Genomic DNA, 50,873 nt, shown 5'->3' with positions numbered 1-50,873 from the left:
CGGTGTCCGTTAGCGGCGGCGAGCGATGCAGAATGGCCAGCGGGTCCGCGCCCAGGCGTCCCTTGAAGATGCCGACGTCGCCGGTGCGCAGCTGGCGAACGGGCGCGTCCGTCGGCGCGATGCCGTAGATCCACTGGGTACCAGGCCCGACCAGCGTGGCGAGCAGGCGCGCGGTGACGTAATCCGCGTGGAACTTGCGGCATGCATCGGTATCGATGACCTCGAGCCGGATGGTGACCGCATCGAGGCTGTGGATCGCGGCGAAGCGGCGGGCATGGCCGGCGATTTCGTCGAGCAACGCGTCGCCGCGGGCACCGGCGGGGTAGCCGGCTTCGGCAAGCCCCCCGCCGATCTCCGCCTCCAGGCGGTCTACCCCGGCGACGAAATCGAGATCGTCGATCCGCGACCAGTCGAGCCGGGACAGCCACTCCAGCGAGGCGGGCAGCGGCCGCCGCCAGACTACCAGATGCACCTCCGGGCGGGTCACCAGCTGCAACACCTCCGGGTCGCAGCGTTCGATCGCGAGGGGGGACGACGCAAGGGCCCGCGCCGGCGCGACACTGATCATCGCGCCGTCCCCCAGCGGCGGCGCATGCCATGCCCGCGCAGCGCCCTGGACGGGAGACAGAGACTCCCGTCGACATGCGCCCCGCCCGCGGAAATCGCGGGCCAGGAGCGAGAAACCTCCGAAACCGAATGCCCTGGTCCGGTGCGCGGCAGCGCGGGCACGGGATGAAACACGCCGACCTCCTTGAAAGAATGATATGTTGTATCATCTCCATGGCGTTCAGGAACAGCGTACAAGCCGTTCGGCGGCGGGAAGGACGGTGCATGCGGTTGTCGGAACTGGGAGGCGTGCGGTGGCAGAGGCGACTGGACCGGATCGGCATCTGCGCCTCCGCTTTGTGCATGCTCCACTGCCTGGCGCTGCCGCTGGTGCTGGCAGCGCTGCCCGCGCTCGCCGCACGCTTCGCGCCTGGGGACGCATTCCACTGGATGCTGCTCGGCGTGGCGCTGCCCTGGCAGGCGGCGTTCGAGACCGGGCTGACCGTGGCGGGGAGCCTGTGCCTCGCCGGCGCCCACCTCGCCAACTGGCGGGAGGGCGTACGCCAGCCCTGCGCCGTTCCCTGCGACGGACGCTGCTAGCCGCCGACCAGCCGGTAGCCGACGCCGGGTTCGTTGACGATCAGCTGCGGGCGACCGGGATCCGCCTCCAGCTTCTGACGCAGGTTGCGCACCACGATACGGAGATAATCGAGCTGCTGGACATGCGCCGGGCCCCAGATGTCGCGAAGCAGTTGCCCGTGCGCGATCACTCGATCCGGATGCGCCGCCAGCAGCGCCAGCACGCCATATTCCTTGGGCGCGAGATGCACCGGCTCGCCATTCTTCCGGACCCGCCGGTGGAGCAGGTCGATCTCGACCGCCCCGATCACCAGCTGCTCGCGCTCGGCCGATCCGGCGAGCCGGTGGCGGAGCGCGGTGCGCAGGCGGGCGAGCAGTTCCTCCGTATCGAACGGCTTGGTGCAATAGTCGTCCGCGCCGAGATCGAGGGCTGCGACCTTCTCGCTGGTGTCGGTGCGCGCCGAGACGACGATCACCGCCGCCCCGCCCGCCTTGGCCTGCTGGATCAGTTCGATGCCGTCTCGGTCGGGCAGGCCGAGATCGAGCAGCACCGCATCGGGCTTGTCGATGCCGAAGGCGGCGATCGCCTCGCGCGCCGTCGCCGCCTCGATCACCTGGTGGTCTGCGCGGGTGAGGGCCCCGCGCAGCAGCCGGCGGATATGGCTGTCGTCCTCGACGATCAGGACCTTGGTTGCGCTCGCCATGGCTTGGCTTAGCGAGCGCCGCCCTGCCGGTCGAGCGCGAGATTGAGCGCGAGCACGTTGACGCGCGGTTCGCCGATGATGCCGAACAGCGGGCGCTGCACGTTCGCCTCCACCAGCTGCGCGACGCGGTCAGGCGCAATGCCCCGTGCCTTGGCGACGCGCGCGACCTGGAAACGCGCGGCTTCGGGGCTGATTTCGGGGTCGAGGCCCGAGCCCGATGCCTGAAGCAGGTCGGCCGGGGCGTCGGCACCCAGGCGTTTCTGGTCGGCGGTCACCCGATCGCTCAGCTTCTTGGAGGCCGGGCCCAGGTTCGAGCCGCTCGAGGCGAGCGCGTCATAGCCATTGCCTGCCGCCGAGGGGCGACCCTGGAAATAGCGGTCACCGGCGAAGCTCTGCCCCAGCAGCATCGAGCCGCGCAGCTTGCCGGCATCGTCGCGCACCAGCGAGCCATTGGCCTGTGCCGGGAACAGCAGCTGCCCGGCGCCGGTCACCACCAGCGGATACACGATCCCCAGCAACGCGGCGAAGATCAGGGTGAACAGAAGCGTGGGACGGAGGCCGGAAACGAGATCGGAACGCATGGCGATATCCTCCTCAGAAGCGGGTGGAGACGCCCAGATAGACCTGGGCATCGGGGGTGGCCTGGTTCAGGCCGAAATTGGCGCCGAGATCGAGCTGCAGCGTCGGGCGCAGCAGATAGGTCGCGGCGATGTCGGCGGAGGTCTGCGTCACATAGGCCGCCGGATCGAAGTTCCGCGCGACCCAGAACTCGCCGATCAGCGTGAACTTCGACGTGATCGCCTTGCCGAGATTGGCGGTGCCGACCAGCTGGGCATGGTGGCCGTGCCCGTCACTGTCGGCGAGGATGTCACCCTCGGGGCCGAAAGTGAGCGTGAAGCCCTTGGGCAGCGCGATGTTGACCGGCACAATCACCCCGCCCTCGGTCTGGCCGTTGCCGATGCCCGTCTTCGCCGTGGGGATCTTGACGAAGGGCAGCACGGCGATCTGCACCTGCCCCGCCGGATCGGTGAGCCGCTGCTTGAGCCGCAGCGTGAGGTCGCCGACGCCGCGCAGCGTCTGGGTGCCCTCCGCGGTGCGGGTGCGCACGGTCTCGTAGGGCGCGATGCTGGCCTCGATGTCGGTCGAGCCGGTCAGGCCGACTTTGAGCGTCGGGTTGGTGTAGAGCACGGTGTCGACGCGGGTGTCGCCCGCATCGGTGCGGGTCCAGTTGCCGATGTCGGTCTCCAGCTGCACCATGCCCTGCGGCACGGTGCAGGCGAAGTTCGACTTGGTCGGGCGGTCGGTGCACAGCGCGGGAGCTGCCGCCCCGGCGGCCGCCGGGGCGGCAGGCACGCTGTCCTGCGCGAAGGCCGGAGCGGCGACGACGGTGAGCGACGCGAACGAAAGAAGCGTACGGAACATGGGTAATCCTCAGGCGAGGTGAAGGCCGGCGACGGCCAGATCGATGAGCTTGATGCCGATGAACGGCGCGACGAGTCCGCCCAGGCCGTAGATGGCGAGGTTGCGGGCGAGCAGCTGGCCGGCCCCCATCGGCTTGTAGGTCACGCCCTTCAGCGCGAGCGGCACCAGGAACGGGATGATGATCGCGTTGAAGATCACCGCCGACAAGATCGCGCTGGTCGGGCTCGAAAGGCCCATGACGTTGAGCACGCCTAGGCCGGGATAGAGCGCCACGAACATCGCCGGGATGATCGCGAAATATTTGGCGACGTCGTTGGCGATCGAGAAGGTGGTGAGCGCCCCGCGGGTCATCAGCAGCTGCTTGCCGAGGCCGACGATCTCGATGAGCTTGGTCGGATCGCTGTCGAGATCGACCATGTTGCCCGCCTCGCGCGCCGCCTGGGTGCCGGTGTTCATCGCCACGCCGACATCGGCCTGGGCAAGCGCGGGTGCGTCGTTGGTGCCGTCGCCGCACATCGCGACCAGCTTGCCGCCCTGCTGTTCCTGGCGGATCAGCGCGAGCTTGTCCTCGGGCGTGGCTTCGGCGAGGAAGTCGTCCACGCCCGCCTCGGCGGCGATGGCGGCGGCGGTGAGCGGATTGTCGCCGGTGATCATCACCGTGCGGATGCCCATCCGGCGCAGCTCGGCGAAGCGCTCGCGCACCCCGGCCTTGACCACGTCCTTCAGTGCCACCGCGCCGAGCAGGCGGCCGTTGCGCGTCACCGCCAGCGGGGTCATGCCGCCGCGTGCGATGCCGTCGGTGATGCGCTTGAGTTCGGCGGCACCGGCGGCGTCCGGATCCATCTTGAGGATGGAGTCGACCGCGCCCTTCAGGATCACCGTGTCGCCCTGGCGCACGCCCGAGCTGCGGGTCTGCGCGGTGAAGGGGATCACTTCGGCATCGGCATCGAGCTTCGTGTCGAACGCGAACTTCTCGCGTCCCAGCGTCACGATCGAGCGGCCCTCGGGCGTCTCGTCCGCAAGGCTGGCGGTGAGCGCCGCCTCGGCCAGCGTCCGCTCTTCCACGCCGGTCAGCGGGTGGAAGGCGCTCGCCTGACGGTCGCCGATGGTGATCGTGCCGGTCTTGTCGAGCAGCAGCACGTCGACGTCACCCGCCGCCTCCACCGCGCGGCCCGACTTGGCGAGCACGTTGAAGCGCACCAGCCGGTCCATGCCCGCGATGCCGATCGCGGAGAGCAACGCGGCGATCGTGGTCGGGATCAGCGTGATCAGCAGCGCCGCCAGCACCGCCACCGGGATCGCGCCGCCGGCATAGGTGGCGAAGGCCGGGATCGTGCCCACCGCGATCAGGAAGATGATCGTCAGGCCGACGAGCAGGATGGTCAGCGCGATCTCGTTCGGAGTCTTCTGCCGCTCGGCGCCCTCGACCAGCGCGATCATCCGGTCGAGGAAGCCCTTGCCGGGATCCTGGGTCACGCGGATGATGATCTTGTCGGAAATGACGCGCGTGCCCGCGGTGACGGCCGAGCGGTCGCCGCCCGCCTCGCGGATCACCGGCGCGCTTTCGCCGGTGATCGCGGCCTCGTTGACCGAGGCGACGCCCTCGACGACTTCGCCGTCCGCCGGGATCAGGTCGCCGGTCTCGACCAGCACGAGGTCGTCGCGCTCGAGCAGATGCGCCTCGACCTTGCGCCAGGTCTCGCCGACGCCGGTCAGCTTCTTGGCTTCAAGCTCGGACTTGGTGGCGCGCAGCGACGCCGCCTGGGCGCGGCCCCTGCCCTCGGCCAGGGCCTCGGCAAAGGTGCCGAACAGCACGGTGAGCCACAGCCAGACGATCAGCTGGACCTGGAACCCCACCGGCAGCGGCTCGCCGCCGAGCGCCAGCAGCACCGTGAGCAGCAGCGCCGCGACAGCAGTCGTGAACAGGATGGGGTTGCGGATCAGTTCGCGTGGGGAAAGCTTGCGGAACGCGTCCCCGATGGCCGGGCCGATCAGCTCGGCCGCGAAGATGGACTTGGGTGCAGACATTGCGTGTCGTCCTCAGAAGAGCTGGCCGCGGAGCAGCGTGACGTGATCGGCGATCGGCCCCAGCGCCAGGCTCGGCAGGAAGGTGAGGCCGCCCAGGATCAGGATGATGCCGACGAGCAGCCCCACCCACAGCGGCCCCGTGGTCGGGAAGGCGCCGACGCCGCCGGCGGCATGCTTCTTGGCGGCGAGGCTGCCGGCGATCGCCAGCACCGGCACGATCACGAAGAAGCGGCCGAGCCACATCGCGATGCCCAGCATGGCGTTGTAAAAGGGCGTGTTCGCCGAGAGGCCGGCAAAGGCCGAGCCGTTGTTGCCGGTCGCGGAGGTGAAGGCGTAGAGGATCTCCGAGAAGCCGTGCGGGCCGTTATTGGCGATGCCCGCCAAACCCGCCGGCAGCACCGAGGCCAGTGCCGCACCGCCCAGGATGCAGAGCGGCAGCACGGCGACGGCGAGCACCGCCAGCTTCACTTCGCGCGCCTCGATCTTCTTGCCGACATATTCCGGCGTGCGCCCCACCATCAGCCCGGCGACGAACACCGAGAGAATGGCGAACAAGAGAAAGCCGTAGATGCCCGCACCGACGCCGCCGACCACGATCTCGCCGAGCTGGATGTTGAACAGCGGGATCAGGCCGCCGAGCGCGGTGAAGCTGTCATGCATCGCGTTGACCGCGCCGCACGAGGCCGCCGTGGTGACGACCGCGAACAGCGAACTGCCGACGATGCCGAAGCGGGTCTCCTTGCCCTCCATGTTCGCACCGGCGACATGGATCGCATGCAGCGCCGGGTTGCCGGCGGACTCCGCCGCATAGGTCACCGCCACGCCGCCGAGGAACAGCACCGCCATCGCGGCGAGGATCGCCCAGCCCTGGCGGGTGTTCCCCACGGCCTTGCCGAAGGTCCAGGTGAGGCCGACGCCGACGAGGAAGATCGACAGCATCTGCACCAGGTTGGTCAGCGCGCTCGGGTTCTCGAACGGATGCGCCGAGTTGGCGTTGAAGAAGCCGCCGCCATTGGTGCCGAGCATCTTGATCGCTTCCTGGCTGGCGACGGGCCCCAGCACGATCGTCTGGCGCGCGCCTTCCAGCGTGGTCGCATCGATGCTGCTGGCCAGCGTCTGCGGCACGCCGCAGGCGACCAGGAACAGCGCATAGACGATGCAGGCCGGGATCAGCAGATACAGCGTCACGCGGGTGAAATCGGCCCAGAAATTGCCGATGCCGCGCGCTTCCTTGCGGGCGAAGCCGCGGAACAGCGCGAAGGCGATCGCGATGCCGGTCGCAGCGGACGTGAAATTGTGCAGCGTCAGCCCCAGCGCCTGCGACAGGTTGGAGAGCGTCGATTCGCCCGCATAGCCCTGCCAGTTGGTGTTGGTGGCGAAGCTGATCGCGGTGTTGAACGCGCCGTCGGCATTCATGCCGGCAAGCCCGCGCGGGTTCCACGGCAGCACCGCCTGCAGGCGCAGCACCGCATAGGTGAGCAGCGCAAGCGCGAGATTGAACAGGATGAGGTGCAGCGCGTAGGTGCGCCAGCCCTGCTCGGCGTGCGGATCGATCCCGCCGATGCGGTAGATGCCGCGTTCGACCGGGCCGAACACGCGGTGGAGCGGTGTGCGGCGCCCCTCGTAGAGCGCGAAGAGCCACAGGCCCATCGGCTTGGCGGCGGCCGCCAGGATGGCGACGAACAGGGCGATGAAGCCCCAGCCTTGGAGTGTCATGCGGCCCTCCTCAGAAACGCTCGGGCCGCAGCAGCACCGCGACCAGATAGACGAGCAGCGCGAGCGCGGTCGCACCGGCGAGCATCAGGTGCAGGCCCATCGCTCAGGCCTTCACGCACAGCTGGACGAAGGCCAGCGTCAGCAGAAAAAGCCCGCCGAGCGCGGCGAGCCAGAGAATGTCGGACATGGGGTTGGCCCTTGTTGCATGCCGCCGGGTGGCGGTGTGGCACGCGATCTAGGTCCGCCGGCCGTTAAGCTTCGACGGCGAAAGCGGCGCGCGGGCATTAAGATTCCATATAGTCGCGTGCACGGCCGTGGCGTCGGACCGGCAGGCACACTACCAAGGGCGGCGATGAACGACCGCCCCAATCCCGATGCGCTGCTGCGCGAAGCCCAGCGTGAGGCGCGCGGGCGGCTGAAGATCTTTCTCGGCGCGGCGCCGGGCGTCGGCAAGACGTACGAGATGCTTCGAGAAGGCGCCGAACGGCTGCGCGGCGGCAGCGACGTGGTGGTCGGCGTGGTCGAGACGCATGGCCGCGCGGAAACCGAGGCGCTGGTCACCCCCTTCGAAGTCCTGCCGCGCAAGGCGGTGGAGCATCAGAGCCACCGGCTGGAGGAAATGGATCTCGACGCGATCCTCGCCCGCCGCCCGGCGCTGGTGCTGGTCGACGAACTCGCCCACACCAACGCCCCCGGCTGCCGCCACCCGAAGCGCTGGCAGGACGTGGAGGAGCTGCGCGATGCGGGCATCCATGTCTACACCACGCTCAACGTCCAGCATGTCGAAAGCCTCAACGACGTGGTGGCCAGCGTCACGCGGGTACGGGTGCGCGAGACGGTGCCCGACGCGATCTTCGACGATGCCGAGATCGAACTGGTCGACCTGCCGCCCGACGAGCTGATCGACCGGTTGAAGGAGGGCAAGGTCTATGTCCCCGCCGAGGCGAGCCGCGCGCTCGCCCACTTCTTCTCCAAGGCCAATCTCTCGGCACTGCGCGAGATGGCGCTGCGCCGCGCCGCGCTCAGCGTCGACCGGGCGATGCTCGACCATCTCGATGCGCTGGCGGTGCCGGGTACCTTTGCCGCCGGCGAGCGGGTGCTGGTGGCGGTGAGCGAACTGCCCGGCGGCGACGGGCTGGTGCGCGCGGGCAAGCGCCTGGCCGATGCGCTTCGGGCATCCTGGCAGGTCGTATTCATCGAAACGCCGCGCGCCGAGCGTTTCCATGCCGAGCAGCGCCGCCGCGTCGCCGACACGCTGCAGCTGGCGAGCAGCCTTGGCGCCACCGTTGCCACGGTCCCCGCCGCGACCGTCATCGACGGCCTGCGGACCCACCTGACCGGCATGCGCGCGACCCAGCTGGTGATCGGCCGGTCGCGCCGCAGCTGGTGGTTCGAGCTGCGCCATGGATCGGTGGTCGAATCGATGCTGCGCTCCGTCGAGGGTCTGGCCGTGCATGTCCTTCCCGCCGCCGAGGGTCGCCCCAGGGAGCGGCAGCGCGGGCCCCTTCCCGCGCTCGGCCGCTGGCAGGAGCATCTGGCCGGCGCGCTGGCCGTCGCGCTCACGGTGGCGCTCGGCACCCTGACGCTGCCGCTGATCGGGGCGGGCGGCACCGATCTGCTGTTCCTGCTGCCGGTCGTGCTGATCGCCTTTCGCTATGGCTTCGGCCCCGGCGTATCGACGGCGGCGATGGCGGGCCTGGCCTATAATTTCTTCTTCCTGCCGCCGCTCTACACCTTCACGATCGGCGACCCGCAAAGCGTGCTGACCTTCTTCGTGCTGGAGGCGATCGCGCTGTTCACCGCCAACCTCACCGCAAGGCTACGCACACGGGCGACGCTGGGCACCCGGAGCGCGCAGGAGAATGCCGCCGTCGCGGCCTTCGGCCAGGCGCTCGCCCGTGCCTCGGATCCGGAGACGACCAGCCGCGTCGTGTGCGAGGAGGTCGCGCGGATGCTCGACCTTTCGGTCGTCCTGCTCACCCGCCGCGACGGGGTGCTCGAACGGATTGCCAGCTGTCCGGAGGACGCCCCGCCGCTCGGCGCGGTCGACCACGCTGCCGCCGATTGGGCGTGGAGCAGCGGCGAGGCGGGTGGTGTCGGCACCGGAACGCTAATCGCTGCCGACTGGCAGTTCCACCCCTTGCGCACCAGCATGGGCGTGCTGGCGGTAATCGGGCTTGCCGCCCCAGACGGCCGCGAGCCGATCACCGCAGACCGCGCGCTGCTGCTTTCCACCCTGCTCGGCCAGGCGGCGCTAGCGCACGAACGGCTGCGGCTGGAACAGGATGTGCGCGAGGTGTCGATCCTGCGCGAACGCGACCGGCTGCGCGCCGCGTTGCTCTCCTCGATCGGCCATGACCTGCGCACCCCGCTCACCTCGGTCGCCGCCGCGGTGGACGCGCTCGCCGCCGCGCACCCGGAAGAGGCCGCCACCGGCATCGCCCGAGCCGAAGTCGCCCGGCTGCGGCGCTTCCTCGACAATCTGATCGACATGGTCCGCATCGATGCGGGCGCGATAGCGCTGAGCCTCGAGCCGATCGACCTGACCGACGCCGCTGCGGCTGCCGTGCACGATCTGCGCGACGTGCTGGAGGGACGGGCGCTGGTGCTGCGCGTGCCGCCGGACCTGCCGCTGGTACGCGCAGATCCACGGCTGCTGCACCACATCCTGCTCAACCTTTTGTCCAACGCCGCGGTCCATGGCGGCGCGGGCGAGATCGAGATCATCGGCACGCGTCGGCCCGATGGCGTGCAGCTCGCCGTGCGCGACCATGGCCCCGGCCTGCCACCGGGCGAGGAGTCCAGCATCTTCGAAACCTTCGCACGCGGCACCGGCGGCGACCGGACCGGCGGCAGCGGCCTGGGACTGGCCATCGCCAAGGGCTTTGCCGGCGCGATGCAGGTTTCCATTCACGCCGCGAATGCGGAAGGCGGTGGCGCCGTGTTCGCCCTCGATCTGCAGCCGGCCTGAACCCGGCACGGCAAAAACATCCGAATTCGTTGTCGCATATCCGGATCGGACTTGCCACGCTGGCCCCCAGTCCACATGGTGGCGACAAAGGCGGGACAGTGACCATCCAGGCCGTGGGGGCAGCGAACGACATCGATCTGGCGGACCGTTTCGCCCGGCTCTTCGCGTGCAGCGAGGCGGTCGCGGGCGATCTGGTCGCCGCGGCGTCTACTCGGCGCCACGGGTCGGGTACCACGCTGATCCATCAGGGCGCCGTTTGCGGGCGCGTGATGGTGCTGCTGGACGGCGCGGCGCGGGCCGCGATGGTCACCCTGGACGGTCGGGTGCTGCAGGTCGGCGAATACCGCCCCGGCGACATCTTCGGCGGCGTCGATCCGGGGCGCGAGCAGGCGGCCGAGATCCTCGCCATCGCACCCACCCTCATCGCCAGCTTCGCCACCGCCGACTTTTATGCACTTGCCGAGCGCCATGCCCGTATCGGGGTGGTGCTCGCACGGGCGATGGTGCGGCAGTTCGGCGCGCTGACCCAGCTCGTCTCCGCCCGGCTCACCTTGTCCGCCACCGGGCGCGTCCATGCCGAACTGCTGCGGATGGCACGGGCGGGCGACGGGCGCTGGATCCGCCCCTCGCCGGTGCTGTCGGACCTCGCGCTGCGGGTGCAGACGGCGCGCGAGACCGTATCCCGCGCCGTCTCCGCGCTGGAACGGCGCGGCATCGTCTGTCGCCACGAAGACGGGCTGGAGATCGTCGCCCCTGCCCGCCTCGAGGCGCTTATCGTGTGAGCCGCGGCTTCAGCGCATAGAGCGCGATCGGCGCCTGGCCGGTCAGCGCCATCTCCCCCACCAGCTCGGCACGCCCCGGATCCGTCTCGCACGCGGCGAGGCTGGCGGCGAAAGCCTCACTGGCGAAGATGGCCCCTGCCGCGGTGACGCCGAGGATCCGCTCGACGAGGTCGAAGGCGTCGCCCAGCAGCACCGGCGCTGCGGTTATCGGATCGTTGACCGGCGTGGCGAGCCCGACATGCAGCGCCAGTCGCAAGGGCCCCGTGCTCGCGAGCGCGGCGGCGATGGCCCGCGCCGCCGCCCAGGCGGCGACGGTGCCGGAAAAACCGAGCAGAAGACGCCGCGCCGACCAGCGCACCACCATCGGCGGCGTGTCCTCGAGCGCGCGGTGGAGCGCCGGCAGCCGGTCCGCCACGTCCCGATCGAGTGCGGCGAACCCCTCGCCGTCGCCGGCAAGCAGGTCCACCGCGATCACCGCGACGATCTGGATCGGGCTGGGTTCGGCCGGCTGCGCCGGGGTCGGCAGGTGCAACGGCACCAGATGCTGGCGTCGTCCGGCCTGCTGCCATAGCCCGCCGGCATGCGCGCTCTGCCCGCCATCCTCGGTCGAGCCGGGGCCGAGCAGCAGCTGCACCGCCTCCGACTGGAGAAGCCCGGCCTGCATCGTCGCCCGCCCCATCGCGACGAGATCGGCGAGCCGCACCGAGGGCATGAACGCGGCACTGCTCGCCTCGCCCATTTCCTGCACGCTCGCCGCCTCGGCCAGTGCGGCCTCGAACCGCGCGACCCAGGCAGCGCCGTGCGGCCGCACCGAACGCTCGACAAAGGCGGCGACGTCGCCCGGGAGCACGACGTGGAGTTCCGCGCCGCGCGCGATCAGCCGCTCGGCGATCAGCAGATCCGCCCCGGCGGCGAGCGCGCCATAGCCGAAGCCGACCTGCTCGCGTTCGAGCAGCGCGTCGATCGACCCGGCAAGCACGCCGCCATCCTCGGGCAGCCGCATATGACCGGCGAAATGGAGGCTGCGCGGCGGGCGATAGGCGTCGAGCCAGTCGGCCGGCGCGCGCTGCTCCGCGAGGATCACCCCGAACTGGCGCAGCGTCGAGGCATGGTCTTCCCAGGCGCGGGGAGCGGCCGCGATCGCCCGCCCGAGTGCGGCTTCGGCCCCGGCTACGTCGTTCGCCAGCAGCAGCGCTTCCGCCTCGGTCGCCGCCAGCCAATAGGGCGTCTCGTCCGGCACGCCGGCCTGCAGCAGCTCCTGCACATCGGCGGCAAGGCTCCGGCTGCCGGGCAGGTCGCCGGCGATCAGCGCCAGCGTGGCGGCGTTGATCAGCGGATAGGGGGCGGGCGCCAGCTGGGCGGCCGCGGCATAGGCGGCCGCGGCGGCACGGGCATGCTCCCGCCGCGCCGCGCCGGTGAGCTGCAACGCTTCGTCCTTGAGCAGTCGCCCCTTGAGGCTGAGCACGGCGGGATCGTCCGCGACACGGTCGAACCCCGCATCGCGGAACATCTGCCAGGCACGATCGAGCGCACCGGCACGCGCCTGGGCGGTTATCGCAAGCACGCTTGACGTCATCCGACCCGGTTCGCCCTCATCCACCCCCCCCCTTACAGCATGCAGCACGACCGCGATCAGCCGCCGTCGCCGCGATTCTCGACATCGGGATCGATGATCAGCGGCAGCCGATAAGTGTCGTGCACGAAATCGACATAGAGATTGAGGCCGTCGCATGTGCGCCGATCCTGCGGCGGGGTTACATACTCCACGAAGAAGCCGACGGCCGCAATCCGTCCCTTGTTGTCGAGGACCGGGAACGCACGACGATATTTACCGTCGGGATATTCGTGCTTGGTACTCACATAGAGGCTGTTGGGCGTGTATTCCCAGTAGTCGCCGATCAGCTTCAGGATCACGCAGCACGGCTGACGCACCACAAAGTCGAGCTGCGTCGGGACGACGCCGGGCTTCGGATTGTCGGGCGTCGGCGCGGGTCCGTCGACATTGGCAGGCGCCATCACGAAATCCCGGACGATCTTCGTGAAGTCATCATCGACAGTCACCGGCTTGCCATTGCCGATACGGTCCACTTCTTCATACCCAATGATATGAAACTGCAGACTCTGCATCGGATCACCCCCGGATCCGCTGGCATATATCTGGAAACGCTTGACAAGTTGTATGCTAGAAGGCGGGTATACCGATAGCGGATATTGGCCGATCATTCTTTTCCCCTTTCCATATTGGCAAGCTCGGTCTGCATCTCCCTCAATTTAGTTGCCAGTTCTTGATTTTCTGTATCCAAGGCAGTCATTGCTCGCAGCTCGGCCACCGCGCGGCGCATCCGTGCCGCGCCGGCCGCGCCGTTGCCCGCCCGCTGCTCGGCCTTGGCGAGCGCACGCTCCGCCCAGATCAGCAGGCGTCGGTTGCGCGCGTTGCGAGGATCGTGGTCGACGAGCCGGCCGATCAGCGCCACCTGTTCCCGGCGCAGACGCAGCGCTTCGCCCGGATTGCCCGACTCCCGTTCGGCGTCGGCCAGCCAACCCTGACGATTGGCGACGTCGCGCCAGCGCTGGTCCGCATCGGGCTGGCGCTTCGCCAGCGCCTCGCTGGCACGCAGCGCATCGCGGCACAGCGCGACCATCCAGCGCACCGAATGCTGCTTCATCCGCAGCGAGCAGAGATTGCCGCTCGAATAGGCGATTTCCTCCGCGCTGCGGGGGTCGGCGGGATTGAGCGCCATCAGCTGACGGGCAAGCGCGGCATAGGCCTCGAAATGCGGCTCCGCGCGGGCAAAGTCGTCGGCCTCGAAATGCAGCAGGCCCAGATAGAATTCGCTCTGCGCGTGCGCGAAGACGATATCATAGGCCTTGGGCTCGCGCTGGACCAGGCTGCCGGTGACCCGGTTGGCCTCGACAAAGGCGGCCCGGGCGCGGGCGCTGTCCTTCGCCTCGAGCGCATCCTCGCCCATCGTCATCAGCGCGCGCGCCCTTCTCGCGAGCATGTCGGGCGGCAGGTCCTGCAGCGTTTGCTCCCCATAATAAGCGAGTGCCCGCTCGTTCGCCGCGCGCAGCACGTCCAGCCTGCCGACTTCCTTCAGCCGCCCTCGCAGATCGGTCAGCATGAATTCCACCAGCCCCTCGGCCTGGGACCGTCGCAGTTCCGCTTCCCCGCGGGCCCGCACGGCCAGGATCGTCAGTGCCGCCATGGCTAACAGCAGCACCGCCGCCGCGAGCGTGACCTTAGTCACGCGACGCACCCGCGCCTGGGCGTCGCGCTGAACCAGCGCATCGAGCGACACGCCGACGGCGCCCGCCACCAGCTTCAGAAGCGCCAGCCGCCGCCCGTCGCGCCCTTCGCGGAAGTCTGCCGCGAGCGGCTCCGGCCCCACGCCGTCGGCGCCGTGGAGCAGCGTCGCCGGCATCGCCTCCACGGGATCACCGTCGAACAGCGCGGCAAGCACCGGGCGATCGGGATGGAGCTCGCGAAACAGCGCGATCTCGCGCGCGACCCATTGGGACGCGGCGGCGGCAGGCGTGCAGACGACGATCAGGCAGGCCGATTCGGCCAGCGCGGCGCACACCTCAGCGCTCAGGTCGCTGGCAGCCGGCAGCTCGTCGATGTCGCGAAAGATCCGGCCCAGCCGCCTCGGCACCGGCCCGAAGCTCGCCGGTCGCCCGACCAGCCGGGCGGGGATGCGATAGCGCTCCAATGCGCGGTGCAGCCAGCGCGCTCGGGCGCGATCCGCATGGTTGTAGCTGATGAACGCGCCGTACCGCGCGCGCCTGGCCGTTTCTATGGTTGTCACGCGGTCCCTTCCCCGGCGGCAACTATTTCAGAGCGCCGGAGGAGGGGCAAGCCCCGCCCCCCCCCGACATCCCCTCTGCCGGGGTTGCAGCGCGGACCGGCGAGGCATAGCTGACGTCCCATGACCGACTCCGCCCTTGCGTTCGCCGATGCCCAGCTCGACACCAGCATCGAGCGCCTCGCCGCACTGATGCGCGTGCCCTCCATCTCCACCGATCCGGCCTATGCCGCCGAGTGCCGCCGCGCCGCCGAGCAGCTTGCCGCCGAACTGGCGGACCTCGGCTTCAAGGCGCGCGTCGCCGATACGCCCGGCCATCCGATGGTGGTCGCCCATCATGACGGCGACGGCCCGCATGTGCTGTTCTACGGGCATTACGACGTGCAGCCGGTGGACCCGATCGCGCTGTGGACGCGCGACCCGTTCGATCCCTGGATCGACACCCGTGCGGACGGATCGAAGACGATCGTCGGGCGCGGCGCCTCGGATGACAAGGGCCAGCTGCGCACCTTTATCGAGGCCTGCCGCGCGTGGAAGGAAACGGAGGGCCGCCTGCCCTGCCGCGTCACCATCCTGTTCGAGGGCGAGGAAGAATCGGGGTCGACCAGCCTGGAGCCCTTCCTCCACGCCCATGCCGAGGAGCTGAAGGCCGATTTCGCGCTCATTTGCGACACGCTGATGTGGGACCGTGACACGCCCGGCATCACCATCGGCCTGCGCGGCATGGCGGCGGGCCAGGTGACGGTGCGCGGGCCTTCGCGCGACCTCCACTCCGGCCTGTACGGCGGCGCGGCGCGCAACCCGCTCCAGCTGCTCGCGGGCATTCTCGGCGAGATGAAGGACGCGGACGGCCGGGTGACGCTCGACGGCTTTTATGACGGCGTGCCGGATACCGAGCCGGCGGTGCTGGACAGCTGGAACAAGCTCGGCTTCGATGCCGCCGACTTCCTCGGCGAGATCGGCCTGCGCGTCCCCGCCGGCGAGACGGGCAAGACCGTGCTCGAACAGGTCTGGTCGCGCCCGACGGCCGAGATCAACGGCATGTGGGGCGGCTATACCGGCGAGGGCTTCAAGACAGTGATCCCCGCCGAAGCGCATGCCAAGGTGAGCTTCCGCCTGGTCGGCACCCAGGATCCGGACCAGGTGTGGGAGGCGTTCCAGCACCATGTCCGCAGCCGCCTGCCCGAGGATTGCTCGGCCGAGTTCGTCACCCGCGGCCCTGGCAGCTTCGCGATCAGCCTGGCCAGCGACAGCGGCCCTCTGGCCGCGACCCAAGCCGCGCTCGATGCCGAATGGGGCACCTCCGCGCTGCTCGGCTGCGGCGGCTCGATCCCGGTGGTCAACTCGATCCGCTCGATCCTGGGGATGGACAGCGTGATGGTCGGCTTCGCGCTGCCCGACGACAACATTCATTCGCCCAACGAGAAGTACGAGCTGAAGAGCTTCCACAAGGGCATCCGCTCCTGGGTGCGCATCCTCGGTGCGCTGGGCGAGACGGTGCGGGCCAAGCCAGAGACAGTCGCCGCCTGAGACCCGTTGACGGCGGCGAGCGGAAGCGGGATAGGACGCCCATGGTTCCCCTTTCGTTCGCCAGCCATGATTTTCGTGCGCTTCCCGAAGGTGCGCTCTACTGGCCGGCGCGACGGGCGCTGCTCGTCGCCGACCTGCATTTCGAGAAGGCGAGCTGGTTCGCGCTCGGCGGCCAGATGCTCCCGCCCTATGACACGCTGGCGACGCTTTCGGCGCTGACGGCGCTGGTCGAGCGGGTGGCGCCGCTGGAGCTCTGGTGCCTGGGCGACAGCTTCCACGACGTCGAAGGCTGCGAGCGCCTGCCCGCCCAGGCCCGCGCGATGCTGACGGCGCTGACCGGCAGGCTCGCCTGGCACTGGATTACCGGCAACCATGATTCGGTGCTGGTCGAGCATTGCGGCGGCACGGTCCACGAGGAGGCGGAGGTCGACGGCCTGGTGCTTCGGCACGAGGCCGAGGCGAGCGAGCAGCGACCCGAGCTTTCCGGCCATTTCCACCCCAAGCTGCGGCTCACCGTACGCGGTCGCCACGTCGCGCGCCGCTGCTTCGTGGCGACGGGCACCAAGCTGATCCTGCCCGCCTTCGGCGCGCTTACCGGGGGGCTGGACGCCGGGCATCCGGAGATCGTGCGCGCCGTGGGGCCGGGGGCGGAGGCGCTGGTCGCGACCGAACGCAAGCTGCTGCGGTTTCCGCTGGCGGCCTGATGGCTGCCCTCACCCAAGGTCGTTCCATTGGGATCAGAGCAGGCGAAGACGCGCTTCGCTCACGCGGAGACCCATTGCTACAAATTCCGTTCTCCGCGCATCGCCAGCTTCTAGCTGATCTGCGCCGAGCATACCCGATTTCCACGATGGGCTCGCACGCAGATCGTAGCACGCTGATAGAACGTCAGTTCAGCCCATCGCTTCGCGTACTGCCTTCTCGGCAGCCGCCATCGCCGCAGCCACTTGGTCCATGGCATGCGTCGCGGGGTGGGGTGCGTTCCCGGTACCCGCTTCATCAAGCGCCTTTTTCGCAGCAGCCAGCGCCGCCTCAACCTGGTTTTGCGCGCTTTGGATAGCACGCTCGACCGCAGCCAGCGCGTCGCTGACAGAAGCCTGCGACGCTGATGGTGCGTTTGGTGCAGGTGCAGGTGCAGGTGCCACTGCAGCCGTCGCAGCAATCTGATCACCCACAGCGGTTGAAAATACCATCATTCGCTCCTTTCAAACGGTGATCATGCATCGCTGACCTCCAGGTGAGACACTAACGCTACATTCTGGTGCATCAAGATGCCACGGATAGTATGTCGCACCGGGCGGGCAAAAACTGATTACAGTGCCCAAGCCTCGAGCATTAAACTATTACAAAGCCGACGCTTACGAACACTTCGCCTCGCCCGCGCCGACCTTGCTCACCTCGCATTTCGCGCCGCCGCGCAGTTCGACATCGCCCGAACCCAGCAGCGAGATCGACGCCGGGCCACCCACATTGGCGCGCACGCTGCCCGAACCGGCGATCGAGATGTCGGCACGGCTCGCGGTGAACTGCTGGCCGCGCAGGTCGCCGGAACCCGCGATCGAGACCTCCATCTTGTTCGCGCGACCGGCCAGCAGGATGTCGCCCGAACCGGCGATCGACAGCGACGCCTCTTCCGCCGCGACCGCGGCGATGTCGAGATTGCCCGAGCCGGCGACCGCACCGTCGAACGTGCCCTCGACCCGGTCGACCCGCATCGAACCCGATCCCGCGACCGCGGCCTCGCGCAGCCGCGGCATCACGACATGGATCTTGGCTACCTCGCCCTTGTCCCACATCACGCCGGCCTTCGTCTTGCGGCCGACATTGAGGGTCTTGCCGTCGAGGCGGATGTCCAGCTCGTCGAGCAGCTTCGGGTCCCCCTCGGCCTGCACCGAGAAGGCAGCCCCGGTCCGCACGTCGACATTGTCCGGCCCCTTCAGCGCGACGGCGGTGAAGCCCGTGGCGGCGAAGCTGCGGCTGGCGCCGGTGCCGCTTGGCCCGATCTTGGTACCCTTGGCCTCGTCCCAGCTGGCATGGCAGGCGGTGGCGAGGGGCAGCAGGGCGAGGACGAGCAACGGACGCATGGCGGATCTCCCGATCGTGTATTGCATGCATAATACACGATCGGGCCGCAACGAAAAGGGGGCGCGAACCGATGGTTCCGCCCCCCTTTGCGTCCGACCCGGAGTCCGCGCCTCAGGCGGGAACCTTGTCCTTGTTGTGGATCGCCGCGGCCTTGCGCAGGATATCCAGGATCTTTTCCAGCGCTGCCGGCTCGTCGATCTCTTCCATCGCCGCCAGTTCGCGGGCGAGGCGGCTGGCCGCGCCTTCGAAGATCTGGCGCTCGGAATAGCTCTGCTCGGGCTGGTCGTCGGCGCGGAACAGGTCGCGGACCACCTCGGCGATCGACACCAGGTCGCCCGAGTTGATCTTCGCTTCATATTCCTGGGCGCGACGCGACCACATGGTGCGCTTCACCTTAGGCTTGCCCTTCAGCGTATCGAGCGCTTCCTTGAGCGTCTTGTCGCTGGAAAGCTTGCGCATGCCCACGCTCTCGGCCTTGTTGGTCGGCACGCGGAGCGTCATCTTCTCTTTTTCGAAACGCAGGACGTAAAGCTCGAGCTGCATTCCAGCAATTTCCTGCTTCTGCAGCTCGATCACACGGCCCACGCCGTGCTTGGGGTAAACGACATAATCGCCGACATCGAAGGACAGCGCCTTGGCAGCCATGTGCGAGGAACCTTTCGTGAATTACCGGCCCCGGTTGGATTGCGGATCCCGCCCAAGCGCGCTGGGCGCGGCGGACGAGGGAACACGGGGCATACGCTAGCGTCTCCGGGCGAAGGCGAGTCTTTGCCTTCGTCGTGTGCTATTTAACACGCTCGTAATAAAATTACCAGTGAAAGGTCATGCACACGGCGCAGAAATCCATGCGCCGTGCCCCAAATCGGGCTCTTGGAGGCGGGCTATGCCGCCGGGCCGATCAGTCGCCCGAACCGGGGTTCGGCGAGAAATACTTGTCGAACTTGTCGGTCTCGGCCTTCATCGCATCGGCGTCGGCCGGCGCCTCGCCCTTGGTGGTGATGTTGGGCCACTGCTCCGAATAGGTGCGGTTGAGCTCGAGCCACTTTTCGAGGCCGTTCTCGGTATCGGGCAGGATCGCCTCGGCCGGGCATTCCGGCTCGCACACGCCGCAATCGATGCATTCGTTCGGGTTGATGACGAGCATGTTCTCGCCCTCATAGAAACAGTCGACCGGACAGACCTCGACACAGTCCATGTACTTGCACCGGATGCATGCGTCGGTGACGACATAGGTCATTGGGAAAACGGTCCTTGGTTGCGAACGATCAATGCGGGGGTCCTGCTATGCGCGGGCGGGCCTCACGTCAATCGCCGGACATGTCCTGAACGCCGCGATCGGTGACGAGATCCTCGTAGCAGGCCCGCGCCTCGCCCGGGGGCCCCCGCCGGATCGGCAGCGCCTCGACGCGCAGCACGCGTACCTTGCCCTGGATCGGAAAGGCCAGGATCGCGCCGACGCGCACCGAGGCCGAGGAACGCTCCACCCGTCGGCCGTCGATGCGCAGCAGCCCCTTTTCGCACAGCGCCTGCGCCGCGCTGCGCGTCTTCACGATCCGCGCGTACCAGAGAAAGCGATCGAGCCGCATCGCCGGCCCGTGGCCAGACGGCTCAGCCATTGCGGAGCGCAGCCAGCGCCGCGAAGGCGTTGCCCGGCACCGTCACCGGCTTGGGCTTGGCGAGCGGCGTCAGCCCCTGCCAGATCCAGCGCTGCACGCCATCGGCGTCGCCGCGCGCGGTGCGGAAGCCGAGCTGTGCCATCAGCCGCGCGATCGTCTCGGGCTTGAGCCCGATCGAGGTGGCGAGCGCCGGGTCAGGCGCGAAGGGCTTGCGGCCCTGCCGTGCCTCGTGCGCCGCGCGGGCGATCCGCTCGACCAGATCGACCCGCACCGCCTGCGCGCCGAAGGGGCGGAAGCCGTGGAGGAGATCGGCGCCGTCGGCATCGCGCGGCAGGACCACGGCAGCGTCCGGCGGTCCGCTTTCGAGCCCCATCAGCGCACGACGCCGCGCGGCCGCACGCGGCTTGAGCAGCGCGGGCGCGAACACGTCCAGCGTGCCGATCGTCATGCCGATGGTGCGCAGCCGGTGCCGGGCGGGACCGTCCAGCGCCTCGAGCATCGCACCGGCCGCACGGCGCGGCAGCAATCCGCCCTGCTCCAGCAGCGCGTTCGCCAGCGCGCGAAGGGGTGCGCCGGCAGCCGCCTCGCGCGTGATCGCATCCAGCTTGGCGAGCACCGGCAGGTCGCCCGCCACCCGCTCGGCGAACCAGCGTTCCAGCCGCGCCTGCACGGCAGCCTTGGCCTGCGGATCGAGCACGTCGAGCGCGCGATCCAGCTGCACGCGCGGCCGCACCAGGTTCGCGCCGGCCTTGAGCAGCGCCACGTCGTGCCCGCGCCAGCGAAGCGCGGTGCCGACCTGCGCCAGCTCCGCATCCGGCGCTTCGGCCAGCGCCGACCCGCGGCGGCGATACTCCCCGGCCAATCGCTTCTCCGCGGCGGCAAGCAGCATGCGCTTGTCCCCCGCCCGCGCCTCGGCCGCGACCTTGAAGCGGAAGCCTTCGAGCGTGCCGAGCGGGTGCTCTTCCACGCTCACCTCGCCCTCGGGGCCGATCGTCACCGGCAGGGTGGAGGCATCGGCGCCGATCTGGCGCAGCAGCACCGTGGTCCGCTTGTCGACGAAGCGCTGGGTGAGGCTGGCATGGAGCGCGTCGGACAGTTTTTCCTCGATCGCCCGCGTCCGCTCGGCCCAATGGGTGGGCTCTTCCAGCCAGTCGGCGCGGTGGGCGATATAGGCCCAGCTGCGCGCCGCGGCGATCCGCCCGGCGAGCGTCTCGACATCACCGCCCATATTGTCCAGCCGCTGGATCTCGTCGGCGAACCATTGGTGCGGCACATGCCCGCGCCCTTCGGAGAGATGCCCGAACAGCCTTCCTACGAACCGCGCATGCGGATCGACGCCGAGCTTGCGGAAATCGGGCAGCCCGCACGCCGCCCAGAGCCGCGCGACCATCCGGGGATGCCGCACCCGATCCCGGACCCAGCATTCTTCGGACAGTCGCTTGAGCACGGCGAGGTCGGTCGCCTGCGGTGCGGCGCGCAGCACCTCGGCCTCGGGCTTGCGCTCCAGGCTGGCGATGAGCGCGTCGATGCTGTCGAAATCCGGCTGGCCTTCGCGCCAGTAGAGATGCTCGAGCCGGGGCACCTGATGCCCCTCGATCGCCAGCACCTCCTCCGGCGTGAACGCACTCGGCCCTTCCGCGTGCAGCGCGCCGAAGGTGCCATCCTTCTGGTGGCGCCCGGCGCGGCCCGCGATCTGGGCCATCTCGGCGATGGTCAGCCGGCGCTGGCGGCGCCCGTCGAACTTGTGGAGCGAGGCGAAGGCGACATGGTGAACGTCCATGTTGAGCCCCATGCCGATCGCATCGGTGGCGACGAGATAGTCGACCTCGCCCGCCTGGAACATGGCCACCTGGGCGTTGCGGGTGCGCGGAGACAGCGCGCCCATCACCACCGCCGCCCCGCCGCGCAGGCGCCGTAATGCCTCGGCGACCGCATAGACTTCCTCGGCCGAGAAGGCGACGATCGCAGAGCGGCGCGGCAGGCGCGAGAGTTTCTTGGCCCCGGCATAGCTGAGCGTCGAGAAACGCGGGCGGCCGACCACCTCCGCCTCCGGCACCAGCGCCTTGAGCATCGGCCGCAGGCTGTCCGAGCCGAGGAGCATGGTCTCCTCGCGGCCGCGGGCGCGCAGCAGCCGATCGGTGAAGACATGGCCGCGCTCCGGATCGGCGCCGAGTTGCGCCTCGTCGAGCGCGACGAACGCAGTCTCGCGCTCCAGCGGCATGCTCTCCGCCGTGCAGCAGAACCAGCGCGCCTTGGGCGGCAGGATCTTTTCCTCGCCGGTGATCAGCGCGACTTCGGCCGGGCCCTTCATCCGCACGACGCGGTCATACACCTCGCGCGCCAGCAGCCGCAGCGGGAAGCCGATCATGCCGCTGGCATGGCCGCACATCCGCTCGACGGCGAGGTGGGTCTTGCCGGTATTGGTGGGCCCCAGCACTGCCGTGACGGGCGAACGGGCGAACTGGCTCATGTTGCTTTCAAGATCGTCGCCCGGGCGGCGTTAGGCAACTCCCTTGCACCGCTTTTCTGCAAAGCGGGGACGGTTGCGGCCGGTTCGGTCCCTTCGCCGCGCCTTCCGCACGGGTCACCGCGTGCGGCGTTCCCGGGTTCCAAACTTAATTTGACTTTAAGGGCATGATTCCAGAGTGAGACGATGGACGCGTCTCTTCTGCGGCGCGTAGAACCGTCTTAGGGGCAGCACGGCTTGTTCTTTCGCGACGATCATGGCTCGGGCCTGGCCGGTGGCGGCGGCGGCCTGGCGCGCGCGATCCCCGCGGTGGTGCCGGCGCGGATCGGCAAACGGCTCGCGACCCTCGATCTGGTACCCGATCTTGGCGCCGATATCGGTTCCCCCACCTGGTTTCGCGGTGCGGCGACCTGTGCGGCGCTGTGCGCCGCGACCTGGATGCTCTCCCCCGGTTTCGATCGGCCGATCACCGGCATGACGCCCGCGCCACTGACCGGCGAGGCCGAGCAGGCGCAACAGGCCCAGGCCATCGCGCCGATCGCCAAGGGTTCGGGTACCGGCGTCCATGTCGCAAGCTCGAAGCTGGTCCGGCCGCTCACCGACACGCCGGAACGCCCGATCATCGAGCATGAAGCGCGCCTCGGCAGCGGCACGATGCTGCGCAGCGTGCTGCAGCGCTCGGGCGTGGGGGAGGCGGATGCCGGGATCGTCGCCAGCCTCGTATCGGGCGCGATGCCGCTCGGCCAGATCCAGCGCAATACGGTGCTGGAGATGACGCTGGGCCGCCGCGTCGACACGTCGCAGCCGCGTCCGCTCGAAAAGCTCGCCTTCCGCGCCGCCTTTGATCGCCGGATCGAGATTGCCCGCACCGGGGCTGCGCTGGCGATCAAATCCATCCCGATCGCGATCGACCGCACGCCGCTGCGCGTCCAGGGCCTGATCGGGTCGAGCCTCTATCGCTCGGCCCGCGCCGCCGGCGCGCCGGCCAAGGCGGTGGAGACGTTCCTGCGCACGCTCAGCACCCGCGTCTCGGTGTCGAAGCTGGGATCGGCTTGCAAGTTCGACCTGATCCTCGGCCAGGCGCGCGCCGCGACCGGTGAGGTCCAGTACGGCCAGCTGATGTATGCCGGCGTCACCGGCTGCGCCAACGGCGTGCAGCTTGCCCCATGGGAGAGCGACGGCAAGACCGAATGGTTCGACGCCAGCGGCACCGGCGGCAAGACCGGCATGATGACCATGCCGGTCAACGGCCGATTCTCCTCCGCCTTCGGCATGCGGATGCATCCGATTCTCGGCTTCAACCGGATGCACAAGGGCATCGACATCGCCGCCCCCTATGGTTCGCCTGTGTATGCCGCGGTCGACGGGGTGGTACGCGTGGCGGGCGGATCGGCCGGCTATGGCAATCTGGTGCGGATTGATCATGGCGGCGGCTTCGGCACCGGCTATGCGCATCTGAGTAAAGTCATGGTCCGTCCCGGACAGTCGGTGCGCAAGGGCCAGCAGATCGGCCGCAGCGGCAATTCCGGTCTGTCGACCGGCCCGCACCTCCATTTCGAGACGACCCGCAACGGCCAGGCGGTCAACCCGCGCGCGGTGTCGTTCACATCGGTGCGGCGCCTGACCGGCGGTGCGCTGGGCGCCTTCCGGGCGAAGCTGCATGGCCTGATGGCAGTGCCCGTCGGCCACGGCGTGCAGAAGGACGCAGCGGAGTAAGCCCTACCGCCCCTGCGCGCGCCAGCGGCGGATCGTCCTTCCCAGCATCGCCTCCTCGCCGCCGGCCTCGCGCCACAGCTCCGAGAATAGCGGATCGTCCGAGGCCGGGCGCTTGTCCGGATCGAGGTCGTCGAACAGCAGCCGCACCGGGGTCGCCACGCCCTCGCCCACGACGATGCATTCGCGGTTGCGCAGCGCCGGGATCGCGTCGAGAAAGCCCCGCGCGCCTTCCGGCATCGCCGCGCGGACGAACGCCTGGTCGCGTTCGTTGTTGAGCCGCATCGACAGGATGGTGCCGCACTGGGAGAGCACGCCCTCCGCCAGATCCGAAGGCCGCTGGGTGATCAGCCCCAGCGATACGCCGTATTTGCGCCCTTCCTTGGCGATCCGGCTCAGGATCCGCCCCACCGACGAGCCGTCGGCATTGCGCTCGCTGGGCACATAGCGATGCGCCTCCTCGCAGACGAGCAGCACCGGCCGCTTCGCCTCGCCGCGCGACCAGATCGCATAGTCGAACACCATGCGGCTCAACACCGCGACGACGACGCTGGTGATCTCGTTGGGCACGCCCGACACGTCGATGATCGAGATCGGCTTGCCGCCGCCCGGCAGGCGGAAAATGCGGGCGAGGAACGCCGCCATGGTATCCGCCACCAGCATGCCCGAGAACATGAAGGCATAGCGCGGGTCGCTCTTCACCTCGTCGATCTTGCTCTTGAGGCGGAGATAGGGCGCCGTGTCGGTCGCCTTGTCCATCTTCCCCATGTCGAGCGTCAGCGCGTTGGTGAGGTCCGACAGCAGATAGGGTACCGGCGCGTCGACGGTGAGCTTGCCGATCTCCTGCCCGATCCGGTTCTTGGCACGCGCGGCGAGCAGGCACTTGGCGAGAATGTCGGCATCCACCTGCCGCTCAGGCCCGGCACTGGTCAGGAACACCTCGCAATGTTCCTCGAAGTTCATCAGCCAATAGGGCAGCTGCAGGTTCGACACGTCGAACAGCGCGCCATTGTGCTGGAAGGCGCGGCCATATTCGCCGTGCGGATCGATCATCACCACATGGCCGTGCGGGGCCAACTGGCAGATCCGATGGAGGATCAGCGCGGCGGAAGTCGACTTGCCGGTGCCGGTCGAGCCCAGCAGCGCGAAATGCTTGCCGAGCAGCGCGTCCACATACAGCGCCGCGCGAATATCCCTGGTCGGGTAGACGGTGCCGACCTCGATATGGGCGCGATCCTCGGCGGCGTAGATCTGGCGAAGATCGGCGGTGGTTACCGGAAAAACCTCGGCACCGGGCGTGGGATAGCGGGTCACGCCGCGGCTGAAGCGGTAGAGCTTGCCCGTCAGCTTCTCCTCGTCGCCTTCGCCGAGAAAGTCGATCGCGGCGGCGACGCGCTTGCCGGACGGGTCGAGCCGCGCGGTGCGGATGCTGGCGATCAACCAGGCACTGGCGACACGGATCTTGACCTGTGAACCTACCTGCCCGGCATTGGCCAGCGCGGCATCGCTGCTCGCGGCAAGCGCATCCAGTTCGCCGAGGTCGAGCAGCACCTGGCTGAATGCGCCGGCGATCTCGAACACCGCGCCGATCGCCTGCGGCCCGGCCGGCGCCCGGCCGATCGGCGTACCCGCGCCTTCCCCCTCCTGCTCGAACCCACCGACGCGAAACTGGCCTTCCATCGTGCATCCCCCAAAAAGGCGGGAAAGAGCATGCGCAGGAAGGCGTTAAGACCGCGTGTGCAGGCAGCTCAGAATCGACGCCAGAGCGCGCCCGCACCCCAGCCGAACAGGAAGGATACGCCCACCGCGATCAGCCCATAGGCAATGGCATGCTGATCGGCGCTGGTCGCCACGAAGCGCTCGAAGCCGGACTTGCGGATCGCGATCGGCCGTACCGCCGCCGCCAGCACCCGGCCGTCGCGGATCAGGAAGGTCTCGGCGGTGAAGCGTCCCACCGGCACGCGGGCCGGAATGCGCAGGCGTGCGCGGTAGAGCACGCCGCCGGTGATCTCCACCGCGCCCGGCGCCTCGTAGAACAACCCGGTCCGGCGCTTGAGATCGACCAGCCCGCGGTCGAACCGCTGCTGAACCGCCGGTGCCGCGCCCGAGGCGGGCGAAAGCTGCAGGCTGTCCAGCCCCAGTTCGTAGATCGCCCGGGTCCGCTCGTCGACCAGCTGGCGGATCGGGCGTGACGAGGCCATCGCGTAAAAGCTGGGCGCCGAGCGATAGCGCATCTGGGCTGCGTTCACCCAGATACCGGCGACCTTCGACTTCTCGCGGACGACCACCGATTCGGTCGGCCCTTTGATAACGACGACGATGTCGGCGGGGCGCTCGTCCTGGCCCGGCGCCCGCCCGCCGGGATAGAGGATGGCGCCGAACAACAGCAGCTCGGCGCCCGTGAAGCTGTAGGCGATCTCGATATCGCGCTGGGAGACGTCGGGCACCAGCTCGGGCTTGGCCTGCCCCATGACCAAGGGGGCGGCCAGCGCCAGCGCCCAGGCCCGTTTCACGCGACGCCCACCGAGTAGATCTCGTCGGGCCGCCACGCGAGGCCGAGCAGCATCCGCGTGGCGACGGCAAGCACGATCAGCGCAAGGAGCAGGCGCAGATATTCGGGCTTGGCCCTGGCGGCGAAGCGCGCACCGAGCTGCGCGCCGATCACCGAGCCCAGCAGCAGCAGGATCGCGAGCACGATGTCGACCGCCTTGGTGGTCGTCGCATGGACCATCGTCGCCACCGCCGTGGTGAACAGCGTCTGGAACAGCGAGGTGCCGACCACCGTCTGCGTCCCCATGCCGAGGATGTAGAGCATCGCCGGCACCAGAATGAATCCGCCGCCCACGCCCAGCAGCATCGTCAGCACGCCCACGAACACGCCGAGCAGCAGCGGCGCCAGCGGCGAGATGTAGAGCCCCGAGGCGTAGAAGCGCCAGCGGAACGGCAGCGACGCGACCAGCGGATGGTGCCGCCGCTTGCGCGGCCGGGGCGGACTGGCCCCGCGCGACACCCGGATCGCGCCGACCGACTCCTTCGCCATCAGCCCGCCGATCGAGCCGAGCAGCACGACATAGAGCACGCCGATCACCACATCGATCTGGCCGCTCGCCTGGAGGAGCTTGAACAGCCAGGCGCCGAGCAGGCTGCCGAGAATGCCGCCGGTGACGAGAACCGCACCCATCTGCACGTCCACGCCCTTGCGGCGGAAATGCGCGAACACGCCGGAGACGCTGGCGCCGGTCACCTGGCTGGCGGCGGACGCGGCGGCGACGGTCGGGGGGATTCCGTAGAAGATCAGCAGCGGGGTGGTGAGGAACCCGCCGCCCACCCCGAACATGCCCGAGAGCAGGCCCACGCCCAGCCCCAGCGCCACGATCACGAGCGCGTTGACCGATAGATTGGCGATGGGGAGATACAGGTCCATGCTGTGCGAGACCTAGCCCGTTTCGGCGGGCATGCGAAAGGGCGAAGGTGCGGTGGGCGCGGGAATGGCTTCAGAAGTCGCTGCCCAGGGTGAGCGCCACGCCCGAACCGGGCCGGGCGCGGCCGGCGATGCGCTGCCGCCAGTCGAGCGCGACTCGCACCTGCGTGCCGCCGATCGGCAGGGTGGCGATGGCGGTCGGCCCGACGTCGAGCCGCTGCGCCTCGCGCTGCGCGGCGCCCCAGGCCCCCGCGCCCAGGGCCAGCGCAACCTTGTCGCCAGCCATCACCTCCCGGGTGAGCCGCAGCGCGCCGTCGGCATAGGGTTCTGTGGTGCTCCGCCGCACCGCGCCGGCCTGGCCATAGGCTTCCAGCCGAAGGCCCGGCGCCATCCGCCGGTCGATCCCCGCCACCAGGCCGAGCGCCGGGCCACCAGCTGCACCGTCCAGCCCGAGGCGATGCTCGACGGTAAGGCGCACCGGCACATCTCCGGGCTGCCACTCGATCCCGAACGCCGCCTCCGCACCCCGACCACGCAGCGGCCCGGCGAGCCGGGCATAGGCGCCGAGGTGCCGGTGGATGTCCAGCCCATGGACCAGCCGCACGCCATATTGGCTGCCCCCCAGCTGGCCCGCACCGGGCGCCGCGCCGATGCCCATGCCCGGACGCAGCACCAGCCAGCTGCTCAGCTGGAAGCGACGCGGCGGCGGGGTGACGGTCGGGATCGGGGTACCGGGGAATCCTGCCGCCCGGGTCTGCGTTCGCTGTGGTTCGGGCGGGAGCGGTAACGGTAGCGGGAATGCCGAGGGCAGGATCGCCGGTACCGCGACCACTGGCGCCGAGACGCGTCTCGCGACGTTCGCGGAGAGCAGCATGGCCGCGCCCTTCCGCGCTGCCGGTGCGCCGGCGGGCGCGGCCGATATCCCCGGTCCGCCCGGCGTGCGGACATGGGCGCTTGCCCGATAGGACCCGGGGAACGGAATCCGCTCGCGCTGCCTGTCGAATACCGGCCGCGGACTTCCCGGGACCGCGGCGACGAGCGGCAGCTCCCCCGCAGCAGGCCACAGCATCGCGGTGCGCAGCCCCAGCCATCCTACCGCCACCGCGCCGACGAACCGCAGGGGCCGGCCGCGTCCGTGGCGGGTGCTCATCCGGCAGGCGTGCCGGCGGCGAAGGACAGCGGGAATTGATGCGCCGTCTTGTCCCAGCGCAGCGTGCCGCCCAGCAGCAGTCGGACATAGAGGACGAGCGCCCGCCGCGCCGCGAGAAGGCCGATATAGTTGGCGACCAGCATGCGCGGCGCCGCCCACAGGCCCTCGCCCGCGCCATGAATCCGGCTGACGACGGCCACCCGTACCAGCAGCCGCCAGCCGAGCAGTGCCAGATTGATGCCGAGTCCCGCTGCAAGCCAGGGCTCGAAGGCAGGCGGTGACGTGCCGGTCCAGGCATGGAGCAGCAGCGACAGCCCCCAGAACAGCAGCGCCGCATAGGCGATGGCGAGCACCGGCATCGCCAGCGTCACCCGCCGGTCGCGCATCCGCATCCAGTGGTCGCCCAGATCCCAGCGGGCACCCCAGCCCATCCGGTCCCAGCCGGCGAGCGCAATGCCGGTCATCCAGCGCGCCTTCTGCCGCACCGCGGTGGCGACCGTGCCCGGAAAATAGGCGCGCACCGCGACCGGCCCGCCGCCGGGCGCCTCCGCCACGCGGACAAAGGCGCAGCGTTCGCCCATTTCGCGCAGGCTCAGGCCCAGCTCGTAATCCTCGGTCAGGCTGGTGGCATCGAACGGCTGGCCGCGATGCGCGGCGATCCGCCGCAGCACGTCGCACCGGATGGCACAGCCCACCCCCGCCAGCGGCAGGCTTGCCCCCAGCATCTGCCGGACCAGCAGCGTTACGCCGTGCGACTGGGCGAATTCGTCGAGATAATGGCCCGAAACCAGCGGCGAGCCCGGTTGCCGAAGCGGCGCGACCGGCAGCTGCACCGCCGCGTGGTGTTCGATCCATCCGGCATAGACGGCCAGTTCCTGCGGATGCACCACATCCTCGGCGTCGTGCAGCACGATCGCCGTGAACGGCGGTGCGGCTGCTTCCACGGCCTCGTCCCGGGCGAGCGCCCGCCACAGGGCGTTCAGGCAATCTGCCTTGGTCGTGGGTCCGGGACGCGGCCCGACGACGAGGCGGACGCGCCGATCTTCGGCAGCGATCCCGGCCACGGCAGCAATCGTGTCCGGATCGTTGGGATAGGTGCCGACATAGATACGGTAGGGCCCCGCGCCCCACCGCGCCAGCATCGCCCGGAGCATCGGCGCGATCACCGCGGATTCATCCCAGGCCGGCACGAAGATCGCGAACCGCGATGCCGACTGCCCGGTCGTCACGGCGCCGGCCTCTGCCCGATCTCCGCCGCGCCGGGTCAGTCGATAGTATAGATAAAGGAGATCGACCAGTATGTCGTCGACACCTCCGACGAATAGGAAAAGTACCGAGACGACGAGCAGCTCACGATGAACGATATCGATCATATAGAGGAACATCGACACCCCCATGCGATGCATCCGACTCGGATATTGTTACTATCTCGAATCGAGTTCTGTTTATCAATACAGGTTTGAAGATAAACATAGCGCACCGGGGTGTCGATCGGACGATCCGATATGACAGGTAATATTCATCCGTTTCGGATTAATTGGTTCACGAGGAACCGGTATCGGCAAGGCGCGTTTGTCTTTCCGTAATACCCTTGGACACCCGTATCCTTGAAACGGCCGCACGATTTCGTATTGTGCGGCCGTATCTTTGTGGCTTACCAGTAGAAGCCGGGCAGGACGCGGATCACGGTCCCGCGTCGCGTGTCGACCAGCAGCACGTCGTTGTAATGGCGCACCCAGGCGCGGCGGAAGCCCGGCTGCGGCAGATGGTAGCGCCACGGATCGCCGATCAGGTAGCGCGGGCCGTAATAAACGCTGCCGATCCGCGCGCCGGGCTGGAAACGATAATAGCGGAACGGTGCCCGCCATTCGCCGCGCGCATAGAGGCCACGATTGCGGTCACGCCAAGACCGCCAGTCATCCTCCGCCCAGCGCCGGTCACGATCCCGCAGATCGTCGCGATATTCGCGGTGGGCATCCCGCAGATCCCGGCGCTCTTCGTGGATGCGGCGCGGGTCGCCCGAGCGTTCCGCGCGGCGCAGCTCACGCGCTTCTTCGCGAATTTCGCGGCGGTCGTCGCGAAGCTCCGCCCTTGATTGGGCGAACACGGGTGCGGGCACCAGCAGCACAGGGGCCGCCATCGCAGTCAGCAATGCGAAGGGTACGAGCTTCTTCATCGGCTTTCTCCATCCTGAGTGGCTGCCGGCCTTGGGACCGGCTTGCCGAGCACGATGCAGAAATGCCGCTGAACGATGCGCGAACGCGACTGTCAGCCTTGCGAAAGCATCGCCTTACTGGCCGCCGCCGCCGCCCGGGGCGCCGCCCGCACCCGGCGCGCCCACCGTGCCGATGTTCCCGAACAGATCCGAGAAGAAGCTGCGGCGCCGGCCCAGCGTCGGCGTGGTCTTGCCATAGGGGCTGATCGAGGCGACCAGTTCCGCGCCGGTCTCGTCGATCGCGGTGACGTTGCCCGCCTGATCGAAGCGGACGCGCAGGGTCGTCTGCGTCTTCACCTTGGGGTTGCGGAAGGAGAAGTTGCTGCTGTCGCGCGAGACGTAGAACCACTCGCCTTCGTTGAACTGGCTGGTGAAGCTCGGGTGACCGAGGGTCTGCAGGACCGAATCGCGGTTGTCGATCCCCGGCTGCACCGATCCGACCAGATCATGGTCAACGACATAGCCCTGATGCGTCCGCGCCGGCGTGCAGGCGGTGGTGCCGAGCACGACCAACAACGCGGCGGTGCCGAGCGTGCGAACGGGAAGCGACATCAGGTTCTCCAGGCAAACACATGGGACCGCGGATTGCATCGCGGGCCGAAGGCCTCAATATGCGGCAAAATGCGGCCAAACAAGGTCGCACCCAAGGAAGGCGCGAACAACGGCGATGCGAATGCTCCAGCGGCTCTTCGGGCGGCCCGACCGCGGCACGGCCCCGCAGCTCTATGCCAGCGTGGTCGCGCGCGGGCGCGCCCCGCACTGGTATACCGATGGCGCGGTGCCCGATACGGTCGACGGCCGGTTCGACATGATCGCCGCGGTGCTTTGCATGGTGCTGCTGCGGCTGGAGGCGGAGCCCGCCGGCATCCCCACCAGCACCGCCGTCGCCGAATGCTTCATCGACGACATGGACGGCCAGCTGCGCGAGATCGGCATCGGCGACATCATCGTCGGCAAGCATGTCGGCCGGATGATGGGCATGCTGGGCGGCCGGCTGGGCGCCTATCGCAGCGGGCTGGCGGAGGGCGACCTTGCCCCCGCGCTGGTCCGCAACCTCTATCGCGGCGAGGCCCCCGCGCCCGGCGCCCTCACCCATGTCGAGGCGCGCCTTCGTGCCTTTCGCGATGCGCTGGCGGCGATGCCGCTCGCGCGTGTTGTCGCAGGAGAGCTTCCAGAATGACTACCCCCGAATTTTCCCGCCCGCACCGGCTCGACCAGATCGGCGCCGGGGAGAGTGACGTCCGCATTACCGCCGACGAGGGCGAGCGCGCCGCGCTCAGCCGCCGCTTCGGGCTGAAGACGATCGAATCGCTCGACGCGGCCTACCACCTGCGCCGCGACGCGCAGGGCGTGGTCGCACGCGGCCACCTCTCCGCCCGGCTGACGCAAGCCTGCGTCGTCACCGGCGATCCGCTGCCGGCCAAGGTGGAACAGGATTTCGCGATCCGATTCGTGCCTGAACCGACGACGACCGGCGAAGACGAGGTGGAGCTGACCGAGGACGAATGCGACACCGTCTTCTACAGCGGCGGCACGATCGACCTGGGCGAGGCAGCCGCCGAGACGATGGCGCTGGAGCTCGATCCCTATCCGCGCAGCCCGCGCGCCGCCGAGGTGCTGCGCGAGGCCGGCGTGAAAAGCGAGGACGAGGCCATGCCGGTCAACGCGTTGGCCGGCCTGAAGGATCTGCTCGCGAAGAAGTGAGGTCGGGCGGACGGGTGCCGAGCAACCCGCCCGCCACCATCAGCCCGATCGCCAGCACGACGAGCGATCCCGGCACAAACGCATCCCCCAGAAGCACGAAGTGGCCAAAGGGGGTGCGGAGGTCGCGCAGTCCCGCCCAATAGGGCAGCACCAGCAGCCCGCGAAGGACGAACAGGAACGCGAGTGCGCCGAGCGCGATGCGGCGCACGCGGGTTCTCGCCGGTATCCAGCAAAGGATGGCGAGTCCGGCCAGCGCGGCCACCGGGATCAGGGTGCCGATCAGCGCCGGCCAGCTTCCCGCCGCGCGCGACGTGACGACCGACGGCGGCGCACCCAGCCAGGCCATCCCGGCCGGGCCGGCGCGATAGGCAAACAGGTGAACGGCCGCGCCGAACAGCAGGCCGAGGCTTGCCAGCAGGAAGGGCAGGCGACCGGAAAGACGTGTGTTATCCACATAAGACACAACAATGCCTCGGTGCAACGACGCAAGCCGCTCAGCGATCGGTGCCGATCCCGCGCGCGAGGAGCTGCGCCACCACGTCGGCAATGGCTTCGGGCGGCGTGCCCTCGTCCCACACGCTGTAGCGCAGGCCGAGGAAGACGTTCATCCCCATGATCGCCCAGGCGTGGATCTCGCTCACGTCGTCACGCACCTCGCCCCGCTCGGCGGCGGCGCGCAGGCGGGCGGCGATGCGTTCGGCGGTGCTCGCATAATGGTGCCGAAAGCTGGCCGGATCGACGAACTCGGCCTCGTCGACGATGCGGTAGATTTCCTTATGGGCGCGGGCGAAGCGGATGAAGGCGAGCAGTGCCGCACGCTCGGCATCGATCTGGTCGCGCGCGCCGCGCAGCGCCGGGCCGACATGCTCGCGCACCTGCTCGCTCATGTCGCGGACCAGCGCGCGGAACACCGCGTCCTTCGAATCGAAATAGGTGTAGAAGCTGCCGAGCGCCACACCCGCGCGCCGGGTGATCCCGCTGATCGAGCCTTCGTGGAAGCCCTTCTCGCCGAACTCGGCAGCCGCCGCGTCCAGGATCGCGCGCAGCGTGCGCCGGCCGCGTTCGGTGCGCGGCACCTTGGCGTCGCTTGCCAGCTCGCGGCCTTCCGACACCGAAGTGGCTGAAATGCCACGCTCGCCCGCCATGCTCCGCCTCCCCTTCCAATCCCAAGTTGAAACCCGGTTCAGGTTTCAGTATAACGTCCGCCAACGGCTTACAACCCGCGTTGACGACGGGTTGCACCAGGGGAGGATTACCATGTCACGGCACGATTCCGTTCGTATCGCCCTGCTCGCGAGCGCCGCGCTGCTCGCCGCCACGCCGGCCTTTGCGCAGGACAGCGAGAGCGCCGGCCAGACCGCCCAGACGTCGGCGCCGAGCGAAGAGATCATCGTCACGGCCCGCCGCCGCGAGGAAAGCCTGCTCGACGTGCCGATCGCGGTCACCGCGATCAGCGGCGCGCAGCTGAACGCCCAGGGCGCGCTCGACATCACCGACATTGCGCAATCGGCGCCGAACGTCTCGCTGGAGGTATCACGCGGCACCAACAACACGCTGTCCGCCTTCATCCGCGGCGTCGGCCAGCAGGATCCGGTCGCAGGTTTTGAGGCAGGCGTGGGCCTCTATCTCGACGATGTGTACCTGAACCGGCCGCAGGCCGCGGTGCTCGACATCTACGACGTCGAGCGGATCGAGGTGCTGCGCGGACCGCAGGGCACGCTCTACGGCCGCAACACGATCGGCGGCGCGGTGAAATACGTGACCAAGCGGATCGGCGCCGACCCGCAGCTGCAGGTGCGCGGCACCTATGGCACGTACAACCAGGCCGATCTGGTGGTGAGCGCCAGCGCGCCGCTCGGCGATACCGGGCTGAAGGTCAGCGCCGCGGGCGCAAGGCTGAGCCGGGGCGGCTTCGGCACCAACCTCACCACGGGCGAGGACAATTACAACAAGGACCTGTGGGCCGCGCGCGGCACGGTGGAATATGCTCCCAGCAGCAGCGCCTTCTTCCGCGTCTCGGGTGACTATACCCATGACAAGAGCAACCCGCGCGGCGGCCACCGGCTGATCCCCGGCATCGTCAGCGGCACCCCGGTGCTCACCGACAAGTTCGATTCGCAGGGCGGCCTCGTCAGCCCCCGCCAGGACGTGAAGGCCTGGGGCGTCACCGGCCTGGCCGAGCTGCACGCCGCCGACTGGCTGACCTTCCGCTCGATCACCGCCTATCGCAAGGACGACAGCGCGACCCCGATCGACTTCGACGCCCTGCCCGCGGTGCAGGTCGACGTGCCGGCCTTCTACAACAACAAGCAGTTCAGCCAGGAAACGCAGCTGCTGGTGAATACCGGCGGCTTCTCCGGCCTGCTCGGCATCTACTATCTCGATGCAACGGCGAAGACGGTGTTCGACGTGCGCCTGCCGGGCGGCGTGACCGCGCTGACCTTCGGCGACGTGAACACCGACACCGTCGCGGTGTTCGGCGATTTCACCTACGACGTCACGCCGATGCTCAGCGTCTCGGCCGGCGGCCGCTATACCTGGGACCAGCGCCAGTCGCGCGTGCTGCGCCAGACCTATCTTGGCGGCGGCTCGCCCTTCTTCGGCGGCACCGGCGCGCTGTTCGCCACCACCTCCGATTTCCGCGGCAGCGCCGATTTCAAGAAATTCACCCCGCGCGCGTCGATCAGCTTCAAGCCGAGCAGCGACCATACGCTTTATGCAAGCTGGGCAGACGGCTTCAAGGGCGGCGGCTTCGATCCGCGCGGCCAGACCAGCGCCTGCCGCACGCCCACCGGCACGCCCTGCACGCCGGCCCAGGTCTATGATTTCATGTCGTTCGATCCCGAGACCGTCACCAGCTACGAAGTCGGCTACAAGGCGTCGCTGTTCGATCGCCGGCTGAGCTTCGCGCTGGCCGCCTTCCATGCCGATTATACCGATGTGCAGGTGCCCGGCTCGATCGGCACGACGATCAACGGCCAGCAGAGCTTCATCGGCATCACCACCAACGCCGGCAAGGCGCGGATGCGCGGCGTGGAGTTCGAGGGCAACCTGATCGCCGCGCGCGATCTGGGCGCGCCGGGCGGCACGCTGAACCTGAACTGGTCGGTCGGCTATCTCGACGCTGCCTATAAGCGCTTCATCGATTCGCGCGGCATCGACGTGGCCAGCCGCCGCCGCATCCAGAACACCCCCGATTGGACCGCGAGCGGCACGATCGGCTATTCGGTGCCGGTGGGCAGCGAAGGCCAGGTGGCGGCGAGCTTCACCGCCTCCTACCGCAGCGCCTCGCAGCAGTTCGAGCTGCGCACGCCGATGCTCGACCAGCCGGGCTTCACCCTGTTCGACGCGAACCTGAACTGGGACATCAACAAGAGGCTCTCGATCGGCGTCCATGGCCGCAACCTGTTCGACAAGCGCTACATCGTCTCGGGTTACAACTTCCTCGCGCAGAACCCCGATACCGGCGACTTCCTGCGCAACGCCGCGGGCAATTATGTGCCCACGCTGGGGACGGAAGGCGTGCTTACCGGCTATTACGGCAATCCGCGCCAGGTGTTCGTGACCGGCACGGTGAAGTTCTAAGGCGGCGCACCCCTTCCCTCGACGCGGGAAGGGGCGCACCCTGTTCCAACCCCATCCGGCCGAGGAGTGACCGTGCAGCCGAGCCCCACCCGTCCCGCCGCGCCACGCGGCCTCGTCCTCGCGATGCTGCTACTGGTCTATATCTTCAACTTCCTCGACCGGCAGATCCTCTCGATCCTGGCGCAGCCGGTGAAGGCGGATCTGGGGCTCGACGACGGGCAGCTGGGCATGCTGGGCGGCTTCGCCTTCGCTTTGCTCTATTCCACGCTCGCCATCCCGCTGGCGATGCTGGCGGACCGCACCAGCCGCAGCTGGGTGATCGCGGTGTCGCTGGGCGTGTGGAGCGCCTTCACCGCGCTGTGCGGCACCGCGCAGACCTTTACCACCATGTTCCTGTACCGCCTGGGCGTCGGCGTCGGCGAGGCGGGCGGCGTCGCGCCGAGCTATGCGCTGATCGCCGATGCCTGGCCGGCCGAGCGCCGGTCGCGGGCGCTGTCGATCTATTCGCTGGGCATCCCGCTCGGCTCGGCCGGCGGCGCGCTGCTCGGCGGCTATATCGCGCAGACGGTGGAATGGCGCACCGCCTTCCTCGTGGTGGGGCTGCTCGGGCTGGCCATCGCGCTGCCGTTCAAGTGGATCGTCCGCGATCCGCCGCGCGCCGTGCCGGCAAAGGATGCCATCCCGCTCCATCGCGTCTTCGCGATCCTGGCCGCCAAGCCGAGCTTCTGGCTGCTCGCCTTCGGCGCGGCGGCGGGATCGATGTGCGGCTATGGCGTGGCCTTCTGGCTGCCGAGCCTGATCCTGCGCAGCTTCCAGCTCGACCTGGCGCAGGTCGGCCAGTTCTTCGGCGGGCTGGCGCTCACCGGCGGCGTGGCCGGCATCCTGCTCGGCGGCTGGCTGGGCGACCGGCTCGGCGGCCGCGACCGGAAGTGGTACGCGCTGGCGCCCGCGATCTGCTATGTGCTGGGCCTGCCACTGTTCGTCGCGGGCGTGCTCGCGCACAGCTGGCAGGCGGCGTTCCTGCTGTTCGTGGTGCCGCAGGCGCTGGTCTATGTATGGCTGGGGCCGGTGCTCACCGCCGTCCAGCACCTGGTGCCACCGCAGATGCGCGCCACCGCCTCGGCCTCGTTCCTGCTGATCAACAACCTGATCGGCCTCGGCCTCGGCAGCTGGGTGATCGGCCTGCTCTCCAAGCAGCTGACCCCTGCGTATGGGGCGGCGGACGGCCTGCGCTATGCCATCGCAGCGGGGCTGGGCCTGTATCTTGTCGCCGGCATCCTGATGGCGCTGGCGAGCCGGCGGCTGGCACGGGACTGGGTCGACTGACCAGCCGATTCCCGCACCAACGTGGTTACCTCTATAATAACCACATGAGCTATACCCCGACCGACCTCGTCAAAGCCGAGAAGAATGTGGTGCTCGCCGAGCGCCACATTGCCGCCCAGCAGGAAGTCCTCGCCATGATGCGCGCCGCCGGCAGCCCCACCGAGGGTGCCGAGGAACTGCTCGCCAAGTTCGAAGCCGATCGCGGCCGCGCCGAGCGCATCCGCGACTGGATCGCCAGCGGCCTGGGCGAACGCGGCCGGGAACCCCAGCGCGTCGCCGCCTGATTACCGCTCGCGGGTCGCTGCGAAGGTCACCTTGTTGTAGCGCTCGGCGATATAGCCGACTTCCCAGGCCGACTTAGCCAGGAAGACGGGGTTGCCGTCGCGATCCTTGGCCAGCGCGCCGCGATTGAGATCCATGAACTCCTTGAGCGCGGCCGGGTCCTCGGCCGAGATCCAGCGCGCGGTGTCGTAGGGCGAAGGCTCGAGCACCGCGCCGACCTTGTATTCCGCATCGAGCCGGCTGAGCAGCACGTCCAGCTGCAGCTGGCCGACCACGCCGATGATCCAGTTCGATCCGATCTCCGGATAGAAGACCTGGATCACGCCCTCTTCGGAAAGGTCGTCGAGCGCCTTGCGCAGCTGCTTGGTCTTGGTCGGGTCCTTGAGCGCCACGCGGCGCAGGATTTCCGGTGCGAAGTTGGGCAGCCCGGTGAAGCGCACCCCCGCGCGCTCGGACAGCGTATCCCCCACCCGCAGCGTGCCGTGGTTGGGGATGCCGATGATGTCGCCAGGGAACGCCTCGTCGGCCAGTTCGCGCTCGCGGGCGAAGAACAGGATCGGCGAGTGGATCGCGATCGGCTTGCCATGCCCCGTCGGCGTCAGCTTCATGCCGCGCTTGAACGTGCCCGAGACCAGCCGCATGAACGCGATGCGGTCGCGGTGGTTGGGGTCCATGTTGGCCTGGACCTTGAACACGAAGCCGGTCACCTCGTCACGGGTCGGCTCGACCGGCGCGGGCTCGGCCGGCAGCGCGTGCGGCGGCGGCGCGAACTCCGCGATCGCGGCGATCAGCGAATCCACGCCGAACTCCTTCAGCGCCGAGCCGAAATAGACCGGCGTCATGTCGCCGTTCCGGTAGGCCTCGCCATCGAACTCGGCATAGCCGGCCTGCGCCAGCTCGACATCCTCGCGCAGCTTGGCGAGATTGGCGGGCGAGACGATCGCATCGAGCTGCGGATCGTCGATGCCGCTGGTCTGGATCACCTTACCGTGGAACTCGCGGCTGTCGCCCTCCGGAAGAAGGAGACGCTTTGTGGCGAGATCGTAGATGCCCTCGAAGGTGCCGCCCATGCCCACCGGCCAGGTCATCGGCACCACGTCGAGCTGCAGCAACTCCGCCACCTCGTCCAGCGTCGCGAACACCTCGCGGCCCTCGCGGTCCACCTTGTTGACGAAGGTGATGATCGGCACGTTGCGCAGCCGGCAGACCTCGAACAGCTTGCGCGTCTGGCTCTCGATGCCCTTGGCGACGTCGATCACCATCACCGCCGAGTCCACCGCGGTCAGCGTGCGGTAGGTATCTTCCGAAAAGTCCTCGTGGCCCGGCGTGTCGAGCAGGTTGAAGGTGATGCCGTCGCGCTCGAAGGTCATCACCGAACTGGTGACCGAGATGCCGCGCTGCTGCTCGATCTTCATCCAGTCCGAGCGCGCACGCCGCGCCGCCCCGCGCGCCTTCACTTCGCCGGCAAGGTGGATCGCGCCGCCGAACAGCAGCAGCTTTTCGGTGAGCGTGGTCTTGCCCGCGTCCGGGTGGGAAATGATGGCGAACGTACGACGATCGGAGGGGGACATGCGGGTACTTCGAACGGGAGGGAGAATCGCCACGCCTTAGTCGGTGACGGGTTCTTTATCCAGCAGCGAGTGCGCCGTGCTGTCCCTCAGTCGAGCAGCGTCACGTCCATGCCGAAGTGCCGCGTCTCGCCGGGGGCGAGCCGCTGGATGCCGGGCTTGTCCCAGATCTCGCCGGTGAAGCCCGCCGGATCGGCGATGCCCCACCAGGGCTCGACGCAGACATAGCGCGCGCCCGGCTTGGTCCAGATGCCGAGCAGGCCGGTATCGGAGAAGCGGATGCGCAGCTGCGGGCCATCCTCCGCGCCGTACAGCAGGCCCCGGCTGGCCAGCTGGTCCCAGATCAGCGCGTCGGCGGTGAACAGGTCGTCGCAGAGCGGCAGCGTTCGCCCCTCGACGGGGCTGGTGCGGCGGTCCGCCGCGATGCCGCCTTCGCCGATGTAGCGAAGGCTCGAAAATTCGGGGGCGTCGAACAGGATGCGGTGCGCGGCGCGCGGGCGGCCATAGGGCAGCGGCCAGGCAAAGGCCGGGTGGAAGCCGAAGCTGGCGGGCATGTCACGGCTGTCGCGGTTGGTCACCGCGATCTCGATCCATAGCGTGGTGTCTTCCAGCCGATAGGTGGCATCGAGCCGGAACGCGAAGGGATAGACGGCGCGCGTCTGGTCATCGTCCTCCAGCCGGAAGGTCGCGCGGTCGGCCGCCTGCTCGACCAGCGTGAAATCCCTTCTGCGCGCAAAGCCGTGCTGCGGCAGGCTGTACTCGCGGCCGTCGAGCCGGTAGCGATCGCCCGCCAGCCGCCCGACGATCGGGAACAGCAGCGGCGCATGGCCCGTCCAGAAGGCGGGATCGGCGTCGGTCATCAACTCGCGCCCGGCGGAATCGCGCAGGGACGACAGCTCGGCGCCGAGCGGATGGATCGCGGCGGTCAGCCGCGCGCTTGCGATGTCGATCATGGCGTCTCTCCTCAAGGCAGGTCGGCGATACCCGGCAGTCCCGCCCGAGGAAAGCGCCGTCAGAAGCCCCAGCTCAGCCGCACCGCGCCACCGACGTCGCTCGGCATCGCCGCGATGTTCCCCGGCTGCCGGCGCAGGAACAGGTTGCTGCTCACATCGCCGTCGAGGAAGCTCCAGCGGTAGCGGAGTTCATAGTCGATCTCGCGGCCGACCGGGGCGAGGTTGATCCGCTGCTGCGACCAGCTGGTGACGCGGAGCGTGTCATAGTCCCAGCCCTGCGGCAGGATCAGGCCGATGCCGCCCTGCGCGACCCGCAGCGGCTGGGCGATGCGCAGCCCGATCGAATCGGCGCCGAACAGCCCGTCCTTGCCGAGATCGGCCGCCCAGGCATTGGTCCGCAGCAGACCCGCGCCCTGGATGCCTTCGCGCAGCCGGGCATGGGTCCAGCCCTTGCGCAGCGCGCCGCCGAGCGTCCACCCCTCCCCCAGGCGCCAGCGCAGCGCGAGATCGGTGAACAGGCTGTCCGCCCGCGCCGCGCCCAGGCCGGCGCCGAACCGCGCACCCAGCACGGTGTTGCTTTCCGCCATGCGGGTGAGCGCCAGGCTGGCACGGACACCGCCCAGCCGCCGATCGAGCGCAACGGTGGTTCGGCCATAGCCGAAGCGCTGCCACCGCGTCTGCAGCGCCGCCACCTCGCCGTCGTAGCGGCTGAGCACGTCGCCGGCTTCGCTGGCAAGGGTCACGCCCCAGCCGCCGAAGGTGCGACGAAGCGCGGCCGAGCCGCCGACATCGACATCGAACCCCGGCCCGCCCAGCGGATCGTGCGCGATCAGGAAGGCGGGATCGTCGCGCCCGGCCAGCTGCGCGGTGAGCGCGTCGCCCCCTTGCGAGGCACCGAAGGCGAACTGCACCCGCGCGCCCAGCCGGCCGCTGACCGTGCTTGCCAGCATCCGCGCCACGCCGGCGTCGCGGCTGGAAATGCCGAGCCGCTCGATCCGCACCGAATCCACCGTCGGCACCAGCGTCACCGCCACGCGGACCTGGTCTCCACCCACCGAGAAGCTGCGGTCGCGCGCCGCCATCAGCGCCGGCAGGTTGCGCGACACGCCCTGGCGCTGGAAGCTGTTGTTCAGCGTGGTCGAAAAGGCGCGGCCGAAGGAATCGAGCACCGCCATGCCCAGCGGGCCCTGCGTCGCATCGCCCATTGCGGCGGAAAGCGTGCCGTTGATGCCGGTGGAAACCACCGCGCTGGTGCCCGCAACCGAGGTGGTGCCGACCGGCTGGAAGGCGCGGGTCAGGTCCAGGATGCCGCGGCCATAGACCGCGTCGGTCCCGGGATCGCCCGCATCGCGCGCGGTGGCGTAGAGCAGGTCGACGATCTGCCGGGAAGTGAGGTTGGGAAAGGCCTGGGCGAGCAGCGCGATCGCGCCGGCGATCTGCGGTGCCGAGAAGGACGTGCCCGACCAGACGAACGGCGTGTTGTTCGCATCCGGCGCGCGGACCCCCTCGCCCACCGCGGAGAGATAGACGCCGGCCGAGGTGCCCGCCCGGTTCGAGAAGCTGGAGATCATGTCGCCGGCGCCCACCGAGCCGGCGATGATCACCAGCCCGCGGGCGATCGCCGCATTGGTCGCCGGATTGGTGAAGGCATCGGGATTGGCCGCGCCGTCATTGCCCGCGGCGATCACCACGATCACCCCGGCGGCGGTCGCCCGGTCGATGGCCGCGGCCAGCGTGCTGGAGGAGGAGTCCCCGCCGAGCGAGATGTTGACCACCCGCGCCCCCGCCTGGCGGGCGCGATCCAGCCCCAGCGCGATCGTGCTGTCCGAGAATTTGCAGCTACTGGTATCGGTGCCGTTGCAGCTTCCCGGCTGATCGGCCCGCTCGACCACCAGCTGCGCATCGAACGCCACGCCGTGGGTACCCGATCCGTTGCGCCGCCCGGCGATGGTGAACGCCACCGCGGTGCCGTGTCCGCCGACATCGTCGATCGAGCCGTTGCCCGAAGGGTCGCTGGAGCTGGCGAGGATGCGGCAGGTGCCGACCCCGAGCCCGCCCGAACAGTCGCCGAACTCGGCGCTCTGCAGGTCGATCCCTGAATCGATCACGCCGACCTTGATGCCGGTCCCGATCGCGCCCGTCCGATAGGCGACCAGCGCGTTCATCGATACGGCCCCGGCCGTCGCCCGATATTCCGCCGTATCATAGTTGATGGTGGGCGTGGGCGTTGGCGTGGGTGCCGGAGCCGATGTCGGGGTCGGTGTTGGTGTTGGTGTTGGTGTTGGTGTCGGGGTCGGCGTCGGAGAGGGCGTGGGAGACGGCGTCGGGGAAGGCGTGGGCGTGGGAGCCGGAGTCGGCGTGGGAGTCGGCGCAGGGGTGGGCGACGGTGTCGGCGTGGGCGACGGCGTCGGCGTCGGAACGGGGGCAGGCGCCGGTGCAGGCGTGGTCGCAACCCCGCCACCGCCGCCCCCGCCGCTGCACGCGCCCAGCGCAACGAGGCCGCCAATGGCAGCCGACTGCATCCACCGCATGCTCAACGCAACCCGCATAGCTGTCCCCGAATCCCGGAGGTCACGCTGTAGCCCCCCACTGGTTTCCTTAGGGTTTACTACTTCACGATCCGCCGATCGCGCCCGTCCGCATCGCTCCCCGCTTGCGGTGGCGTGGGGCACCACCTACAGGCCCCGGCGATGCTCGCCCAGCTTTCGCATATCCGCAACTGGATCTTTGATCTGGACAATACGCTCTATCCCGCGAGCGCGAACCTGTTCGCGATGATCGACGCGCGGATCGGGGAGTATGTCCAGCGCCTGCTGCACTGCTCGGCCGAAGAGGCGCACAAGGTGCAGAAGGCCTATTTCCACGCCCACGGCGCCACGCTGTACGGCCTGATCCAGGAGCATGGCACCGATCCGCACGACTATCTGGACTATGTCCACGACGTCGACATGCGCGTGCTGGAAGCGAACGAGGCGTTGGTCGAGGCGCTGGCCCGGCTTCCTGGGCGCAAGCTGATCTTCACCAACGGCGACGCGCCCTATGCGCAGAAGGTGCTCGACCGGCTGGGCCTTGGCGACACCTTCGAGGCGATCCACGACATTCATGCCACCAGCTACCGCCCCAAGCCCGAGCCCGCGGCGTATCGGGGCCTGTGCGACGCCTATGCCCTCGACCCGCGCGAATCGCTGTTCGTCGAGGACATGGCGCGCAACCTGGGGCCGGCCAAGGCGATCGGCATGACCACCGTGTGGATCGACAACGGCTCCGAACAGGCGCCCGACGCCGACCGCAGCTTCATCGACTACACCATCACCGATCTCGGAGCCTGGCTCCACAGCATCTTGGAGAGCTGACATGACCGATCTCGCCGCGACGATCGACGCCGCCTGGGAAGACCGCGCGAACCTTAGCTTCGCGACCGAAGGCGCCGTGCGCGAAGCCGTCGCCGAAGCGCTGAACCTGCTCGATCGCGGCGAGGCCCGCGTCGCCGAGCCGATCGAAGGCGGCGGCTGGCAGGTGAACCAGTGGCTGAAGAAGGCGGTGCTGCTTAGCTTCCGCCTCAACGACAATGTCGTCATGCCGGGGCCGGAGGGCACCGCCTGGTTCGACAAGGTGCCCTCGAAGTTCACCGGCTGGGACGAGGCCGCCTTCCGCGCCGCCGGCTTCCGCGCGGTGCCGGGCAGCATCGTCCGCCACGGCGCGCACATCGCCAAGGGTGCGGTGCTGATGCCCAGCTTCGTCAATATCGGCGCCTATGTCGGCGAAGGCACGATGGTCGATACCTGGACCACCGTCGGCAGCTGCGCGCAGATCGGCAAGAACGTCCACCTCTCGGGCGGCGTCGGCATCGGCGGCGTGCTGGAGCCGCTGCAGGCCGATCCGGTGATCATCGGCGACGGCGCGTTCATCGGCGCGCGTTCGGAAGTGGCCGAGGGCGTGCGCGTCGGCGAGGGCGCGGTGCTCTCGATGGGCGTGTATCTCGGCGCCTCGACCAAGATCGTCGATCGCGCGACCGGCCAGGTCTATCGCGGCGAAGTACCGCCCTATGCGGTGGTCGTCCCCGGCACGCTGCCCGCGGAAGACGGCAAGCCCGGCCTCTACTGCGCCGTCATCGTCAAGACGGTCGACGCCCAGACCCGCAGCAAGACCGGCATCAACGAGCTGCTGCGCGACTGATTGTTGCAGGGGGCGATACACATTGCGGCGGGAATGCGGAATGCCGACACGGTTTTGCCGCAATCCCGCCGCCTCGCCCACGGCGTATAGCCACCGCCGGGGCGGAGCTCGACCCCCCGGCGTTGCCTTGTCCTGAGTGTCCCGCGCGCCATGTTGTCCACCACCTCCGCCTCGCCCGTGCGCCGGTTGCGCGTCTCGCTGCGCGGGCGGACCGCCGCGATCCTGCTGGCGCTCGCCATCGAGCTGCTGATCGCGCTGATGCTTTTGTGGATGGCGCCGCGCGTCACCCCCAAGGAAAAGCCGAAGACGGTGGTGTTCGGCATCGAAGCCTCCGAAGGCGACAAGGCGCCGGCGGAGAAGGATGCGGCCAAGGCGCCCGAAAAGGCCCGCAAGCGTGCCGGCGAGAAGGCCGAGGCCGAACAGCCCACGCCCCCCACCGCCGCGCTCCCGCCGCCCCCGGTCACCCCGCCGGTCTCCAGCGGACCGCCCAGCTTCATCGTGATGAGCCGGCGCGACTATGCGGCGTCGGACATCGCCAAGGCGCCCGCCGCGCAATCCGGCGACCAGGGCAATACCCAGACGGCCGATGCCGGCGGCGGCAGCGGCGCGGATGATACGCCGCGTGCCGGCACCGGCCCGCATGGCGAGACGCTCTACGCTGCCGACTGGTATCGCCGCCCGACCAATGCGCAGCTCCAGCCCTATCTGCCGCAGCGTGCGCTGGGCCGCGAAGGCTGGGGCGAGGTCGCCTGCCGTACCATCGAACGCTATCAGGTGACCGATTGCCAGGAGCTGGGGGAATATCCGCGCGGCTCGGGCTATGCGGGCGCGGTCCGCCAGGCGGCGTTCCAGTTCCGGGTGAAGGCGCCGCGGGTGAACAGCCGGCTGCTGATCGGCAGCTGGGTGCGGATTCGGATCACCTATTCGCAGCGCAGCGGTTCGGACGGCGGAGATGCGGACTAGCGTCTGTCGGCGCGCCAAGCTGCGCCCGGTGTGACAATACGTCCAATGGCTGCGCGCGCCCGTGCCCCCTATCTGCGCGGGCATCCGGAGACCACCGAGGCGGTGGATGCCCTTCGCGACAGACAATGTCAGGGTACACAGATGATTTGGGTTCCGATTGTGCTGGGCACGTTCAAGGTCGCCGTGTTCGGCACCGGCATGTTCTTCGCCATCAAGTGGCATTACGATCAGGGCAGGAAGAAGAAGGAAGCGGAAGCTCGGGCCCGCGCCGAACGCACGCCCGAACCGGTGGACTGACCCCGCCCGCCCCTCTCATTCCGCCGGGGATGCGTCCGCGGCCAGCCGCGCCAGCCAGGCCTGGGCCTGTTTGGGCTCGCCGACAGCCGATGGCCCCACCGGGCCGCGTGCGGCGAGGAACTCTGCATGCAGCGCGAACGGCTCCAGCTGCAGCCGGTCGCGCGCGGCATCGATCTCTTCCGCCAGCTCGGTGAGATGATCGAGCGTCGGGCGCACCGCCGCGCGGGCGTGGCGATCGCGCTGGTGATCGAACAGGCCCCATTTGCCCGCCGCGGTGCGCTCCAACGCCGCGATCAGTGCAGCGCGATACTCGGCCTCGAGTTCGATGCGTCGGGTGTCGAGCCGTTCGAGGCGATCCGCTTTTGCCATGGCCGGCATGTATCGGGGATGGAGCGGGCAAACAATCTTTAGCCCCTCCCCTTCAGGGGAGGGGTTGGGGTGGGGCCGTGTCTCACCGAGACCAACAGCGGTTCTGGAATCCCTCCACCCCAACCCCTCCTCCGAGGAGGAGGGGCTTGCATGCTTTATCCGAACGCCTCGCCCGAATCCGCGGCCGTGCGGAACCGGAACGCCATGCTGTGCCGGTAGGTCTCCCCTGCCTCCAAACGCGCGCTCGGAAAGCCGGGCTGGTTGGGGCTGTCCGGAAACTTCTGCGGCTCCAGGCACAGCCCGCCACGCCTCGGGTACACGCCCCCGCCGGTGCCCGGCGCACCGTCGGCGAGATAGTTGCCGGAATAGACCTGCACCCCCGGCTCGGTGGAGTGGACGTCGAGCACGCGGCCTGACCCCGGATCGAACAGCGTCGCGATCCGGCGCTCGAACCCGGACGGGCCGTCGAGCACGAAGTTATGGTCGTAGCCCTGCCCCAGCGCGAGCTGCGCATCCTTGGCGTCGATGTCGCGGCCGATCGGCTTGGGGGTGCGAAAGTCGAACGGCGTGGTGTCCACCGGCGCCAGCTCGCCGGTCGGGATCAGCGCGTCGTCCACCGGCGTGATCGCGCTCGCCGGTATCTGCAGGACGTGGTCGAGGATCGTCGCGCCGCTCGCCTCACCGGCCAGGTTGAAATAGGCGTGCTGCGTCATGTTGACGATCGTCGCGCGATCGGCGGTGGCGGTGAAGCGCACCGCCAGGCCATCGTCCTCCAGCGCATATTCCACCCGCGCCGTGAGGTCGCCGGGAAAGCCGTTCCAGCCGTGCGGCGTGTCCAGCCGGAAGATGACGGCATGCGCGCTCCGTGCCTCCACCGTCCAGCGCTGCTGGTCGAACCCGTCCGGCCCCGAATGGAGGCTGTTGCCGCCTTCGTTGGTGGTCAGCTGGAACGTCTCGCCGTCGAGCACAAAGCGCCCCCCCGCGATGCGGTTGGCGTAGCGGCCCGCCACCGCGCCGTAATAGCGCGGGGGCTGGCGGCGATAGTCTTCGAGATCGGCATAGCCGAGCACGACATTGTCCGGCTGGCCGTGCCGGTCGGGCACGTCCAGCCGGTGCAGCGTCGCACCGAGCGTCAGGAACTGCGCGCGGAAGGACCCGCGCGCGATCTCGACGACGTCGATACCGCTCATTGGCCCGGGCAGACCGAGTTGGCGGGATCCGAGACGATCTTCGCCTCGGCCAGCGACAGGGTGAACGGCCCGCTCGCCTGCAGCACCACCGGCGCGTTCACCTTGGTCACGTCGACCCCGTTCTTCTGGTAGCATTTCAGCAAGATGTTCACCGTCTGCCAGCCGCTCTTCCCGGTGAACAGGCTGGTCGCGTCGATCGTTCCGGTGTTCTTGCCGCCTTCCATCGACAGCTTCACCGGACCGGTCGGGGCCGCGTCGACGCGATAGACGAGGCGCAGCGACAGGTCGCCATTGGTCTCGCGGCTGAGATCGAGGTCGCCGCCGCCGATGCGCAGCGTCGCCGGGCCGGTGGGCCAGGTCAGCTGCTGCGCGCCTTCCTGCGTCGCCGGGCCGTCGATGGTCTTGCGGGTAATCTTGCTATCGCTCGCGAAGGAGAAGGGCGCAGGCGTCACGCCCTTGGCGAAGAAGGTGCTGATATTGGCCAGCGACGCATCCACGCCCGAAACTTCGCTGAGCGCACCGACCGTGCCCGGCTTGGCGTAGCTGAGGCCGTAGCCGAAGGCGAAAAGCGGGTCGTAGCCCGGCTCGCCGCGGTTGAGGGTGAACTGGCCGGCGGTCTTGGGCCAGCTGAACGACAGCGTGCCGGTGAAGTCGCGACGCGGCTTGCCCGCCTTGTCACCGATCAGCACGTCGGCCACGCCCGCGCCCTCGCTACCCGGAAGCCAGGCGGCGACGAACGCGTCGGAGGCGTTGAGCTCGGGATTCACCCAGAGCGGGCGCCCGGAGAGAAATACCGAGACCACCGGCACGCCCGCCGCCTTGAGCTTCTTGAGCAGCGCCAGCGCCTGCTTGTCGCCCGGCTGGAACTCCAGCGTGCGCACGTCGCCGCGCATCTCGGCATAGGGCTCCTCGCCGAACACGACGATCGCCACGTCGGGCTTGGTCGTGAAGCTGCCGTCCGCCGAAAGCGTCGCGCTGCCGCCGCCGGCCTTCACCGCCGCCTGGATGCCGGCGAAGATCGTCTCGCCGTTCGGGAACATGCTGTTCGGGTTGCCGTCGCCCTGCCAGCTGAGCGTCCAGCCGCCCGACTGCTGCGCCATCGAATCCGCGCCCGGCCCCGCGACGAGCACATTGGCGCTCGCCTTCACCGGCAGCACGCCGCTGTTCTTGAGCAGCACCAGCGACTTCGCCACCGCCTCGCGGGCGATCGCGCGGTGGGCGGGGGCGCCGATCAGCTCGGGCTTGCTCTCATAGGGCCGCGCGGCGTTGAACAGCCCCATTTGCACCTTCACGCGCAGGATGCGACGCACGGCGTCGTCGATCCGCGCCATCGGGATCGTTCCGGCCTTGGCATGCGCGATGGTCGATTCGTACAGGCCCTTCCAGCTGTCCGGCGCCATCGCCATGTCGAGCCCGGCATTGAACGTCGCGGCGCAATCGGTGGGGGTGCAACCCGGCACCTGCGCATGGCCGTTCCAGTCGCCGACGATGAACCCGTCAAAGCCCATCTTGCGCTTCAGCACATCGGTGAGCAGCGACGTGTTGCCGTGCATCTTGGTGCCGTTCCAGCTGCTGAACGAGGCCATCACGGTCATCGTGCCGGCGTTGATCGCGCCCGGATAGCCGGCATTGTGGATGCGGATCAGCTCTTCTTCGGAGACGCGGGTATCGCCCTGGTCCTGGCCGCCGAAGGTGCCGCCGTCGCCGAGGAAGTGCTTGGCCGAGGCGGCGACATAGCCCTTTTGCAGCCGGTCCTTGGTCCCCGGGGCGCCCTGCAACCCGCGGATCATCGCGCCGGCATAGCTGCGCACGACCTCCGGCTCTTCCGAATAGCCCTCATAGGCACGGCCCCAGCGCTCGTCCTGCGGCACGGCGAGCGTCGGCCCGAACGCCCAGTCGATCCCGACCGATGCGGTTTCCTCGGCGGTGGCGCGGCCGATCTTTTCCATCAGCGCCGGATCGCGCATCGCGCCGAGACCGACATTGTGCGGGAAGAGCGTCGCGCCGATGACGTTGTTGTTGCCGTGCACCGCGTCGATGCCGAACATGATCGGGATCGGGGTATGGCCCACCTTGCGGGCGAGCGCCGCCTTCTGGAAGGCCTGCGCCGTCGCCAGCCACGGCCCGCGGGGGCTGCGATCGGGCGCGCCGATCGGCGGCGAGCTGCCGCCCGCGAGGATCGAGCCGAGCGGATAGATCGCCAGATCCTCGGGCGTGATGCTGCCGATATCGGCCTGGATCATCTGGCCGACCTTCTCCTCCAGCGTCATCTTCGCCATCAAGTCGGAAACGAACTTCTCGGTGGCGGGGTCGATCAGGCCCTGGCTTTTCGCGGCGGGCCACTTCTCCGGATGCGCGATCGACGACAACGCTGTCGGGGCCTGCTGCGCAATCGCGGGCGTGGCGGCCAGGATGGTGGTGGCCAATAGCAGCTTGAGGCTGGCAGGCATGTCTCTCTCCCCTAGATTCTTCTGGTAGCGATACCGCACGACCGGCATCCAAGTCCATGGCCCCGTCCGGCGCCCTATGCGCGCCATCTATGCGGCTTCAAGCGACTTTCACGCTGCCCCGGCGGCAAGCGCCTGCAGCGCCATCGCGATCGGCCCCAGCGGGCCCGCCTGGTCGCCGAGAGCCGGCGCGACGACATAGGGTGCCTGCGGGACCTCGAGATAGCCCGCGATGCTGGCACGCAGCAGCGGGTCGATCCGGGCGAGCAGATGCGGCTGGCGCTGGAGGACGCCGCCGCCGATCGCGATGCGCTGCGGCCCGGTCGTCGCGACCATCGTGTGGCAGAGCAGGGCGACCGCGGAGGCGACGCGGTCCCATACCGGATGCTCGGGGCCGACACTGGCGACGGGCTGGTCGCCGAGTGCTGCACGGATGCCGGTGCCCGAGGCGAGACCCTCGATGCAGTCGTCGTGGAAGGGGCAGCCGCTCGGCGCAGTGTCTCCGGGCAGGCGCGGCACGCGGATATGGCCCATCTCGCAGTGCCCGATGCCGCGGGTCGGCAGGCCGTTCACGACCAGTCCCACGCCGACGCCGGTGCCGACCGTGACATAGGCGAAGTCACGGAGCCCCTGCCCCGCGCCCCAGCGCATCTCGGCCAGCGCGGCGCCGTTCACATCGGTGTCGAACGCCATGGGCACGGCATAGGGCGCAACAAGCCGGCGCGCGACATCGGTGCCGCTCCAGCCCGGCTTGGAGGTGGTGAGGATATGGCCGAACTGCGCCTTTGCGGGGTCGAGGCACACCGGTCCGAAACTGGCGATGCCGAGCGCGGCGAAGCCTGTGTCCGCCCACCAGCGCGCGAGCACCGCCGCCAGCGCCGACAGCGTATCCTCGGGCGCCTCGGTAGGGACGGTTTCCTGGGCGAGGATCGTGTCCGGGCCGTGCGCCAGGGTCAGCACGCACTTGGTGCCGCCGAGTTCGATGCCGGCCACCGGTAGGGCGTACATCAGCGGCGCCCCCCGAAGCGCACAGCACAGATTTCAGCTTCGATCGCCACCGAACATCCTCCTATCGCGCCGGCACGTCGCCGGTCCTCCGCCTCTCCACACAGGCGGCCCGTCGCGCCTGTGCCCTGCGGGAGTGGCGGGCACAAGAATAAACTTATTCTATTGATTTAATGCACGATCAGGCGAAGGCGCTGGTCGTCGCCCCTTCGGCGGATGCCTTCCACAGCGCGCTGCTCTTGGGCAGCAGGAAATAGCTG

Annotated in this window: 48 protein-coding genes; 15 read left to right on the top strand and 33 right to left on the bottom strand. The window is 69.0% G+C overall.

The window, feature by feature from the left end:
- On the bottom strand, positions 1 to 568 hold a 568-nt coding region (locus KK7_RS20620), incomplete at its 3' end, for a DUF1826 domain-containing protein (protein ID WP_010545056.1).
- Positions 569 to 831: 263 nt separating this feature from the next.
- Between KK7_RS20620 and KK7_RS0112855 the strand changes: the two genes are divergently transcribed.
- Positions 832 to 1,146: a MerC family mercury resistance protein gene (locus KK7_RS0112855; RefSeq protein ID WP_083836088.1), complete on the top strand. Its 315-nt coding sequence runs from the start codon at positions 832 to 834 to the stop codon at positions 1,144 to 1,146.
- Here the strand turns inward: KK7_RS0112855 and KK7_RS0112850 are convergent.
- Genes KK7_RS0112850 through kdpF form a run of 6 tightly spaced genes read right to left on the bottom strand, consistent with a single transcriptional unit; the run spans position 1,143 to position 7,095 of the window.
- Positions 1,143 to 1,829 (bottom strand): response regulator, encoded by a 687-nt coding sequence (locus KK7_RS0112850; RefSeq protein WP_010545054.1) that lies wholly within the window; start codon positions 1,827 to 1,829, stop codon positions 1,143 to 1,145. The genes KK7_RS0112855 and KK7_RS0112850 overlap by 4 nt on opposite strands.
- Positions 1,830 to 1,837: 8 nt before the next feature.
- A complete protein-coding gene (gene kdpC, locus KK7_RS0112845; RefSeq protein WP_010545053.1) occupies positions 1,838 to 2,410 on the bottom strand; it encodes a potassium-transporting ATPase subunit KdpC in 573 nt (190 codons plus the stop codon).
- Between the two features lie 13 nt (positions 2,411 to 2,423).
- Complete coding sequence (locus KK7_RS0112840) at positions 2,424 to 3,251, bottom strand: transporter (RefSeq protein WP_010545052.1); 828 nt, start codon at positions 3,249 to 3,251, stop codon at positions 2,424 to 2,426.
- 9 nt (positions 3,252 to 3,260) lie between these two features.
- Positions 3,261 to 5,279 carry a potassium-transporting ATPase subunit KdpB gene (gene kdpB, locus KK7_RS0112835; protein ID WP_010545051.1) on the bottom strand — a complete coding sequence of 673 codons (2,019 nt, stop codon included), beginning with the start codon at positions 5,277 to 5,279 and terminating at the stop codon, positions 3,261 to 3,263.
- Between the two features lie 12 nt (positions 5,280 to 5,291).
- Positions 5,292 to 6,995: a potassium-transporting ATPase subunit KdpA gene (kdpA, locus tag KK7_RS0112830; RefSeq protein WP_010545050.1), complete on the bottom strand. Its 1,704-nt coding sequence runs from the start codon at positions 6,993 to 6,995 to the stop codon at positions 5,292 to 5,294.
- Between the two features lie 10 nt (positions 6,996 to 7,005).
- Positions 7,006 to 7,095, bottom strand: coding sequence for a K(+)-transporting ATPase subunit F (kdpF, locus tag KK7_RS20615; RefSeq protein WP_019368916.1), 90 nt, complete (start codon positions 7,093 to 7,095; stop codon positions 7,006 to 7,008).
- A gap of 252 nt (positions 7,096 to 7,347) precedes the next feature.
- On the opposite strand from kdpF, the gene KK7_RS0112815 reads away from it, so the two are divergent.
- Both KK7_RS0112815 and KK7_RS20610 read left to right on the top strand, forming a co-directional pair.
- A complete protein-coding gene (locus KK7_RS0112815) occupies positions 7,348 to 9,966 on the top strand; it encodes a sensor histidine kinase (RefSeq protein WP_010545049.1) in 2,619 nt (872 codons plus the stop codon).
- Between the two features lie 98 nt (positions 9,967 to 10,064).
- Positions 10,065 to 10,748, top strand: a complete 684-nt coding sequence (locus tag KK7_RS20610; RefSeq protein WP_010545048.1) for a Crp/Fnr family transcriptional regulator — start codon at positions 10,065 to 10,067, stop codon at positions 10,746 to 10,748.
- Here KK7_RS20610 and KK7_RS21560 read toward each other — a convergent pair.
- The 3 genes from KK7_RS21560 to KK7_RS20600 form a co-directional block, all read right to left on the bottom strand.
- Positions 10,738 to 12,312, bottom strand: a complete 1,575-nt coding sequence (locus KK7_RS21560) for a TRAFs-binding domain-containing protein (protein WP_158000005.1) — start codon at positions 12,310 to 12,312, stop codon at positions 10,738 to 10,740. The two genes, KK7_RS20610 and KK7_RS21560, sit on opposite strands and share 11 nt — an antisense overlap.
- Before the next feature lie 68 nt (positions 12,313 to 12,380).
- Positions 12,381 to 12,875, bottom strand: a complete 495-nt coding sequence (locus KK7_RS0112800) for a nucleotide synthetase (RefSeq protein ID WP_010545046.1) — start codon at positions 12,873 to 12,875, stop codon at positions 12,381 to 12,383.
- A 92-nt stretch (positions 12,876 to 12,967) separates the two neighbouring features.
- On the bottom strand, positions 12,968 to 14,554 hold the full coding sequence (locus KK7_RS20600; protein WP_010545045.1) for a toll/interleukin-1 receptor domain-containing protein: 1,587 nt from the start codon (positions 14,552 to 14,554) through the stop codon (positions 12,968 to 12,970).
- 120 nt (positions 14,555 to 14,674) lie between these two features.
- Here KK7_RS20600 and KK7_RS0112790 point away from each other — a divergent pair, with 120 nt between their 5' ends.
- Positions 14,675 to 16,081 carry a M20/M25/M40 family metallo-hydrolase gene (locus tag KK7_RS0112790; protein WP_010545044.1) on the top strand — a complete coding sequence of 469 codons (1,407 nt, stop codon included), beginning with the start codon at positions 14,675 to 14,677 and terminating at the stop codon, positions 16,079 to 16,081.
- 41 nt (positions 16,082 to 16,122) lie between these two features.
- Positions 16,123 to 16,785 (top strand): ligase-associated DNA damage response endonuclease PdeM, encoded by a 663-nt coding sequence (gene pdeM, locus KK7_RS0112785; RefSeq protein ID WP_010545043.1) that lies wholly within the window; start codon positions 16,123 to 16,125, stop codon positions 16,783 to 16,785.
- A gap of 189 nt (positions 16,786 to 16,974) precedes the next feature.
- Here the strand turns inward: pdeM and KK7_RS22605 are convergent, their stop codons facing one another.
- From KK7_RS22605 to KK7_RS0112760, 6 genes are all read right to left on the bottom strand, one after another.
- The gene (locus KK7_RS22605) at positions 16,975 to 17,274 is read right to left on the bottom strand and encodes a hypothetical protein (protein ID WP_158000004.1); all 300 of its coding nucleotides are present in this window, start codon (positions 17,272 to 17,274) and stop codon (positions 16,975 to 16,977) included.
- Between the two features lie 165 nt (positions 17,275 to 17,439).
- Complete coding sequence (locus KK7_RS0112780) at positions 17,440 to 18,165, bottom strand: head GIN domain-containing protein (RefSeq protein WP_010545042.1); 726 nt, start codon at positions 18,163 to 18,165, stop codon at positions 17,440 to 17,442.
- Between the two features lie 112 nt (positions 18,166 to 18,277).
- Positions 18,278 to 18,811, bottom strand: coding sequence for a CarD family transcriptional regulator (locus KK7_RS0112775; RefSeq protein WP_010545041.1), 534 nt, complete (start codon positions 18,809 to 18,811; stop codon positions 18,278 to 18,280).
- A 253-nt stretch (positions 18,812 to 19,064) separates the two neighbouring features.
- Complete coding sequence (gene fdxA, locus KK7_RS0112770; RefSeq protein ID WP_010545040.1) at positions 19,065 to 19,403, bottom strand: ferredoxin FdxA; 339 nt, start codon at positions 19,401 to 19,403, stop codon at positions 19,065 to 19,067.
- A gap of 67 nt (positions 19,404 to 19,470) precedes the next feature.
- The gene (locus KK7_RS0112765) at positions 19,471 to 19,782 is read right to left on the bottom strand and encodes an RNA-binding S4 domain-containing protein (protein WP_029623264.1); all 312 of its coding nucleotides are present in this window, start codon (positions 19,780 to 19,782) and stop codon (positions 19,471 to 19,473) included.
- Positions 19,775 to 22,252, bottom strand: coding sequence for a helicase-related protein (locus KK7_RS0112760; RefSeq protein ID WP_010545038.1), 2,478 nt, complete (start codon positions 22,250 to 22,252; stop codon positions 19,775 to 19,777). The genes KK7_RS0112765 and KK7_RS0112760 overlap by 8 nt, the downstream gene beginning before the upstream one ends.
- A 234-nt stretch (positions 22,253 to 22,486) precedes the next feature.
- Here KK7_RS0112760 and KK7_RS0112755 point away from each other — a divergent pair, with 234 nt between their 5' ends.
- Positions 22,487 to 23,965 (top strand): M23 family metallopeptidase, encoded by a 1,479-nt coding sequence (locus KK7_RS0112755; RefSeq protein WP_010545037.1) that lies wholly within the window; start codon positions 22,487 to 22,489, stop codon positions 23,963 to 23,965.
- Positions 23,966 to 23,968: 3 nt separating this feature from the next.
- Here the strand turns inward: KK7_RS0112755 and KK7_RS0112750 are convergent, their stop codons facing one another.
- The 7 genes from KK7_RS0112750 to KK7_RS0112720 form a co-directional block, all read right to left on the bottom strand.
- Positions 23,969 to 25,642: an ATP-binding protein gene (locus tag KK7_RS0112750; protein ID WP_010545036.1), complete on the bottom strand. Its 1,674-nt coding sequence runs from the start codon at positions 25,640 to 25,642 to the stop codon at positions 23,969 to 23,971.
- Positions 25,643 to 25,710: 68 nt separating this feature from the next.
- Positions 25,711 to 26,433, bottom strand: coding sequence for a TIGR02186 family protein (locus KK7_RS0112745; RefSeq protein ID WP_086011768.1), 723 nt, complete (start codon positions 26,431 to 26,433; stop codon positions 25,711 to 25,713).
- Positions 26,434 to 26,471: 38 nt separating this feature from the next.
- A complete protein-coding gene (locus KK7_RS0112740) occupies positions 26,472 to 27,386 on the bottom strand; it encodes a sulfite exporter TauE/SafE family protein (protein ID WP_010545034.1) in 915 nt (304 codons plus the stop codon).
- Between the two features lie 70 nt (positions 27,387 to 27,456).
- Positions 27,457 to 28,533 (bottom strand): hypothetical protein, encoded by a 1,077-nt coding sequence (locus KK7_RS23410; RefSeq protein ID WP_010545033.1) that lies wholly within the window; start codon positions 28,531 to 28,533, stop codon positions 27,457 to 27,459.
- Complete coding sequence (locus KK7_RS0112730; RefSeq protein WP_100207586.1) at positions 28,530 to 29,918, bottom strand: glycosyl transferase family protein; 1,389 nt, start codon at positions 29,916 to 29,918, stop codon at positions 28,530 to 28,532. Before KK7_RS0112730 ends, KK7_RS23410 begins: the two co-directional genes overlap by 4 nt.
- Before the next feature lie 269 nt (positions 29,919 to 30,187).
- Complete coding sequence (locus KK7_RS0112725) at positions 30,188 to 30,709, bottom strand: RcnB family protein (protein ID WP_010545031.1); 522 nt, start codon at positions 30,707 to 30,709, stop codon at positions 30,188 to 30,190.
- Positions 30,710 to 30,823: 114 nt separating this feature from the next.
- Positions 30,824 to 31,300 (bottom strand): outer membrane protein assembly factor BamE, encoded by a 477-nt coding sequence (locus KK7_RS0112720; protein ID WP_010545030.1) that lies wholly within the window; start codon positions 31,298 to 31,300, stop codon positions 30,824 to 30,826.
- Positions 31,301 to 31,415: 115 nt separating this feature from the next.
- Here KK7_RS0112720 and KK7_RS0112715 point away from each other — a divergent pair, with 115 nt between their 5' ends.
- Positions 31,416 to 31,928: a ubiquinol-cytochrome C chaperone family protein gene (locus KK7_RS0112715; RefSeq protein ID WP_029623260.1), complete on the top strand. Its 513-nt coding sequence runs from the start codon at positions 31,416 to 31,418 to the stop codon at positions 31,926 to 31,928.
- Positions 31,925 to 32,452, top strand: coding sequence for a YceD family protein (locus tag KK7_RS0112710; RefSeq protein ID WP_010545028.1), 528 nt, complete (start codon positions 31,925 to 31,927; stop codon positions 32,450 to 32,452). The genes KK7_RS0112715 and KK7_RS0112710 overlap by 4 nt, the downstream gene beginning before the upstream one ends.
- Here KK7_RS0112710 and KK7_RS0112705 read toward each other — a convergent pair.
- Positions 32,409 to 32,906, bottom strand: coding sequence for a hypothetical protein (locus KK7_RS0112705; protein WP_040598541.1), 498 nt, complete (start codon positions 32,904 to 32,906; stop codon positions 32,409 to 32,411). The two genes, KK7_RS0112710 and KK7_RS0112705, sit on opposite strands and share 44 nt — an antisense overlap.
- Positions 32,907 to 32,946: 40 nt before the next feature.
- Complete coding sequence (locus KK7_RS0112700; protein ID WP_010545026.1) at positions 32,947 to 33,597, bottom strand: TetR/AcrR family transcriptional regulator; 651 nt, start codon at positions 33,595 to 33,597, stop codon at positions 32,947 to 32,949.
- Between the two features lie 112 nt (positions 33,598 to 33,709).
- Here KK7_RS0112700 and KK7_RS0112695 point away from each other — a divergent pair, with 112 nt between their 5' ends.
- From KK7_RS0112695 to KK7_RS0112685, 3 genes are all read left to right on the top strand, one after another.
- Positions 33,710 to 36,037, top strand: coding sequence for a TonB-dependent receptor (locus KK7_RS0112695; RefSeq protein ID WP_010545025.1), 2,328 nt, complete (start codon positions 33,710 to 33,712; stop codon positions 36,035 to 36,037).
- Between the two features lie 123 nt (positions 36,038 to 36,160).
- Positions 36,161 to 37,363: a spinster family MFS transporter gene (locus KK7_RS0112690; protein ID WP_051121318.1), complete on the top strand. Its 1,203-nt coding sequence runs from the start codon at positions 36,161 to 36,163 to the stop codon at positions 37,361 to 37,363.
- Between the two features lie 44 nt (positions 37,364 to 37,407).
- On the top strand, positions 37,408 to 37,647 hold the full coding sequence (locus KK7_RS0112685) for a hypothetical protein (RefSeq protein WP_010545023.1): 240 nt from the start codon (positions 37,408 to 37,410) through the stop codon (positions 37,645 to 37,647).
- Here the strand turns inward: KK7_RS0112685 and KK7_RS0112680 are convergent, their stop codons facing one another.
- From KK7_RS0112680 to KK7_RS23600, 4 genes are all read right to left on the bottom strand, one after another.
- On the bottom strand, positions 37,648 to 39,216 hold the full coding sequence (locus KK7_RS0112680) for a peptide chain release factor 3 (protein ID WP_010545022.1): 1,569 nt from the start codon (positions 39,214 to 39,216) through the stop codon (positions 37,648 to 37,650). It lies immediately after the preceding gene.
- 86 nt (positions 39,217 to 39,302) lie between these two features.
- Positions 39,303 to 40,166, bottom strand: coding sequence for an aldose 1-epimerase family protein (locus KK7_RS0112675; protein WP_010545021.1), 864 nt, complete (start codon positions 40,164 to 40,166; stop codon positions 39,303 to 39,305).
- 59 nt (positions 40,167 to 40,225) lie between these two features.
- Positions 40,226 to 42,331, bottom strand: coding sequence for a S8 family peptidase (locus KK7_RS0112670; RefSeq protein ID WP_010545020.1), 2,106 nt, complete (start codon positions 42,329 to 42,331; stop codon positions 40,226 to 40,228).
- Between the two features lie 37 nt (positions 42,332 to 42,368).
- Positions 42,369 to 42,647 carry a hypothetical protein gene (locus KK7_RS23600; RefSeq protein WP_010545019.1) on the bottom strand — a complete coding sequence of 93 codons (279 nt, stop codon included), beginning with the start codon at positions 42,645 to 42,647 and terminating at the stop codon, positions 42,369 to 42,371.
- A gap of 209 nt (positions 42,648 to 42,856) precedes the next feature.
- On the opposite strand from KK7_RS23600, the gene KK7_RS0112660 reads away from it, so the two are divergent.
- From KK7_RS0112660 to KK7_RS22595, 4 genes are all read left to right on the top strand, one after another.
- Complete coding sequence (locus tag KK7_RS0112660; protein ID WP_010545018.1) at positions 42,857 to 43,519, top strand: pyrimidine 5'-nucleotidase; 663 nt, start codon at positions 42,857 to 42,859, stop codon at positions 43,517 to 43,519.
- A 1-nt stretch (position 43,520) separates the two neighbouring features.
- A complete protein-coding gene (dapD, locus tag KK7_RS0112655; protein WP_010545017.1) occupies positions 43,521 to 44,342 on the top strand; it encodes a 2,3,4,5-tetrahydropyridine-2,6-dicarboxylate N-succinyltransferase in 822 nt (273 codons plus the stop codon).
- A gap of 150 nt (positions 44,343 to 44,492) precedes the next feature.
- Positions 44,493 to 45,305, top strand: a complete 813-nt coding sequence (locus KK7_RS0112650) for a hypothetical protein (RefSeq protein ID WP_010545016.1) — start codon at positions 44,493 to 44,495, stop codon at positions 45,303 to 45,305.
- A 45-nt stretch (positions 45,306 to 45,350) separates the two neighbouring features.
- Positions 45,351 to 45,602 (top strand): hypothetical protein, encoded by a 252-nt coding sequence (locus KK7_RS22595; RefSeq protein WP_138983958.1) that lies wholly within the window; start codon positions 45,351 to 45,353, stop codon positions 45,600 to 45,602.
- 15 nt (positions 45,603 to 45,617) lie between these two features.
- Here KK7_RS22595 and KK7_RS0112640 read toward each other — a convergent pair whose 3' ends face one another.
- From KK7_RS0112640 to KK7_RS0112625, 4 genes are all read right to left on the bottom strand, one after another.
- The gene (locus KK7_RS0112640; RefSeq protein ID WP_010545014.1) at positions 45,618 to 45,971 is read right to left on the bottom strand and encodes a hypothetical protein; all 354 of its coding nucleotides are present in this window, start codon (positions 45,969 to 45,971) and stop codon (positions 45,618 to 45,620) included.
- A gap of 155 nt (positions 45,972 to 46,126) precedes the next feature.
- Positions 46,127 to 47,161, bottom strand: coding sequence for an aldose epimerase family protein (locus tag KK7_RS20595; protein WP_010545013.1), 1,035 nt, complete (start codon positions 47,159 to 47,161; stop codon positions 46,127 to 46,129).
- Entirely contained in the window at positions 47,158 to 49,611 is a 2,454-nt protein-coding gene (locus KK7_RS0112630) for a glycoside hydrolase family 3 protein (protein WP_010545012.1), read from the bottom strand. The genes KK7_RS20595 and KK7_RS0112630 overlap by 4 nt, the downstream gene beginning before the upstream one ends.
- A 108-nt stretch (positions 49,612 to 49,719) precedes the next feature.
- Complete coding sequence (locus KK7_RS0112625; protein ID WP_010545011.1) at positions 49,720 to 50,616, bottom strand: ROK family protein; 897 nt, start codon at positions 50,614 to 50,616, stop codon at positions 49,720 to 49,722.
- Positions 50,617 to 50,873: the final 257 nt, after the last annotated feature.

Origin of the sequence: Sphingomonas elodea ATCC 31461 (genome assembly GCF_000226955.1) — a bacterium.
Lineage (GTDB): Bacteria > Pseudomonadota > Alphaproteobacteria > Sphingomonadales > Sphingomonadaceae > Sphingomonas > Sphingomonas elodea.
Note: the sequence above shows the minus strand (reverse complement) of the source record. Positions and strands in the feature narration are given on the sequence as shown.

Bases quoted from the DNA above. Each gene is read 5' to 3' on its own strand.
- KK7_RS0112690 (WP_051121318.1), top strand. From the start codon at position 36,161: ATGCTGCTACTGGTCTATATCTTCAACTTCCTCGACCGGCAGATCCTC.
- KK7_RS0112840 (WP_010545052.1), bottom strand. From the start codon at position 3,251: ATGTTCCGTACGCTTCTTTCGTTCGCGTCGCTCACCGTCGTCGCCGCT.
- fdxA (WP_010545040.1), bottom strand. From the start codon at position 19,403: ATGACCTATGTCGTCACCGACGCATGCATCCGGTGCAAGTACATGGAC.
- KK7_RS0112720 (WP_010545030.1), bottom strand. From the start codon at position 31,300: ATGTCGCTTCCCGTTCGCACGCTCGGCACCGCCGCGTTGTTGGTCGTG.
- KK7_RS22595 (WP_138983958.1), top strand. From the start codon at position 45,351: ATGGCTGCGCGCGCCCGTGCCCCCTATCTGCGCGGGCATCCGGAGACC.
- kdpA (WP_010545050.1), bottom strand. From the start codon at position 6,995: ATGACACTCCAAGGCTGGGGCTTCATCGCCCTGTTCGTCGCCATCCTG.
- KK7_RS0112685 (WP_010545023.1), top strand. From the start codon at position 37,408: ATGAGCTATACCCCGACCGACCTCGTCAAAGCCGAGAAGAATGTGGTG.
- KK7_RS0112695 (WP_010545025.1), top strand. From the start codon at position 33,710: ATGTCACGGCACGATTCCGTTCGTATCGCCCTGCTCGCGAGCGCCGCG.
- KK7_RS0112675 (WP_010545021.1), bottom strand. From the start codon at position 40,166: ATGATCGACATCGCAAGCGCGCGGCTGACCGCCGCGATCCATCCGCTC.
- KK7_RS0112750 (WP_010545036.1), bottom strand. From the start codon at position 25,642: ATGGAAGGCCAGTTTCGCGTCGGTGGGTTCGAGCAGGAGGGGGAAGGC.
- kdpB (WP_010545051.1), bottom strand. From the start codon at position 5,279: ATGTCTGCACCCAAGTCCATCTTCGCGGCCGAGCTGATCGGCCCGGCC.
- KK7_RS0112670 (WP_010545020.1), bottom strand. From the start codon at position 42,331: ATGAACGCGCTGGTCGCCTATCGGACGGGCGCGATCGGGACCGGCATC.
- KK7_RS0112700 (WP_010545026.1), bottom strand. From the start codon at position 33,597: ATGGCGGGCGAGCGTGGCATTTCAGCCACTTCGGTGTCGGAAGGCCGC.
- KK7_RS0112660 (WP_010545018.1), top strand. From the start codon at position 42,857: ATGCTCGCCCAGCTTTCGCATATCCGCAACTGGATCTTTGATCTGGAC.
- KK7_RS0112715 (WP_029623260.1), top strand. From the start codon at position 31,416: ATGCGAATGCTCCAGCGGCTCTTCGGGCGGCCCGACCGCGGCACGGCC.
- KK7_RS0112725 (WP_010545031.1), bottom strand. From the start codon at position 30,709: ATGAAGAAGCTCGTACCCTTCGCATTGCTGACTGCGATGGCGGCCCCT.
- KK7_RS22605 (WP_158000004.1), bottom strand. From the start codon at position 17,274: ATGGTATTTTCAACCGCTGTGGGTGATCAGATTGCTGCGACGGCTGCA.
- KK7_RS0112800 (WP_010545046.1), bottom strand. From the start codon at position 12,875: ATGCAGAGTCTGCAGTTTCATATCATTGGGTATGAAGAAGTGGACCGT.
- kdpF (WP_019368916.1), bottom strand. From the start codon at position 7,095: ATGGGCCTGCACCTGATGCTCGCCGGTGCGACCGCGCTCGCGCTGCTC.
- KK7_RS0112710 (WP_010545028.1), top strand. From the start codon at position 31,925: ATGACTACCCCCGAATTTTCCCGCCCGCACCGGCTCGACCAGATCGGC.
- KK7_RS0112745 (WP_086011768.1), bottom strand. From the start codon at position 26,433: ATGGGGCAGGCCAAGCCCGAGCTGGTGCCCGACGTCTCCCAGCGCGAT.
- KK7_RS0112650 (WP_010545016.1), top strand. From the start codon at position 44,493: ATGTTGTCCACCACCTCCGCCTCGCCCGTGCGCCGGTTGCGCGTCTCG.
- KK7_RS0112630 (WP_010545012.1), bottom strand. From the start codon at position 49,611: ATGCCTGCCAGCCTCAAGCTGCTATTGGCCACCACCATCCTGGCCGCC.
- KK7_RS0112855 (WP_083836088.1), top strand. From the start codon at position 832: ATGCGGTTGTCGGAACTGGGAGGCGTGCGGTGGCAGAGGCGACTGGAC.
- KK7_RS0112815 (WP_010545049.1), top strand. From the start codon at position 7,348: ATGAACGACCGCCCCAATCCCGATGCGCTGCTGCGCGAAGCCCAGCGT.
- KK7_RS0112760 (WP_010545038.1), bottom strand. From the start codon at position 22,252: ATGAGCCAGTTCGCCCGTTCGCCCGTCACGGCAGTGCTGGGGCCCACC.
- KK7_RS20595 (WP_010545013.1), bottom strand. From the start codon at position 47,161: ATGAGCGGTATCGACGTCGTCGAGATCGCGCGCGGGTCCTTCCGCGCG.
- KK7_RS0112730 (WP_100207586.1), bottom strand. From the start codon at position 29,918: ATGTTCCTCTATATGATCGATATCGTTCATCGTGAGCTGCTCGTCGTC.
- KK7_RS0112780 (WP_010545042.1), bottom strand. From the start codon at position 18,165: ATGCGTCCGTTGCTCGTCCTCGCCCTGCTGCCCCTCGCCACCGCCTGC.
- KK7_RS0112765 (WP_029623264.1), bottom strand. From the start codon at position 19,782: ATGGCTGAGCCGTCTGGCCACGGGCCGGCGATGCGGCTCGATCGCTTT.
- KK7_RS0112775 (WP_010545041.1), bottom strand. From the start codon at position 18,811: ATGGCTGCCAAGGCGCTGTCCTTCGATGTCGGCGATTATGTCGTTTAC.
- pdeM (WP_010545043.1), top strand. From the start codon at position 16,123: ATGGTTCCCCTTTCGTTCGCCAGCCATGATTTTCGTGCGCTTCCCGAA.
- KK7_RS0112680 (WP_010545022.1), bottom strand. From the start codon at position 39,216: ATGTCCCCCTCCGATCGTCGTACGTTCGCCATCATTTCCCACCCGGAC.
- dapD (WP_010545017.1), top strand. From the start codon at position 43,521: ATGACCGATCTCGCCGCGACGATCGACGCCGCCTGGGAAGACCGCGCG.
- KK7_RS0112790 (WP_010545044.1), top strand. From the start codon at position 14,675: ATGACCGACTCCGCCCTTGCGTTCGCCGATGCCCAGCTCGACACCAGC.
- KK7_RS0112740 (WP_010545034.1), bottom strand. From the start codon at position 27,386: ATGGACCTGTATCTCCCCATCGCCAATCTATCGGTCAACGCGCTCGTG.
- KK7_RS0112625 (WP_010545011.1), bottom strand. From the start codon at position 50,616: ATGTACGCCCTACCGGTGGCCGGCATCGAACTCGGCGGCACCAAGTGC.
- kdpC (WP_010545053.1), bottom strand. From the start codon at position 2,410: ATGCGTTCCGATCTCGTTTCCGGCCTCCGTCCCACGCTTCTGTTCACC.
- KK7_RS0112640 (WP_010545014.1), bottom strand. From the start codon at position 45,971: ATGGCAAAAGCGGATCGCCTCGAACGGCTCGACACCCGACGCATCGAA.
- KK7_RS23410 (WP_010545033.1), bottom strand. From the start codon at position 28,533: ATGAGCACCCGCCACGGACGCGGCCGGCCCCTGCGGTTCGTCGGCGCG.
- KK7_RS0112850 (WP_010545054.1), bottom strand. From the start codon at position 1,829: ATGGCGAGCGCAACCAAGGTCCTGATCGTCGAGGACGACAGCCATATC.